The organism is Anabaena sp. CCY 0017 (genome assembly GCF_963920885.1).
Taxonomy (GTDB): Bacteria; Cyanobacteriota; Cyanobacteriia; order Cyanobacteriales; family Nostocaceae; genus Nodularia.
Genome location: NZ_CAWUDG010000014.1, coordinates 57672 through 115342, shown reverse-complemented (window position 1 = coordinate 115342; position 57671 = coordinate 57672). Strand labels below are relative to the sequence as shown.

Below are 57671 nucleotides of genomic sequence, written 5' to 3'. Positions count from 1 at the left end.
TCAATGGAAATTTTATTAAAGGTGATAATTGGTATCCTGGAATTTACACCAGATTCAAAAAAGGTTTCTAATATCCGGGAAGGGACATCAACACTTTCGCCAACAGCAGGATTAAGATGCATCAAAATTCCCGGTGCGGCGTTGATTTCCAGAATTGCGAAGTTACTACTGGTCTTCCAAGATTCTGATAAGTTTTCAGCAATGACATCAATACCCAGACAAGTTAGCCGAAAGTGTTGGGCAATGTCTTGGGCTAAGATAATATTATCATCATGAATTGTGGATGTAGCATCAATGCTCACGCCTCCTGCGGAAAGATTGGCAACTTTGCGAAGATCAACAGTACGTCCTTTTTTGATGACACTATCTAAGCTATAACCTTGTTCGTCTAGATAGATTTCCATCGCTTCATCACACTGAATTTTAGACATCGCCGAGGTGGGTGTATCTAAACGTGCTGGTTGGCGATTTTCTTCTCGAATTAACTCTGCAATGGTTGAGTAACCATCTCCTTTAACTGATGCGGGACGGCGTTCCGTGGCCGCGACAAATTTACCATTCACACACAATAAGCGGAAGTCGGTTCCCGAAATGCTTTTTTCGACAATTATGCGCGTTGGCTGGTCTTCGGGAATTGCTAATAATGCCCTATTGTAAGCAGATACTAATTCTTTGGCATCTTGTACACCAGCTGTAACGCCAATGCCTTTATGACCAACTACAGGTTTCACTGCTACTGGGTAACGAATTTCTTTTGCTATTGCTAAGGCTTCTTTTTCGGAAAAAACAATATCACCTTCTGGTACTGGTAAACCCAATGTTTGCATAAATATCTTGCATTCATCTTTGCGGGTGGTGAAATCGGAATCTATATGACTATCGCAATCAAAGGTTGTAGCTATTCCACGAACTTGTTTTTTGCCATAGCCATATTGCATGAGTGCTTCTGACCACAGATAAGTGGTGGGAATGCCTTTTGCATAAGCTGTTCGCAATAGGGCGTAAACTGTGGGGCCACCGTAGACAGATTCGCGAAATCGTTTCTGAAGGGTTAGCAGTTCGTCATCAAGGAAGAATTTTTTGTCTTGGTTGATGGCTTCAAACCAATCCCAGACAAGGTAAACCACTGCTCTAGTGGTGCGTTCATGCAAGGATTGGATACTAATGCACGCATAATCTGCATCAGGTTTGACACTCCAACGGTTGAGGTGTAGACCCATGTCTAGCTTACTTACTTCTGAGGCAACTTTGGCAAACAGGTGGGCGTGGGTTTCGTATGTTTCTTGGTTCAGATGCGGATAGCGATCGCCTATCCTAGAGATATAATCTGCAATGGGTAGCGGCTGTCTAGACTCAATGAGCGCAAAGTCAAATACTAGCGCCCCTGTATCCAGATAGGGGTTAGGCCCCAGGTAATGCTTGAAGTTAAAAATATCGAATATATCAGTTTTTCTAGCATTAATGCGGACTAATCCGTTGCTTTTCTGTTGAATCATTGATAATACACCTTCAGCTAAACACCCTGAATCGGTAATTTAATTTATTGATTAGTTAGATTTATGGATTGTAGTCGAGTTTAAATGATTATTTGGCAATTATTTAGATTTTTCACATTAGATAATATTATCTTTACTTATTACACATTTATTACTACGCATTTCCAACCATACCATAATTCAATCCCCATGACTCCTTACAGGTATTTTCAGGTAAATATACCACACGGTAGGGGCGCAAGGTCTTGCGCCCCTACGACAGATGTGTTTCAAATACATAAAAACTGATGTAAGAAAAAAAATGTTAGTCATCCAATAGTAAAAAGCCTCAAATATATAACTTTTGAAAGATGAAATTGATTACCAGAATTTATATAGTCTGTTAAGAAATCTTGTGAAAAAGGGCAATTTATGAATTTTCTCTAGCAAGGTTATGGATCAACCTGATTTGCATTTGGTCGATGTCTAAAATAGATTTCGAGGAGACAGCAACCAATGAACAGTACACAAGCTGCTCTCAGAGATGAAGTGCGTGAACTTGCTGATGAAGCTTTTCACCGCAAGCTAATTTCTGGTCACGGAGATGGGTCAGACGTGAATGAGTATCAAATTGTTTACCAGGGTAAGCCCAGGCATATCCCACTAGAACAAGCTCGGTTTTTTCTAATTAACTTGTTGTATAGAAGCCAAGTTAGCTAATTTTTTAAATTATAGCTATGACTTTAAAGATCCAATGGTCATTAGCCTAATCGAGTACGAAAAATTGTAGATGTGGCAACTGGTAATTCTAGACAATTAACTTCGTTTCAATGATAAACCATCTTTGATCATAGGAGAATTAATTTAAAATCCCCTATTGTCAAATAACAAACAACGCCTCTAGAGATATCTCTAGAGGCTATTAAATTATGAGGTCTAATTCATAGTAACTAATTATTTATTTAGCTTTTAGTCTTACTAGTTTTTTCGTAATCTATCAGTCGAATGATTTTATCGCTATAATTGTCATGGTTTCTTAAAATTAATTCATTAATTTATATCAGGAGTGATCATGACGGACAGTACAACTAAACGCCAATTAGTAATTATTGGCGGCGCTGAAGACAGAGACGGAGATTCCCACGTTCTCCGGGAATTTGTCCGCCGGGCTGGGGGTATCAAAGCTAAAATTGTAATTATGACTGCTGCGGCAGAACTACCAAGGGATGTAGGAGAAGATTATATTAGAGTATTTGAGCGTCTAGGCGCTGAAGCGGTTCGCATAGTTGATACAGAAAGTCGTGAGGACGCGTCTTCATCCACATCGTTGGAAGCGATCGCTCAAGCAACTGGTATATTTTTTACAGGCGGAGACCAGGCTCGCATCACCAGCATCCTCAAAGATACTGAAATAGATACAGCAATTCATCAACGCTTCTCTGAAGGTATGGTTGTGGCGGGTACAAGCGCCGGAGCCGCAGTCATGCCTGATACCATGATTGTAGAAGGCGATGCTCAAACCCATCCGCGCATGGAAATTGTGGCTATGGGGCCGGGTCTGGGTTTTCTCCCAGGTGTAGTCATTGACCAGCATTTTTCCCAGCGCGGACGCTTAGGACGCTTACTTTCTGCTTTAGTCCAAGAACCTGCTGGATTAGGATTTGGTATTGATGAGAATACCGCAATGGTAGTGACTGATCATCAACTTGAAGTTATTGGAGAAGGCTCAGTCACAATTATTGATGAATCGGAAGCGACATATAACAATATGGGCGAAATCTTAAAAGATGAGCCGTTGGCGATTTTTGGCGCAAAGCTCCACATACTACCAAATGGCTATAAATTTGACCTCAAGACCCGTCAGCCTATATTGAATCAAAAGTCTGTGCCAAATGTCGCCATCCCTGTTAGCTCCACAAACATCTAATTTTTCGTGATTTTTTCCCTATAGTAACAATACTCATTGGTGAGTCATACCAGCAAATTGAGGCCTGTGATATCATAGGAGACTGCTGCATAAATTTAAAATAAATAGAAAGTGAATCGATTATGGCTCTGACGCAACAGCGCAAACAAGAAATAATGTCGAACTATCAAGTTCACGAAACCGATACTGGATCTGCCGAAGTTCAAGTAGCCATGCTGACTGACCGCATTAGTCGTCTTAGCTTACATCTCCAAGCCAATAAAAAAGACCATTCTTCCCGCCGGGGTTTGTTGAAGATGATTGGACAACGCAAGAGTCTTCTTGCCTATATTCAGAAAGGCAGTCGGGAAAAATATCAAGGTCTGATTGCTCGTCTGGGTATTCGTGGATAGGAACTATCGCTTATGTCTGCTGAAGAATCTGAGCGCGATGGCTTACCTTTTGAACCAAAAACAAAGCGCCAAAAACCCCCGAAAGCTGTAAGCAAACCACCAGCACAGCCCAAGACCTCGGAAAAAAAGTCTATTAAACAGCCACCTTTCAGTAAAGAAGAGAGGGCTATTCCCCAAGTTGTGAGCCAAAGAATGATCCGGCGGGTGGCGGGATTCTGTGGTGTACCAACAGCTTTGGGTATTACAACCTTAGTAGTCAGCTATTTACTGGCTATATACTCCGAGATCCAATTGCCTCCCATTGCCGTGTTATTGGTGAATATGGGATTATTTGGTATAGGAGTTTTGGGGATAACTTATGGTGTTCTCTCAGCCTCATGGGACGAAGAAAGAGCCGGAAGTCTATTGGGTTTGGGTGAATTTAGTACCAATTGGGGTCGAATGGTGGAAGTTTGGCGCGAAACTCGGCAAAAAAACGTATGATGCTTGGCGCTCAGATATCAGAATAACTGCGGTATTGGGTGTATTTTTCAGTTAATGTTGAAGTGGAAATTTTCTAACTTCAACATTACCAAACACAAATTGATCATGTTTGATTAAACCTAATACTTAGCCAGGAAACAACTGAGCGCCCTCTGTTTTACCATCATTAAATATTTAAACTAAATTTAAATTCAATACAAATTAACAAGATAAATTGGCTCTTACTTGTTTGAGGTTTAAGTCAACTAATCAGGGAATTTAAAATGATTGTAGTCATGAAAAGCGGTTCCCCAGAAATGGAAATTAACCGCATTAGCGACGAACTAATTAGCTGGGGACTAACACCAGAAAAAATTATCGGTCAACACAAAGTAGTAATTGGCTTAGTCGGTGAAACAGCTAGCTTAGACCCATTACAAATTCAGGAACTCAGCCCGTGGATTGAGCAAGTCTTGCGGGTAGAGTTGCCATACAAACGAGCTAGTCGTCAGTTTCGTCACGGTGAAGCTTCTGAAGTCGTGGTTAATACTCCCGATGGCGATGTGATTTTTGGCGAACATCATCCTTTAGTGGTTGTTGCTGGCCCTTGCTCAGTAGAAAATGAAGAAATGATTGTCACAACAGCACTGCGCGTTAAAGCCGCCGGAGCTAAGTTTTTACGTGGTGGCGCATACAAACCCCGAACTTCACCTTATGCCTTTCAAGGTCACGGCGAGAGTGCTTTAGAGTTGTTAGCAAAGGCGCGGGAAGTCAGTGGTTTGGGAATTATTACCGAAGTAATGGATGCCGCCGAACTGGATATAATTGCTGAGGTGGCTGATGTCATCCAGGTGGGCGCGAGGAATATGCAAAACTTCTCCCTGCTAAAAAAAGTGGGCGCGCAACCTAAGCCAATTCTCTTAAAGCGGGGAATGGCTGCCACAATTGAAGATTGGTTGATGGCGGCTGAGTATATTTTGGCAGCAGGAAATCCGAATGTGATTTTATGTGAACGGGGAATTAGAACTTTTGACCGCCAACACACTCGCAATACTTTGGATTTATCGGTAGTACCAGTATTACGAAAATTAACTCACCTACCCATAATGATTGACCCCAGTCATGGTACAGGTTGGTCTGAATTTGTGCCTTCAATGGCTATGGCCGCGATCGCAGCTGGAACTGATTCTCTAATGATTGAGGTTCATCCCAACCCGGCTAAAGCTTTATCTGATGGACCACAATCTCTGACACCAGAACGTTTTGATCACCTAATGCAAGAGTTAGGCGTAATAGGTAAGGCTGTCGGACGTTGGCCGCAACCAGTAGTAGCTGTAATAAGTGCCGAGTGAGTAGGGGCGGGTTCAAGCAGTCAGTCTGTGGTTCGTTGAAACTTTAGTAAACCCGCCCGAACACCGAGTGCCGAGTGAGTAGGGGCGGGTTCAAGCAGTCAGTCTGTGGTTCGTCGAAACTTTAGTAAACCCGCCCGGACACCGAGTCAGCACTTTTGGTTTATTAACGCCTTCTGCCACCTGAGCGACTGCGACTACTTGAAGAACGTCCACCAGAACCAAAACCACTGCCAGTGTTGCGTTTAGTCGCACCAGACCTGTTAGAAGGTTTTAAGTTACTGCTACCAAAACCGGAACCAGTGGGGCGATTACCTGTATTAGTTCTGGGTGTCGTGCGTACACTTGAATTAGCAGGAGATGATCTTCTAATGTTTCCTGTAGTGCGGAAGGTTGTCCGATTGCGCTCAACTGCTGGAGGCGCATTGTAGCGAGTCCGATAGCTACTAACCGCTTGATTGTAGGTATTACCATAACCACCATAGCCACGGAGGACTCCTCCTGATTGATAAGCAGGTGGTACATAGTATTGGGGTCTAAATAATGCATTACCGATCACCTGACCTGCAATGTTACCAGCTACAGCACCGGCGAAGGGGGCCCAAAAGTTACTTTCCCGTCGCACTACAACTGTTTCTTGTCGTCCCGTTTGGGGATTGGTTTGTGTTTCGGTGACGTTGTGGACGTACTCAATTTTAAAATCTTCGGTCATAAACAAGGCGGGTTGTCCATTCTCCACCTTCAAAAGAGTCTTTTTTCCCTCCTTAATTTCTTCATCGGTTAGCCGTGCCATTTGCAAATTTTCGGTTTTAAACGTTGGGGGGGTACTGTTGAGTAAAAACAGTGTATATTCCCCAGTTCCATCGTCAAAACTCGCTTGTTGCACTTGATATTGACCATCACTCAACTTGGTAGGAGTAGCGGTGCGGCTCACATTTCTACTTTGAGAGGCAGTTTCGTTAGAACTTCCACAGGCAACAGTTGTTAAACACAAAGTTAGTGCTAAAAAAACAACTGTAAATTTTCGTAATATTGTCATGAGCATTTTACTATGTCCTATTTTTCAGCTTAACAAGCTTTAATGGGAGTGGTAATGTAGAGACTACCCAACAAATTACAAAGGAATTAATTCGGGGTAATATTGCAACAGCTGATCATTGGTCAATTCATCACCTAATTGTGCTGGAGAAAAATGTACCTGAATGGCTCGCAGTTTTTCTTTATAGTGCAGATTGATTAAAGCTTTTAAAGCATCCTTTAAGGCGGGGATGTTAGAGAGGTCAGTTTCTAAATCCGGAACTTCGCCTTCGTAAGCTACTGTCAACATGACAATGACGTTACGGGTTACAGGTAGAGAAAAGGATTCATTTGAACTAGAAGCGGAACTAACGTCAAGGTCTGCACCGTAGCGTTCGCCAGAGTCGTTAAATAATTCATTAACGTAATCTCCCGCTTCCCCTTCATCCCAGAATACTTCGCCTTCATTGGATGCAGAAAGCCAGGTTTCATCATATCGCAATAGGGTTTCACAAATTTCTACTAATCCTTCTCCTAAATCATGCAAGTCACCATCAGCTGCGATCGCTTCCCGTGCTGTACTATTTAAGACTCCCAGAATTGGCGCAACATCAGACCCGGCTAAGTGCAAAAATAAGCGGCAGACCACATAGCGAGTCCGACCCATCATTTTATTAAACGCTCGCATCTGCTTCCTCCATCATTTTGACTAATACACTGCAAAATCATATCTCTACTATTGACTTATATAGCGAAAGCTGTGGATAAAATCTATGAAACTTGATGACTCTGACTGCATATTTTTCTCCATTCATGAATGAAACTCTTTATAATACCAAGTTTAATAGTTGATAAAGTAGGCAGAAAATACGTAGTTAAAATTAAAAATGAAAATTGGTATTTTGGGACTGGGACTGATAGGCGGTTCCTTGGGTTATGATTTGCGATCGCTTGGTCATCATGTTTTAGGAGTCAGTCGCCGTTTGTCTACCTGTGAAAAAGCGATCGCACTCGGTAGCGTAAATGAAGCATCTGTTGACATCAGCTTGTTAGCAGCCGCAGAGGTAGTTTTTATTTGTACACCTATTGGGCTAATTGTTCCCCAATTCCAACAGTTAATTGACCATTTGCCTGTAAGTACGGTAATTACTGATGTGGGTTCAGTGAAAGCACCTATAGTCAAGGCGATCGCTCCTCAGTGGTCAAATTTCATTGGTGGTCATCCAATGGCGGGATTGGCAGAGAGTGGCATAGAAGCGGCACAACGGGATTTATTTGTGGGTAGACCTTATGTTCTCACACCCGATGAGACAACACCAAAGACAGCAATTGCAATTGTAGAAGAAATTGTGCGATCGCTTGGGGCTAATCTTTATTATTGCCCGCCAGATGAACATGATCGGGCAGTGAGTTTAATTTCCCATCTACCCGTCATGGTCAGTGCCGCTTTGATTGCTACTTGTATGGGTGAAACTGATACCCATGTGCTGCAATTAGCCCAAAATTTGGCTAGTTCAGGTTTTCGGGATACCAGCCGTGTCGGTGGTGGTAATCCCGAATTAGGAGTAATGATGGCACAGTATAACCGCCAAGCATTGCTGAGTTCATTAGCACAATATCGCCAAAATCTTGCTAAATTAACTAACTTAATCGAACAGTCTGATTGGGCAGCTTTAGAATTTCAGTTGCAGGCAAATGGCAAAGCCAGACCCAAATTTGTTGAATAATATTAGGGTGCGTTGACAATTAGACAATTTAAAGATGCCTCTTCCCTAACCCTTGTAGAGACTAAGATAACCAGTCTCTACATTCTTTGTTGAAGATGTCTATTTTGATGTTTGATCATTACGCTCCCGACGACAAACATCAGCAAGCCGGAGAGTAAAAACCCCAAATCCCAAACTAACTGATTTGCCCCTGGTTTGACATGGTGAATACCCAAAATCTGGTGGTCAATCAATCCTTCAAAAAAATTAAATAAACCAGCACCAATCAACAAAGATCCGACAAAGGTATTTCTTGACCAAGGAACATCTTTACGACCTCCAGCGCGCCAAAGTAACGCCACTCCTACTACAGTCATTAACCAGTCAAAGGCATGAAATAACCCGTCCCAGACCATATTCAAATCTATATTTGAGACAGTTTTTAAAGGACGAACATTGCTTAACATATGATGCCATTGCAGAATTTGATGCAGCACAATACCATCAACAAAACCGCCTAAACCCAGTCCCAGGAAAATGCCGGCAAGAATCAACGGCATAGAATGATATTCATTTTCACCTTTTACCTCCATTTTCCACCTCGTAGACAGACTTTTTCACCACAATATAATTTTTGTCCGAGTAATATCTTCTGTCTTGAGACAAATACTAGCTTTCAGCCTAAAGTTGACAACTTCTTGCTAACATCTACAGGCATCATAGAGATTGATATATATAAAGAGCAATTTTCAAATGACCATATACTTTTACAAGGTGTGGCAGCCTTATGGCTGTTTTTCTAACTTCTCTCTCCACAGTATCCAAATTCAGGGTACTTATTGGCCCACTGTGGAACATTATTATCAAGCGCAAAAGTTCGTGGGCAGTGTAGATTCAGTAATTATACCAATTATTCATGCTGCCGAAACCCCAGAGGAAGCAGCTGCTTTGGGACGTTGCCGCACTCGCCAACTCCGTCCAGACTGGGAGATTGTCAAAACTAAAGTGATGCGAGAAGCTGTACTCAAAAAGTTTCTCACTCATCTGGAGATTAAAGAAATTCTGCTGTCTACTGGTAATGAGACACTGGTAGAAAATTCGCCAAATGATTATTTCTGGGGCTGTGGTGCCGAAAACACTGGTGAAAATCATCTGGGCAAAATTCTCATGAGTGTGCGTCAAGAAATCCGCCAATCGCGAGTTTTTACAGTCATTTCTGGGGAGAGTAAGTTAGAATAATAATCCCATATTTAATTTGGCAGGGGAATGTTGTCATTCCCCCAGTTCAACAACTAATTTTGCAGATAAAAATTAATTAGCTCATCACGGTTAGATGTTAATTTTTGTAACTTATTCCTTAATTAGCGATAATCGGCTGAAGTCTTTTAATCTACATAATCTTACTCTATACATTTTGTTATCAAAGATATAAGATTAAGTTATTAATAATATTTTCTTAACCATTAAGATTTTTCAGAAAGTTCTTGTATCAATTTTGAAGTGTGCCAGCAATGGGATTTACCTATAACTCTAACGGTTTGCAGCCAACCCTAAATCAGGAAAATTTATTGCATCGGATTACCAATCAGATCAGGCGATCGCTTGAACTTCAAGAGATATTAGCTGCGACTGTTGCCGAGGTGCGTTCATTTTTGGCTACAGACAGAGTAATGGTGTATCGATTTGATGCTGATGGCAGTGGCGAAGTCATTGCGGAATCGATTCACGAACAGCGTCTACCATCGTTATTAGGGTTGCACTTCCCCGCAGATGATATCCCTCAACAAGCGAGAGATTTGTTTATCTCCACACGGCAACGTTCCATAGTGGATGTAGCCAGCCGAAAAATAGGACTATCGCCACTCAAGTCACAAGAAACTGGCGAATATCTCCAAAACGAGAATATCTACTATCGGCAGATAGACCCATGCCATATTCAATACTTAACAGCAATGGGCGTACAGTCTTCACTGGTTGTACCAATTTTGCATCAAGAACCTGTAAGACAAGGGGAATCAGTCAAGCGGCAACTGTGGGGATTATTGGTGTCTCATCACAGCCAACCACGCACAATTTTGAAGCGGGAATTAAAAATAGTCCAACAAGTTGCCGATCAGGTGATGATCGCGATCGCTCAAAGTAACTTACTCACCGAAGCCCGTACTCAGCAAAAGCAAGAAGCCACAATTAACAGAGTTACCACGCTGCTGCATAAACTACCCACAATCCAATTACAAGATGCACTAGAAGAAGTTGTCACCGCATTTAATGGCATAGGTGGAAGAATTTACATTAATCACAGTGGCAAAACATATACATCAGGCGAACAGCCGCAACTACCCTCCGATGTAGAAAACATAACCATTGAAAAACATCCAGTGTGGCGCAACTGGATAGCGGAATTTCAACCGGGTCATACTTGGGCAATTACCGACCTCTACAAAGAACAACGTTTGGGAGTCTTGGCTACTGCATTCCAATCAACTCAAATTCGCGGACTCCTAGTAATTCCCCTACATGATCGCCAAAATTTTATTGGTGTAATCAGTATTTTTCGCCCGGCCTATGACAGCGAAATCTTGTGGGCTGGACGACATGATCCAAATCAGCGCCAACGACTACCCCGGTTTTCCTTTAAACTTTGGCGAGAACAAAGAAAAGGGCAAGCACGGCAATGGAAACCCGAAGAAATTTCCCTGGGGAAAGCTTTGTCGTATCACTTCTCAATGGCAATTCACCAGCAGCAAATGTACGAACAGGTACAGGCGCTAAATACCAACTTAGAATCTCGCGTAGAAGAACAGACTGCTGAACTTAAAAAATCATTACTGCTGACCAAGGCAATCAAGCAAGTTACAGAACAAATTCGCAGTACTTTGGACTTGAAAGCTACCTTGCAAGCCATTGTGCAGGAAGTCCGTCTTCTGCTAAATGCAGACCGAGTATTAATTTATCAGTTAATGGGTGAATCTGGTGGCGAGGTGACAGTAGAAGATATCAATGGTGAATGGCCGTCGGTATTAGGAATGAATGCACCACTAGAATGCTTTCCTGATGAGATTTCGCGTTTATACTTTCGGGGTAGAGTTAGAGCCGTTAATAATGTTTCCACAGAAACTTTAAGTGATTGTAATCGAGAATTTCTGCAAAATATCCAAGTGCAAGCTAACTTAATTGTGCCGATTAATATTAGTGAGCAACTCTGGGGGTTATTGATTGCCCATCAATGTCATGCTCCCAGAAATTGGCAAGATGCAGAAATTGATTTATTACAACAGGTAGCAGATCAAGCGGCGATCGCGATTCAACAAGCCCAACTCTATGAACAAAGCTGTATTGCCGAAACTCAAGCCAAGGCGAAAGCTGCACAGTTAGAACAAGCTTTGTCGGAATTGCGAGACACTCAGGCAAAATTGATTCAAACTGAAAAAATGTCCAGTTTAGGTCAGTTAGTAGCAGGTGTAGCCCACGAAATCAACAACCCAGTTAACTTTATCTACGGCAATCTTTCCCATGCCAATGACTATATCCAACAATTACTAGAACTATTAAATCTCTACAAGTTGCACTATCCCCAGCCCGATGAGCAAATTAACTCATTAATTCAAGTGATTGATTTGGAATTTTTAATAGAAGACTTACCAAAAACGATCTCCTCCATGCAAATTGGCACTGATCGCATCCGTTCTATAGTCTTATCATTACGCAATTTTTCCCGTTTAGATGAGGCAGAAAATAAACCTGTTGACCTACATGAAGGCATCGAGAATACTTTATTAATTTTACAACATCGGCTAAAAGCTAATGCCAATCTGACTGGTGTGGAAATAATTAAAAATTATGCTGATTTGACTCGCATAGAATGTTTTGCTGGTCAGATGAATCAGGTATTTATGAATATTCTCAGCAATGCTATTGATGCCTTAGAACAATCTAGAATCATGAACAAAGGCGAGAATTGCCCTTCTAAACCTACAATTTGGATTTCTACTCAAATTTCCACTGACCAATCACGTTTTTTAATTCGCATTGCCGACAACGGTTTGGGAATGAATGAAAATATTAAAAAGCGCATTTTTGACCCGTTTTTTACTACGAAATCAGTTGGTAAAGGCACAGGACTGGGACTAGCCATTAGCTATCAGATTATTGTGGAAAAACATGGTGGATCAATGGATTGTATTTCAGAAATAGGTAAAGGGACAGAAATTTTGATTGAGATTCCTATGAAACGCTTTAGTTAGACGAATACTTCTCAAAATGTAACTACTTTTTGAGTGCTGAGTGCTGAGTGCTGAGTGGGTAGGGGCGGGTTTAAGCAGTCAGTTTGTGGTTCGTCGAAATCCTTAGTAACCCCGCCCGTACATGAGTGCTGAGTGGGGAATCGGGTGGTTTGAAAAGTCTAATTCACCACTAGCCCTAGCTTTAAGCGAAGGAAACTATGCCGGAGCCTCCATATAGTATACTTGGTAAAGTTTAGTTGCAAAAATATCCATTTTAATATTTGCAGTGCTAATCTAATAATTGAAGCAATAAAGCTTCCCTGGCAGATGCAACAGCTAGATGTGTAATAGAAGAAGAGGTAAAACGCTGTTTAACTTATGTCTGTCTCGTCCAAACCGAACAACACCCAACACGAAAGCTGATATTTCCTCAAATGAAACTCAGGGGGCGCTGCCACTAGTTTTGATTACTTGTTTCAGGTATTAGAACTGTTACATCCCTGGATAGATTAAACAACAAGAGGAAATCATTAAAGCGAGTAGAAGTTTGGGTGTTGTTGTTTAAATGAGTACAGTTAGGTGTAAGCTAATAACAAAGTTAAATAGTTAAAAAAAATTTAAATAGCGCCTTATGTCAATTATTGCGCTCAGAGCCTGGTATATTGAAGATTATGAGCCGATACCAAAACTGGAGAAGCGTCAGCCAGATATTCGCCTCAGTAAAAAAAGCTTGCTCAAATCAGCATTAAGAGCCGACTTTCTCGAAGATATTGACCATGTTAAGCAATCAACTTGGTTTGGGCGTTATCTAGAAGGGGAAAATATTGAATTTTATATTGAAGGTAGTGGTGGCTATTGCGTAGCTAACATTGACTTAATTAGTCATGAAATTTATTTCACCAAACAAGCTTTATTAGCTCAGTTAGAACCAACGATTTTTTTATGCTCCCAAACTGAGTATGCACCAGCGAGTGATGCTTTAAGAGAGGAACTACAAAAAAGTTTGGAATCTTTGAACTTGCGATCGCGCCAAACTCTAACATTAGTAGAAGCTCATCGCCCTAGCAATGCTCCCATTAGACTCAGCCGTGCTATGATGAGGAAAATTCGGAGGAGTTTGCTGTTTATCGCCGATACTACACCAATTGCCAGCATTTCTGGGAAAGAAAATAATCAATTAATTCCTAGTCCCAATGTCTGTGTGGAAATCGGCTATGCGATTCAAAGTAAGCGTGCTGAACAAATATTGTTAGCGCAGATGCAACACCCAGACTTTGAGGGTGAGTTTCCCTTTGATTTGCCCACACAACAAATTTTGAAGTTTCAAAACAGTGCAGACTTGAGTAAAATGCTGACTGGATATATTGAAACTCAATTAGCCAGATTTAAATTATTTTTCTAATTACAGATTCGTGGAGATTGCTTGTACTGGACAAGTAGGGATACATTGTTCACAGACGATACAGCGCGATCGCGTGAAAGTCAATTTGGATGTTTCTGGGTGCAAAGTTAGGGCTTCTGTAGGACAAACCCCAGTACACAAACCACAATGAACACAGACATCTTCATCGATGACAATTTCACCCAAGTTATGGGAAACATTGATATGACGCGATCGCATCCACTCAATAGCTTCATCTAAGCGATCAATATCTCCAGATAATTCTACCACGAGTTTACCAATTTGGTTTGGTGCAACTTGGGCGCGGATAATATTTGCAGCCACGTTAAATTCCTTCGCCAGTAGGTAAGTTACCGGCATTTGAATCGCACGTTTGGGAAAAGTCAGGGTAACTCGTTTTTTCACAGCTTTAGCAGAGAGTAGTTTCTGTTCTAGCTTAGTCCGAACGACATTCGCGTTAGCGTCTCCCCTGGGGAAAAAAGCGCCGACAAGGAAAACGTTAAACTAAAAAGTGACAATAGTTAATAAGTTTTAATAAATTTGCTATGACTACAGAAACCCCTATGAATGCTACTCCTAAGCCTGAAACCACATCTGGGAAGAGGGTGAGAAATTTCTTAATTGCTATAGTGGCGATCGCCCTGAGTGTTGCTTTAGTCTTAGGATTAAGAACAGAAACTAATTCCACCTCCTTAGCCGACTTAGATCAAACCTCCACACCCCTAGAAGTAGCAATTAGCAACGGTAAACCCTCAATAGTCGAATTTTACGCTAACTGGTGTACTGTCTGCCAAAAAATGGCTCCTGATATCGCCGAACTCGAACAGGAGTATGCTGAGAAGGTGAACTTTGTGATGTTGAACGTAGACAACACCAAATGGCTACCAGAAATGCTGAAATATCGAGTAGATGGGATTCCTCACTTTGTATTTTTAGCTAAAGATGGCGAAACCATCGCCCAAACCATCGGAGATCAACCCCATACAGTCATGGCTAGTAACTTAGACGCGTTAGTTGCTGGTTCCTCCTTACCCTATGCTCAAACTAGCGGCCAAGTTTCCCAATTTCGCGCTCCTGTGACACCCGCTAACAATCAAGATGATCCTCGCAGTCATGGTAGCCAAGTAGTTAATTAATTCGTAATTCGTAATTCGTAATTCGTAATTCGTAGTTCGTAGTTCGTAATTCGTAATTTAGCCCGCCTTGGAATTGCGTCAAAAACTCCCCTCTCCTTAGTAAGGCTACGGTGTACACACAAGTGATCTGATCCCCCTAAATCCCCCTTAAAAAGGGGGACTTTAAGAAATTTTCCCCCCTTCTCAAGGGCAGGGCTGTTTCGTTCCCTAAAAGGGTTAAAATTGCAAGGGTCAAACAGATAAAAATTGAGGGCAAATCCACAATTAGGACAAAAAATTTTGGTGTCTTCAGCCCGAAATACCTAATTTTTCTTTGCGTCTTTGCGCCTTTGCGTGAGATTATCCTCTTGACAAATCTCCAACACAAGCGAATGAAACAGCCCCCCTTCTCAAGGGGGGTTAGGGGGGATCGAAACGCTGTTAGGCAACTTGATAAGACTTGTGTGTACACGGTAGCCTTAGTAAGGAGAGGGGCTGGGGGTGAGGTTCTTTTAATGAAGACGAATAGAAACGCTACCGCCATGAGCTGGTAAACCTTCGGCTGCTGCGAGAGTTACGGCGGCTTTACCGATGGTTTGCAGGGCTTGTTGATTACATTCTAAATAAGTAATGCGCTTGAGAAAATCGTACACACTCAAGCCAGAAGCAAAACGAGCAGAACGGGCGGTAGGTAGAACATGATTTGGTCCCCCTAAATAATCGCCAATGGCTTCTGGGGTATAACGGCCTAAAAATATACTCCCAGCAGACTTAATTTGATTAGCAAGTTCCTGGGGATGATCTACGCATAATTCTACGTGTTCGGGAGCTAACTGATTTAGCAACGGTATACTTTCGGCTAAATCTTCCACCAGAATCACAGCCCCATGCTGTTCCCAACTGGTTCTAGCTACTTCCTTTGTCGGTAGATTTACGAGAATTTCTTCAATTGCTGCGATCACTTTTTCTGCAAAGCTGGCAGAATCAGTAATTAAAATGGATTGGGCGCTGGGATCATGTTCGGCTTGCGAAAGTAAATCCCAGGCTATCCACTCTGGGTTATTTTGGCTATCTGCTACCACCAAAATTTCCGAAGGACCAGCTACGCTATCAATACCCACAGTCCCAAATACCTGACGTTTGGCTTCAGCGACATAGGCGTTACCAGGACCGACAATTTTATCTACAGGGGTGAGGCTTTCTGTACCATAAGCTAAAGCGGCGATCGCTTGCGCCCCACCTATACTATAAATTTCCTTCACCCCGGCAATTTGGGCAGCTGCGAGTACAGCAGGATTAATTTCACCACGAGGCATAGGTACTGCCATAACAATTCTTTCCACCCCCGCAATTTTTGCAGGTAAAGCATTCATCAATACAGAACTCGGATAACTGGCGCGTCCTCCAGGGACATAAATCCCCACCTGGGATAAAGCCACCCAATTTAATCCCAGTTTCACCCCGGCTGTATCTGTATAGCCAATATCTTGGGGTAGCTGCTTTTGATGAAAAAACCCAATTCTTTCCGCAGCTAATTCCAGTGCTGCCTTGACATCTGGCGAACATTGTGATGCGTGTTCGGCAATAAAATCAGCGCTCAGATGCAAAGATGGGGGACTGTAATGATCAAATTTCGTCGTATATTCCTGAACTGCGGCATCACCGCGCACTTTCACATCAGCGAGAATATCTTTAACTTTACCACTAACATCAACCGTTGCTTCCCGGCGATCGCTCACCAGGGCTTTGAATCTAACGGAAAAATCTTTGTCGGTTGTTTTAAGTAGCTGCATAGACTATATCTCTGAACTAGTGCGGGTTTTGCCGTAATTATCCTAATAATAATTTATCAACTCTCGTTTAAACTCTCAAACTCCTCTTCTCTGCGACTCTGCGCCTCTGCGTGAATAAATTCTTTCTAACTAACCTGCAAAACTTGCACCTCTGCTTGTGGAGCAATCAAGCTTTTACCCACTGGCAGCATCGCTAAGGCATTAGTTTGAGCTAAATTAATTAAATTACCCGAACTGTAACTACCACCAGCTTTGTAAAATTCATAAACACCATCAATTAAATGTAAGCTACCCCAAATGTAAGTTTCCCACTTGCCATTGGATTTTAACTGATCATGCGATCGCACTTTCAGAAATTTCGGTTCCCAACCTCCAGCCAACCCCGAAAGCTTCTTAATCGCTGGTTGCACAAATCGCCAAAAAGTCACCAAAGCCGAAACCGGATTTCCCGGTAAACCAAAGTAAATGGGTGAGTTATCTGTGGGAAAAGTGGCCACTGTCAGGGGTTTACCTGGACTGATGGCTACAGAGCGAATATGAATTTTAGCTCCCAGAGATTCTAAAATTTGATCAATATAGTCATAATCGCCTACAGACACACCCCCAGAAGATAAAACTATATCAGCATGAGTTATGGCGTAGGCGATCGCATCTCTCAAAGCATCTGGATTATCCGGAATAATACCTAACAATAATGGTTCTCCCCCCGCCTCTTTCACCAAAGCAGCTAAAGCATATTGATTAGAATCGACAATTTGACCAGGTTGCAGAGGTTTATCAGGCGTTACCAACTCGTTACCACTAGAAAAAATTGCCACACGAGGACGACGGTAAACACTGATTTTTGTACATTGCGCCGCCGCTAAAACCGCAATTTCTGGAGGATTTAATTTAACTCCTCTGGGTAATAATTGTTTTCCAGCTTGGTAAAAAGCCCCTTTGTGTCTGACAAATTCTTGTGGTTGTGGCGCAGCCAAAATAAATACACGGTTTTCTTCTCGCCGTGTCCTCTCCTGCATCACCACAGTATTTGCCCCCATTGGCATTACCGCACCTGTAAAAATTCGTGCTGCTTGCCCTGCTTTGACTGTAGACTGGGGTTGGTATCCGGCGGGAATTTCTGCAATAATTTCTAAACCTGTCGGCTGTGCGTCGCTAGAGTGCTGTACATCTTCATAACGGACTGCGTAGCCATCCATTGCGGAATTGTCCCAATGGGGAAAATCTAATTTACTGGTGACAGGAGTGGAAATAATTCGTCTGTCTGCTGCCAATAAATCTATAATTTCTATATCCCGTTGCTGATCTAACGGTTGGACTAAATTTAGAATTACTCCCTCTGCATCGCTGACTGATAACATAGCGATCGCCTCTGACTCTAATTAATAATTTCCTGCCAACACATTCGGCAACCCTAATTTTTGAGAATAATACCTATCCTAGATGATTTCTGACTCAAGCTTTTGTAAACTCTTTCCAAGACCTAGAGAGGACTGTTCCTGCTGACTTGGCAAAAAGAAATGTCAGCATAAGTCCTATAAGTAGATCCGGCCAAAATGATCCCGTGAGAAATACCAGTCCAGCAGCTGCAAGTACGGATATATTGGCGATGATATCGTTACGAGAACACAGCCACACAGAAGACATATTGAGATTATCATTCCTGTGACTTGCCAAAAGATAAAGACAAAACAAGTTAGCACCAAGAGCAATCAACCCGACTGTACTCATGAGTTGGAACTCAGGAGTTGTGTGAACAGATGCCTGATAAGTAGCTCGTGCAAAAACTGCTACAGCTGATAAAAACATGATACATCCTTTCAGCAGTGCGGATTGTGCCTGTAATTTTGTGCCTTTGTTGATCACGTAGAGACTACTGCCATAAGCGATCGCATCTCCTAGCATATCAAGGGAATCTCCTGTCAGAGAAAGGGACTTTGACTCAATTCCAGCAAAAAGTTCGACAACGAACATGACTGCGTTCACTCCGAGAACAATCCATAAAACCTTGCTTTGGCGCTTGGTCATTTGTTCTAGTTCGCATGATTTCTTTTGGCAGCAGTTGTCAGACATTGCCTAGTTCCTTGATACTTTTCATTCCAATATTCAAAAGAATATAATAATGTTGACTAAAAAAAAAGACTATTGGAGAATCTGCTCCAATACAAGATCCAGAATTTTGCCTACGAATTGATCCCGCAGTGAGTAATAGACAAGTTTCCCGTCATTCCTATACTTAAGTACCTTAAGATCACGAAGTTTCCGCAAATGATGTGATGCAACAGATACCTGTACACTAAGAACATCTGCAAGATCACAGACACACATTTCCTTGCCGTCTTTTAAAGCATGGAGTATTTTCAGCCGAGATTTCTCAGCCAGAGCAGTAAAGAGTGTTTTAGCTTCTTCTAGGGCTTCGTCCATCGGCATTTCTTCGCGGACGTGACTTACCAAATTCTCGTTGAAGCAGCGCACTTGACAAACATCATTCGGATTCGATTTTGGCACTATAATTTCCTATGGAAAACTTCAAAGCCAGTCTAGCACTGATTTAGAGAGGTTAGAAGAGGCAGAGGGGAAGGGGGCAGGGTGCAGGGGGAAAAGAAGAACGGGGGCAGGGTGCAGGGGAGAAGAGGAAAGGGTGTGAAGTAACCGGAAGTTCACTGTAATTTCTAACTCCCCCTTGCTCCCCTGCTTCTTTTTACCTCACTCTGATTGGCGGTTAGTGCCACATTCAGATTCATAACCCTAATAATATAAATAACAGGAGCAATGATTATTTTCCCCAGCTAAATAAAAACACCTATTTTTTATGACTATAGAACGAGTCCCCGAAATACACTATCCCAAAGCTGATATTGTCCGGCGAGGAATGGCATTAGGGCTAGACTTCCTGGGAGTCTGGTTAATCAGTTCTATATTAGGAGGTAATCAAATCGGTATCCAGTGGGTGCAAATTCTCGTTTTTATGTTCTGCTGGGTGATTTTTCGCATACTGGTAGTTTACAACAATCAAGGGCAGAGCTTAGGGCGTTGGGCTTTTGACCTGAAAATTCTCGAAGTCATAAATGGCGAAATTACAGGCAGAATTCCCACCTTGCGATCGCTGCTCAAACGAGAAGCTATAATCGGATTTGGTGCGCTTTTGGTGTCAATTGCCTTGGGCAACATCAGAGCCAACCCCACTGCTATACTGCTATTAATTCCCCTAGCCATTGATTGTGGCGCTGCTTTATCTGACAACCAGATGCAGCAAGCCCTACACGACCGCTACGGTGGTACTTTCATAGTTTCGTCGCGCCGGGGCTACTCGCTAGATATAAAGATTAAACGATTAGTTGGAAAAATGCGCCGAAGTGTGAGAAGATAGTAATTTGTGTTAATTTCTCTTCAGGCTTCACTGTTTGTAAGATTATGGCTAAGAGTAAAGGTGCGCGCATAATAATGACACTCGAATGTACAGAGTGTCGGACTAACCCAGACAAAAGGTCTGCTGGTGTTTCCAGATATACCAGCACCAAGAACCGTCGCAACACGACCAACCGTGTAGAACTGAAAAAGTTCTGTACACACTGCAACAAACATACTGTTCACAAGGAAATTAAGTAAAGATGAGTTACTATCGTCGTCGCCTGTCTCCCATTAAGCCAGGAGACCCCATTGATTACAAAGACGTTGATTTGTTGCGTAAGTTTATCACCGAACGAGGCAAAATATTACCACGTCGGATTACTGGGCTTACCTGTAAGCAACAACGAGATTTGACATTAGCAATTAAACGGGCGCGGATTGTGGCATTATTGCCATTTGTCAATGCGGAAGCTTAAGAAAAAGTCATGAGTTATGAGTGATGAGTTAAGAATCAAAACTCCTAACTCTGAACTTAAAACTATAAAAAATGTTCACCAATAATTGCGAGAGTTGTGGATAAGGGTACGCTAGTTGAATTTAGGGTTCAAGGCGAACGCCGTCTGGGTGTAGTAGATCGCCCGGACGGCAAAACCCGTTGGTTTGTGTTAGATGAACGTGGTCAATCTCACAGCCTCGCGCCTAGACAAATTAGTTATACAGTTAACGGACAAACCTATAAACCCTCGGAAATTAGCAGTTTTCAAGGGCAGGTTCAACCTTATATAGATCCCTCTAGTCTGGAAGTAGCTTGGGAATTACTGGTTGAGGATGGAGAAACAGTCACACCAGCCCAAATGGCCAATCTGTTGTTTTCTGAATCAGAAGCGGCTGCTTGTTATGCTGCCCATTGCTTGTTATCAGAAGACAAACTGTATTTCAAGCAAAAAGGAGAAGCTTATGAACCACGAACGGCGGCGCAGGTAGCAGAACTCAAACACCAGACAGAAGTCAAGGCACTCAAAGCCAAGGGACAGGAAGAATTTTTATCTCGCGTAGAGCAAGCCCTCCAGGGTGAAGCGGTGGAATGGCAACGCCACGACCGCCAGCGCTTAGAAGCACTGGAAAAATACGCAGCATTGCTGGCTGATGTGGTGCGAATGGGAGTAAATTATGATACTCTCGCCCGTGCCTATCCGCCGCCAGCCCCAGTGTTAGAAACAATGAGTATGCTGGGTCGTTCGGCAACTCCTCCAGGAGCTTTTCAGTTATTAATAGACTTAGGTTGGTGGGATGCCCATGAAAACTTGTTTGTGCGTCGTTCGTCAATTCCGGTTCAGTTTCCTAGCAAGGTATTAGAAGTGGCGCAACAGCGTTTGGATTTCCCCCCAACTGACTTAGATGCAAATCGCCTAGATTTGTCTCATTTAAAGGTCTATACAATTGATGATGAAAGCACTACTGAGATAGACGATGGTTTAAGTTGGGAATTACTTCCAGATGGGCGAGAACGGTTATGGGTGCATATTGCCGATCCTACCCGGTGGTTAGTGCCAGATGATGAATTAGACCTAGAAGCCAGAAAACGGGGAAGTACAGTATATTTACCGACGGGGATGGTTCCCATGTTCCCGGAATTATTGGCAACTGGCCCCATGAGCTTGGTACAGGGAAGGATTTCTTGCGCCTTGAGTTTTGGGGTGGTTTTAGATGAAACTGGGTGTGTAGAAGATTACACGATTCATCCGAGTTTTATTAAGCCGACTTATCGCCTCACCTACGAAGATGTCGATGAGATGCTGGAATTAGGTGTGGAAGCCGAACCAGAAATTGAGGCGATCGCTAACTGGGCAAAGCAGCGCAAATCTTGGCGGTATAATCAAGGAGCCATCAGCATCAATATGCCGGAGGCAACGATCAAAGTCAAAAACGACCAGATCGATATTGATATATTAGATGATTCCTCATCGCGGCAATTGGTAGCAGAAATGATGATTATGGCGGGTGAAGTAGCAGCCCGTTATGGTCAAGCTCACAATATACCTCTGCCCTTTCGTGGTCAACCACAACCAGAATTACCCCCAGACGAAGAATTACTTTTACTCCCAGCCGGATTCGTTCGCTCCTGCGCCATGCGTCGTTGTATGCCCAAGAGTGAAATGAGCATCACGCCTTTACGCCATGCTGGTTTAGGTTTAAATACTTACACTCAGGCAACTTCTCCCATTCGCCGTTACAGTGACTTACTGACGCACTTCCAGTTAAAAGCCCACTTACGGGGTGAGAGTTTGCCCTTTACAGCCGACCAACTCCGAGAAGTGATGATGACAGTCACCTCTACCACCCAAGAAGTGACAATGGTAGAACGGCAAACTAATAGATATTGGGCTTTAGAATATTTACGTCGTCATCCTGACCAAGTTTGGGACGTGACAGTTTTAATGTGGCTACGAGAAGACAGCAACTTAGCACTAATTCTGTTAGAAGATTTGGGCTTACAGTTGCCTATGTTCTTTAAACGTTCTGTAGGATTAGGAGAACAGGTATTAGTCAAAGTTAGTCACGCTGACCCGCAAAAAGATATGATTCAGTTTCAGGAAATAATTTATCAAGAAAGCCATCAAGCAACGAATTAGCTGTAAGGAATAATGGGGAGAATGATACTTCGTTAATAACTAAAGCATCAGAGTTAGTTTTACAGATAACAGGCTAATAAGGCTGGTTATTTGTAAAATAATCTAAATTCTTTAGCATGAGGAATTGTCAGATGAACGCTCATAAAATCGAAGTTATTTTAACTGAAGATGGAACTTTGAAATTGCAAGGTTTACCCTTTCATGCTGGCGAAGCTGTGGAAGTGATAATTTTGTCAGCTAAAACGTTACAAAATCAAGCCGATCCAAAATCCCAATCAGATAAAAATCTTTATCCTTTGCATGACACACAGCCATATCAGTATGATGAACCCACAGAACCTGTTGCTTTAGAAGATTGGGAAGTTTTGCAATGATTGTACTTGACACTCACATCTGGGTTTGGTGGGTACAAAACGATTCACGACTAACCGCAGAACATAGACAATGGTTACAAGATTATGAGAAATCCGGACTAGGAATCAGCATTCTTTCTTGTTGGGAAGTAGCAAAATTAGTTGAAAAAAATAGACTAATTTTGCCCTTATCTATTAATGAATGGTTAGAAATTGCTTTGGCTTATCCTGGAGTACAGCTATTAAATTTGACTCTACCAATAGTTATTGATTCAACTCAATTAAAAGGTTTTCATAGTGACCCATTTGACCAACTTATCGTAGCAACAGCCAGGTTTTATGATTGTGATTTATTAACTGCTGATGCAAAGATTCTTAATTATTCTGATGTCAAGACGCTCAAATAAGTAATAATTGCGTTTTTAAACTGTCAACAATCAAAATAATTATTTCTTACCTCACCGTTAAGGCAAAATATAGGCTCTAATGATATTTACAAACTTCTGAATAAAAAAGTAGAGACGTTGTATAGCGGTTATCAGTTAAGTGAGATACAAGAACCCCACCCCAACCCCCTCCCCGCAAGCGAGGCTACGGTGTACACACAAGTCTTGCCTGTCTGTGTTTGAGCCTGTTTTGCCCCCTAAATCCCCCAAGTTTGGGGGACTTGGAAAATTCTTGTTCCCCCATAATTGGGGGTTAGGGGGCGATTCGATCACTTGTGTGTACACGGTAGGCAAGCGAGGAGGGGGCTATGATGTACTTCATTCGAGTGCATACCGCTATATACAACGTCTCTACAAAGATTAATCTCAGAAGAATATTTTAACTAACTAGCGATCGCCTCAGTTTTTTCTTCAGCTTTTTTAGCGGGTACGGGTACATAAGGTTCTTCTTTCCCTTGTGCCAAATATGCAGCCACCTGGCTTTCAATTTGCTCGCGGACAATTTGGCGATACTCTAGAAAATGCTCGTTGTGAGCGCAGACAGAGATATAATGCTCCAGCACTCCTGGGTTACGCTTGAGGATACTAAACAAGTGATGCCAGAATTTCCAGCGAGTCTCTCGTACAATACCTTGTCGCCAAATTACAATCAGTAACGCCTTCACAACTATCCATTCCGGCATTTTGGAAGGTGCTTTCCATTTTGGCAAACCCATCATCAAGAAACAGCGATAGGTACGATCCAAATAGTTGACTGGATCATATAAAGTGCAGAACGCCTCAATATATTCTCTGCCAATATCTTCTAAAGGACGGGTAGGAAGGAAATTCATCAACGTTGTTTGGTTGATGTTACCATCTTGATTTTCCCGCAGTCGTCCTTCTCTTTTCAGACGATGTGACAATGCTGTATTGGGTAAAGCTTGCAACATCGCGAAGGTAGTAGAAGGAATTGCCGCTTGTTCAGCAAATTTGACAATGCGATCGCCTGCGCCTGCTTTTTCGCCATCAAACCCGATAATAAACCCAGCCATTGGCCGCAACCCAGCTTTGATAATGGTTTGCACTGCGTCGGCTAGAGAACTGCGAGTATTTTGAAACTTCTTCGTTAATTGCAGACTATCTTCATCCGGGGTTTCAATTCCCAAGAACACCGCAGAGAAGCCAGACTCAACCATCAATTCCAGCATTTCTGGATCTTGTGCTAAATCCACAGAAGCTTCAGTATCAAAGCGGAACGGATACTGATGTTCTTCCATCCAGACTTTCAACTCTTTCAGTAACAATTTTACATTGCGCTTGTTACCGATAAAATTGTCATCCACCATAAACACACCCCGCCGCCAACCCAACTCATACAGACAATCTAACTCTGCTAATAGTTGTGCAGGGGTTTTGGTGCGTGGCTTGCGTCCGTAGAGAACAATAATGTCACAAAATTCGCACTGGAAAGGACACCCGCGCGAAAACTGTACCGACATCATGTCATAAGCATTCAACTCTAATAAATCAAAGCGGGGAACTGGCGTACTGGTGACATCTGGTTTCTCTGTGGCGCGGAAAACACCAGATGTTTCACCCCGTTGAATCGCTTCAATAAACATGGGTAGGGTGAGTTCCCCTTCATCCAGAATCAGGAAGTCTGCACCGACATTTTCCACTTCATGAGGCACAGAAGTAGGATAAGGACCACCCACAGCAACTAACTTACCACGTTGTTTTGCTTCTTTGATTTGCCCTAACAAGTCTTCCTTCTGGACAATCATCGCCGACAGAATTACCACATCTGCCCATGCCCATTCTTCTTCTGTCGCTGAACGAATATTGCGATCGACCAGCTTAAACTCCCATTCTTGGGGCAGAATTGCTGCTACCGTCACTAAACCCAACGGTGGTAACAAAACCTTGCGATCAACTAACTCTAGAATTTTCTCATAAGACCAAAAGGTTTTGGGAAATATTGGATATACCAGTAAGATTCGCATATAGTATTAATCCTCACACTGTGATTGTTATCCCAACTTTAACGAAAATTAAGAGTTATTGACTTTTTCTTAAATTTGCTTTAGTTTACCGTGATTTTTTTTACTTGGCAATTAATCTACAGTGACCTAATAGCTCAGTTTTCTGTTCCAATTAAGAATAAAGTTATTGCAGAGGATGTTTGAAATTGTAGGCGATCGCATTCAGCCTGACCTAGTAACCACCCACTCTTAGCACATTATTTGACATTTTCGCGCAGAAAAATTAAATAGTTACAATAAGTGATACCATTAGGACTTACGAAAAATTATGAAAAAACGAACCGCAAAGGACACAAAGGAAACAAAGTCAAGAGTGTTTCAGAGAGTTCTTACGTAATAAATTTACTATCAACAACATTAAGCAGGAATTATATTTCATGAAAGTTGCCTATTTGTTCATTGAAAAGTACCCCAATTACGACTTAAGTTTTAAAACATTTGACTGCATTGATCCTGATGATTTAGTTGATTTAGAAACCTATGTAAGTGTAGGTTTAATGAGCATGAATTGGCTTAATAGTGCTGATCCCTTGTATAAACAGAAATTTGTCGCACTTGGGTTATTTGCATCTATGAGAGGTATTGGTCTCATGGCGAAGAATAATGCCGATGAGGTGATTCTGAGTCAACCAATCTATGTTGTGATATTTGACTCGATTCGTCGTGGTCTTGCACAAAAAATAAATCTTAGTTTGAAGAAAACTCCTCACTATCTTGGCTTTACTCAAGTCATACCTGATTATCCACTACATCAAGTGGCTTTTATTATAGATGCCCCACCAGTTGAGTTTAGAATACAGGGAAAGCGAGTTTTTATTTTGTATTCATCAAGTGGATCAGACGATTCCGAGAATGTAGCAGATGAGAAATTGGAGTATTTTCATCATAAATATACATTGGGGCTTACTGCTGCTAAAACAGATATAGGAGCAAAATTCTCTTTCATTGACGGTGGCTGTGATTCGATTACAGGTGATTTAGATATTCAGACAGCAATCTTGCTACTAGGCGATGAGTGGGGAGTTCAAGCAGAGAAAGCAATTTATGCGCTTAGAGATTCTATACCTGAAGCTTTAGATGATCTAATTCTAGGTGTGAAGGAATTGTCAAAATCAAACTTGTCATCGGCTGGATGTGCAAAAGCAGCAGTAAACTTTCGTCGTTGTCTCGATAAGATAGCTGAAACGCTAGAACCTACGTTAAGTTCTTCGGAAAAAGCTGCAACCAAAGGCATGGGTGATTATAAATCACGGCTTAAAATATTTGTTGATAAAAAGTTAAGTAAATCAGAGCCATATCGTGACTACGTTAAAACTGAACTTGATGAAATCTCCACAAGAATTAGCAAGTTGTATAACCTGAGTAACAAAGGTATTCATGAAGACTGGTTTCGTAAAGCTTTTTCAATGTTAATGTTACGTTTAGTGCTTTTAATTAATGATCTGCTGACAACTTTTCCAGGCAAACAAAAACTTATATATGACGAAAGCCATTTTGAATTTATATAGTGCGATAACGTGATCGCCCCTCTTGTAGAGTTGCATTTCATTAATCCATCTTCTTTATTTATATGGGAGGATGCTTGTGGAGAAGGAAGCGATCGCATGGGCTAAACTAGAGGAGTGCGATCGCGCCAGCGCTGACTTGTCAGTTCGCCATTTATCTTACTTTGGGGGCTGGGATATATGACAAATCGTGAGCAATTGCTCCAAGAACTCGAACAAACTCCTGATGATATTGTGGAAATGTTGTTAGATTTTTTGCATCGTGTTAAGGCAACACGTAAAGATCATCCCCTGGCAAAGTTTGCCGGAATTTTAAGCGACGCAGAAGCCGCAGAGCTAAAACACTCAATTACCTCAGAGTGTAGGCAGGTAGATGCAAATGAGTGGTGAAATTGCGCTGGATACTTCTGTTGCAATTCGTTTCTTAAATGGTGATGCAGCAATTATTGAAAGAGTGTTAGCGTTACCGGAAGTTATTTTACCTCTAGTGGTAGCAGGAGAATTGTTGTTTGGGGCAGAGAATTCATCGCGTCCATTGCAAAATTTACCGCGTTATCTAGAGTTTATTTCAACTTGTACGGTTGTACCCTTGGGAAGAGAAACAACTTCTATCTATGCTCGAACCCGGTTACTGCTGAAGCGTAAAGGGCGACCAATTCCAATGAATGATATTTGGATTGCTGCTCAGTGCTTGGAAAAAGGGTGGATATTAGTTACAGATGATACGGATTTTGATTATGTAGATGGGTTGGTAATAAGTAGGTGAACTGAAGAAAATAGGAGCGATCGCAACAGCGCTGACTTGTCAGTTCGCATGGGCTAAACTAGAGGAGTGCGATCGCGCATCTTGAGAGAGATTATGGAGTTATTTTAAATGTCAGTCCTACTGCAAAGAATCACAATCAATCCCAAACAATGTGGTGGTCGTCCCTGCATTCGAGGTATGAGAATTAGAGTATCAGATATTTTAGATTTATTTGCGGCTGGACTCAGTGCAGAAGAAATATTAGCAGAAATGCCTGATCTTGAGGCTGATGACTTAAAAGCAGCACTTTCCTATGCTTCTCGTAAACTCAATCATCCAGTCCTAGTAGCATGACAATCTGGGTAGATGCACACCTATCACCAGCGATCGCAACTTGGATTACTGCTACCTTTGGTATTACAGCATTTGCTTTACGTGATCTGGGTTTAAGAGATGCGGAAGATCCTGAAATTTTCGAGGCTGCAAAATCTCAAGGTGTTATTTTTATAACTAAAGACAGTGACTTTATTGAACTGGTAGATCGTCTGGGAACACCACCGCAAATTATTTGGTTAACTTGTGGAAATACTTCCAATGCCAGATTACAAGAGATTTTAATAAAAACTCTACCACAGGCGTTAGAGCTTTTACAATCAGGTGAAGGTTTAGTTGAGATCAGTGGAGACTATTAGGTGAAAAATTTTTCGCTGATTTTGTATAAAAATAACCTACGTTTATTTACTCCCTTTCACACCACTAATTTTTAAAACATCGCTCATAGTTGCACAGTAATTTGGTAAGCCCAAACTGGCGGGATTGACCACATTTTCATAACTAAAATGGCGATTGTTCATGCAGAATCTATCCCAAGCGGCCATTTGAATCCGAAATACAGCAATAATTAAATTAGCTAATGCTAATGATAGAGGAATGCGAAAATAAATCTTCTTACCCAAATAATTGCAGACTTCTTCTACTGCTTGATTGGCTGTTAACGCTTGTTGTCCCAAAACAAACTTGCGTGGTTCGTTTTCCTGGGGAGGAGAATCAATTAAATACTGCACCGCCGTCGCAATGTCTCGCCCGTGGATAAAATGAAAACTGCCATCAACCTGCAAACAGCGAATCAAATTAATATATTTGGTTACTTCTGGGATTCCCGATGTCAAATGAGAATAAGGTTTTTTATCATCACCACCTAAAACTAAAGTTGGGAAAACCTTAGTAATTTTCGGGGCTATTTCTAGCTGCGACATTTTTTGTAAACAATCATATTTGGAACGAATATAATCTGTCCCAATTTCCCCAGCTTCTTTGAGGGGTTGATTGTATCTATCCAAAACACTAGCTGTCGAAAAATAAATTACTTGTTCACAGCATTGTGGATCTAGCATCTGCATCAATTCTAGAGTCTTGGAGACATTAATATCAAAAGTGTCATCACCACCCCAAGCAGTAGCCGTGAGGACTGCTGTATCAATTGTGGGGAGTAAATCAGCCAAAAGGCTAATTTTTTGCATATCACCCTGTAAAACGGTGATACCTGGACGCGCCTGAATATCAACTTGCAATTTTTGCGGATTTCTGACCAGTAAATATAACTCGTGATTAGTATTTTGAATTAAGGCTTCTGAGATGTAGTGACCTACACAACCGCTTGCACCTGTCACTAAAATCCGTTTCTGATTCATAGTATTATTTAAAATAAATTAGTAATTAAAACTCAAGAATTAAAAATAAAGTCAAAAGTTCCACTCTTTACTCTGTGTTCTCTGTGCCTCTGTGGTTAGATAATTAATTTTTAAACAATAGTTTCGTAGGGTGTATTATGCCACAGGCGATCGCTGGAAGCGGGGCTTTGCCCATCGCACCATTTAAGATTGTCGGTGCGTTAGGACTAAAGCCCATAACGCACCCTACGAGTTAAACTTCTACAGATTTGAGTTGTTTTGCGGTTTCAAAAAAGAAAGCCACATTTTCTTCTGGAGTTTCTGGTAATACACCATGACCGAGATTGAGAATATGACCCCAATTACCAGCTTTACGCACTGTATCCAGAATGCGATCGCGGATAAACTCTTTAGAACCAAACAACACACCAGGGTCAAGATTTCCTTGGACTTTGACGTGTTTGCCTAATCTGGCTCGTGCTTCAGCCATATCCACAGCCCAATCCACAGTGACAATATCTGCACCCGATTTAGGCATTCTTTCTAGCACACCAGCGCTACCGCTAACCAACAAAATTAACGGTGTATCAGGGTGAGTTTCCTTGACTTGCTGAAAAACTCTTTGCTGATAAGGCAGAGCAAAGGTGTCATAATCTTGAGGACTCAGTTGACCAGCCCAAGAATCGAACATCTGCACAACTTGAGCGCCGCAGTCAATTTGATAGCGTGCATAAACGGCGATCGCATCAGCAAATTTAGCTAATAGCTGATGTAAGATCGTCGGATCTGAAAACGCCATGTTTTTAATCACGGAGTAGGTTTTAGAACCTTTACCTTCCACTGCATAAGCGGCTAAAGTCCACGGCGCGCCCACAAAGCCTAAAACAGTTGACTGATTGCCTACTTCCTGGCGTAACGCCTGCAATATGGTCTTAATAAACGGGAGTGATGCTTCTGGTTCTAACGGACGCAGGCGATCAATTTGTTCTTGGGTACGAAGGGGCGAGTTAATGATTGGGCCTTTACCTTCCGCAATGTCCATTTCAATGCCCAACCCTGGCAAGGGGGTTACAATGTCGGAAAATAAAATCACTCCGTCTGGCTGGAATGCTCTCCAAGGTTGCAGGGAAACTTCTATGGCCACTTCGGGGATTTCCGAGCGATCGCGGAACGAAGGATATTTTTCCCTTAAATCTCGATATGCTTTCATATATCGTCCCGCTTGTCGCATCATCCAGACGGGGGGACGATCTACTACTTCACCACGTGCAGCTCGGAGGAGATGAGGAGCCGTTAACGAAACACCCATTTAACACTTCATCCTAAGTCATTATTTTTATGCCACTGTTTAGCTTATCATTCTGAGATTACGCTTTTTCAGGAGGTTCGCCTCACACAACAATAGTTAATGCTTTACTTAACTTAATATGCAAACTGACTCGAATAGTCCAACTCATGTTGCATCTACCCACTACCCCAAAAAGTTGTTGATCCCGCGACCCCATAGACAAAAGTTTTTCCTCCACTTTACCTTGATGACTGTCTTGGGATGGGTTGTAGGTGGCATTGCCAGCATAGGTTTAGAGAGAAGCATTCTGGGAGGCCTACCTCCTGCTGATTCTTTTCATTGGGTCAAAATACTTGGTAATATTGTTTTTGCGATAGTTTTTGCTGCCGATCAAGCCCTTGTCCTGCGTCGTTATATCTCCGGTCGGCTATGGATAATGGCTACCAGTGCCGGTTGGTTAATTGCCAACAGCATCGCCTTTTCCTGGGTGAAATATATTTCCGCCATAGCCCGTTCCTTCAGTGAAGGTATATCTCCTGAATTAGCCTTCATCTGGGGATTTTTGTCAACAATCGCATACATTTTCGCGGGAATTTGGCTAGGACTATGCCAATGGTTAGTTTTACAGCGTTACGCCAAACAAGCGTGGTGGTGGATTTTCCTACCTTCTGTTTCCTTCTTCTTGATCAGTATTTTCGTTTGGTTCCTGTCTCTTGTGCAAGATTTGATTCCAGAAATGAATCGCACTCCTATATTGTATTGGAGTGAACAAACATTTACGGCTATTATTCTCGGAGTGATACCAGCAATTGGCTTGTGTACCTTAAAAAGAAACTCTCATCGCCCACCTAAAAGTTCTAGTTCATCTACCCTTACCAACAGCTAGTTGCTGGATATTTACCAGAGGTTAACAATTATGAATAAAGATAAAGTTTTACCAAAAATAGTCACACCACCGATTGCTGAACAACAGCCAGAGGTTTTAGAATTGCATGGCGATCGCCGCATAGACAACTACTTTTGGATGAACGACCTAGAAAACCCAAAAGTTCCCGCTTATCTGGAAGCAGAGAACGCCTACACAGCCGCAATGACGCAGCATACAGAAGCACTGCAAACCCAGATATACAATGAAATGCTGGCGCGGATTAAAGAAACAGATTTATCAGTACCATTCCGTAAAGATGAATATTATTATTATTCACGTACCGAAGAAGGCAAAGCTTATTCAATTTATTGTCGGAAAAAAGGTAGTTTAGACGCTCCTGAAGAAGTGCTAATCGATGAAAACGAATTAGCCGCAGGTCATGATTTTTTTGAATTAGGTGTATTTGAAGTTAGCCCCAATCATCAAATATTAGCTTATTCCTTTGATACTAGCGGTTCAGAGCAATATCTTCTGTGTTTTCTGGACTTGAATACACATCAGTTATATCCAGAAACAATTGCCGAAACTTATTTCTCCTTTGCTTGGGGTAACGACAATAAAACGGGGTTTTACACCAAAATTGATGATGCTAATCGTCCTTACCAACTTCTAAAACACACATTAGGAACTTCTCCTGAAGCAGATGTGCTGATTTATGAAGAAACAGATGATATTTATCATTTATATGTTGGCAAAACCCGCAGTGAATCATATATATTGATGCTGTTACAAAGTAGCATTACTACAGAAGTTCACTATTTGGATGCTAATCATCCCCAAGGTGATTTTCAGATCATTCATCCCCGAACTACAGGAGTAGAATATGATGTTGAGCATCACAGCGATCACTTCTACATTGTTACTAACGACCAAGCCACTAATTTTAAATTAGTCAAAACTCCTGTATCTGCACCATCACGAGAAAATTGGCAAACGATAATTCCTCACAGAGAAGATGTGTTGCTATTAGGGGTAAGCCTGTTTGCAAATCATTTAGTGATTTATGAAAGAAAAGGCGGATTACAAACTGCAAGGGTGCAAAATTTATCCACAGGTGAGGAAAATAATATTAATTTCCCTGAACCAACTTATGAATTTGATGAAGGCAATAACCCGGAATTCAACACTAATATATTGCGCTTTCATTACACCTCCTTAATTACTCCCCAATCTGTTTTCGATTACAATATGGAAACAAATGAACGGGAATTGAAAAAACAGACGGAAGTATTGGGTGGCTACGATAAAACTCAATATCAGAGTGAGTGGCTAATGGCGACTGCGAGCGATGGTACAAAAATTCCCATCTCGATTGTTTACAAACAGGGAATTAAAAAAGATGGCAAAAATCCCTTGTTACTCACAGGCTACGGTGCTTATGGTTCATCTTACCCAGCATCGTTTTCATCCACCAGATTAACACTTTTAGACCGGGGAGTAGTGTTTGCCATTGCTCATATTCGTGGTGGTGAAGAAATGGGGCGGAAGTGGTATGAAGAAGGGAAATTCTTGCAGAAAAAGAACACCTTTACAGATTTTATCGCCTGTACGGAGTATTTAATCGCTAAAAATTGGACAGCAAGCGATCGCTTAGTAATTACTGGTGGAAGTGCAGGCGGTTTATTAATGGGTGCAGTCATCAATATGCGTCCTGATTTGTTTAAAGCCGTAATAGCCAACGTTCCCTTTGTAGATGTAGTGACAACAATTCTGGATACCTCTTTACCCCTATCAGCAATGGAATGGGAAGAATGGGGAAATCCTAACGATAAAGTTTACTATGACTACATGAAATCTTACTCCCCTTACGATAACGTCGAAGCCAAAAGTTACCCAGATTTACTAATTACTGCTGGTTTAAATGATTCTCGCGTCAAATATTGGGAACCCGCTAAATGGACAGCCAAACTGCGGGAAATTAAAACAGATAATCATATTTTGTTGCTAAAAACCAACATGGGCGCAGGACATAGCGGTGCATCTGGACGTTATGAAAGCTTACGAGAACTAGCTTTTGAAGATGCGTTTATTCTCGATAGGTTAGGTTTGGGAAATATAACAAAGTGCTGAGTCGGTAGTGCTGAGTAAAAACCAGGTAGGGTCGGGTTTACAGATATGCTCAATTATTAATAAGAATTTAAATAAACCCGCCCCTACATCAAAGCTTTCAGTCATCAACTGCAAGATATTTTGAGTTAATGTCCACTCATGGACAGTACTTGTTTGATAATCAAAACTGATGCAATGCCCATCATCAGAATCAATGTCACTTTACCACCAGGAACAAGCGGTTGATTCATCCTATTTAACTGTTGTTCTTGGCGTTGTTTCCAAGTCATTAATGCTGGAATTATCCCGCCTAAAACTGAAATGCTAAAGGTTCCCGCAAAATCTAAGGCGCTAAAGAAAATACTGGGATTAATTGCGCCCAGACTCATGGGAGGTAAAAGAATTAGAGAATAAAGGGGGAGACGACTAGAAGGTTTATCCTGTGTTACGGGGAAAATATCTTTGAAGAAATCTAGCAAACCGTAGACAAAACCAATAAATGAGGTGGCGATCGCAAACTCTGAGAAAATAGATAATAAGATTCCCAACCATTCCCCACCACCACCCGCCCGCAGTATTTGCAGTGGGTCAAAATCACCTGTGCTTTGGACGATATCAGGGCTAATACTGCCCAAAATCACCGCATTCCACAGCAAAAACATCATTAAAGGAATCAAAGAACCAATAATAATAGACTGACGAATTTTGGGAATATCTCCTTCCAACTGAGTCACGACTACAGGGACAACATTATGGAAAAACAGCGCCACCAACATCACCGATACAGCACTCCCTAAAGCTGTCCAGTTGTGAGTCAAAAGTTGCACACTTTTAACCTGTCCTCCTCCCAGAAACAATAGTCCCAGAAAAGAAGTAATCACAATCGCCACAAAAACGCTGTTAAGTTTCTCAATGAATTTTTGTCGCCCCAGGTACATCAAGCCACCAAATAACAAGGTGAAAAGAATAGTCCCCATCCAAGCAGGCGGAATATTTTCTAGTCCCCACACCTGAGAAACCCCAGAGACTAAGATGTTTCCCCCTTGAGTCATGTAAGCTACCAGCAAAGCATAGTGTAAAAACAGATACGCAGCGCCAGCAATACGCGCCCCCACAAACCCCAGAGTTCCCTCAATCATTGCCAAAAGACCAACACTCAAACGCCCTTCCAGACGCATAGCATTCACACAAACTTCTGCCACCAACAGACCAGAAATGACCGTGTATAGCCACACAGCAATTAACAAGGTCGTAGATGGCACAACACCAGATGGTAAAGTAACCGCAGGTAATGCCAGAATACCAGCCCCAACCGTTGTTCCTGCAATCAGCGCCGTATTTCCCCACACACTCCCAGGTTGATGACTGAACTGATTTTCATTGAGTTCGACGTGAGAACATAATCGAGTAACTTCCTCTGGATGCGACTTGAAAACAGTTTTTGTAGAGGTCATGCTGAGATAAATGTCCAAAAGGGATGCAGACTGTTAACTTATGTAACTAATTTTAGCAAAAACCTCAATATACTGCTTTCACGCTTAATTGTCTGTGAGGAAACGCACCTAATTTTCTGCCTTCATTCCTTCATTCCTTCATTCCTTCTTGCCTTCGTGTACTTTGCGTACTTTGCGGTTCGTTCCTGAATAAATTTTCATCCTAAAATATGACAGATAATAGACTAGACAAATCGCTCAGTAAACTCATATATCAAATCAACCCGACCTTTCCGCAACATAGCCGGGTCTAACCTTTCAGTCGTATTGCAAGTCATTAAAACAACTAACTTCTGCTTAATTTGAATCCCAGAATCATCAATAATACTTTGGTACAAAGTGCCATCTAACAGACCCAGAATATGTTCAGTTTTATTATTATGTTGAGCCACTTCAGATGCCCGATTTTGTGCCAAATTATCAGCTTCATTGATGATAATGCAAATTCGTTCCAAATAATTGGGTGGCACAAAGTTAGAAATTGCATCATGATCTAAAATAAAAACTACATAGCCTAGAGGGACAATAATTTCCTTTGCTACAGCCTGTGTCCATACAGTTTTACCTGTACCAGGCTCACCATGTACCACAATCGCTAACTGATTCTGAGTCAGAATTGCTTGTTGTACTGTATCAGTAAAATTTTGAATATCGGCGGGAAAACTCCGAATAGGATATTGACTGTGAACCTTACCTACACGACTTTGATATCCACTCAACATCACAGCTAAATCATAGGTGGCTTTGTTAATTAGCGGTGAGATATTCGTTGACATTAAACTATAGTAACGTCGTCCGCGCTCGTAGGATTCAATTTGCAGCCAAGTATCGTACTTTGACCAATAAGCATAAACTGTATTAATAACTTCTAAACGTTCCCAATTCACAAACTTTTCTACAGGAAAATAGAAGTCACGCTCTAAATAATATTGAGTAATAATATCAGGACAATCTAATAATTTTAGAACTCGTAAAACGGTAATTTCTTGCAGGCGATTGAGAACGTAATCAATAGGAATACTGCTACGGCTAACAAATTGTACAATAGGTGTCTCCGTACTCAGAATATCTTTATATCGATGGTCTGGTGATTGCGGGTCAGGAGTGATATAATTCCAGAATTTTTCTATCTCATAGCGTGTATCTTCAGATACAACACTTAGTAAATTTGCCCACCAAGCATAATTATTTCGTCCTAAAACTTTAGCAAAATTACTCGCCAAATTAAAACTTTTTTGAGTTAGTTCCCGTGTGTCGTTGTGCAGCAGTTCCCCTAAAAATCCCCAGTCTAACTCTCTATGAAATGGTCGCCAACCACTGGTAAGTAAATTTTGACGGTTATTATTAGGACTGCTATCGTTGCTTCTCAAATAGTCAAATTCCATATCTTTAAAATTATCGAGCAGTAGTCGAGTTATTTGCTTATGGACTTAGGACATTTTAAACTTTAGATTCTTGAGTCGGTTGACATTCTGTATGTTACAAGTGTACTACAAAGAAGTCAATTACACCAAAATTTGAGAAAAATATATTAATTTTTGGTAACTCAATTCGATGTTAGTCATTTTTTCGCAACGCTATACCTACAGACAGCCGCTAAAAACCATCTGGATCTCAGGTATTTTTAGATCAAGTCTCAGATTTGATAAAATGGAATATAACTATATTATGGTCAGTTTCCAGGAAATTATCGTGTAAGTCTGAGAATACAGTGGGTTAATAATAGTTTATTGTCGATTTTGTATCTTTGATTCTACGGAAACAAGTAGCACGCTCTGAGACTACAGTGCATTAGAATTGTGATATCGAGTTATTATAATCTTGGCGAAAAATATTCTGTAATTTTGCGTATAATCGAGAAGTAGTTGCTAAACCTACAGTTTGAAGTTTTCTTTTCCCGATGTTTTTGGCGTGGGTAAGAATCATCAAATAGGCAAAAGCAAAACCTGAGCCAATCCTGGATTAGCTCCATTCTATCCTTGCGGGATGTCTCGGTTATTATCTCAAGCAAGACGATAAATCCTAACGAAATCTTCTGGAGAAGAGATGTATCTGGCACATTCATTCATGAGTGATGAAAAGAAGCAAAATCCTCAGCAGCCCTTAATCTTGGTAGTGGAAGATCATGATGATAGTCTACTGCTGATTGGTTATGCTCTTGAGTCACTTGGCTGTAGATTCATTTGTCAACGTGACAGTTCCACCACGTTACTAGTGGCAAAAGAGTATCAGCCAGACCTGATCATGTTAGATATTTTATTACCAGGTCTTAGCGGCACTGATCTTGTCCATTATCTCAAACAAGAATCCCTAACTGCCGAAATTCCAGTGATCGCAGTTACTGCTTTAGCTAGTAGAGAGGATCGAGAACGCCTCCTATCGGCAGGCTTTGATGATTACATCAGTAAACCTTACATGATCGAGGATCTAGAGGCTAAAATTTTTCGCCTGCTACGTGGTAAGCTCGGTTCTCCGACTCTGAAGAGTGCTGAGTGCTGACCAATGATTAATAACTAATGACTACTGCATTTTGGTAGGGTAACTGTGAATATACTACCGCGACCGACTTCAGAGGTAAGTGTAATTGTGCCTCCGTGTGCTTCGACAATTCGGCTCGATAGATGTAGACCTAAGCCACTACCAGACCGTTTATTTCTACCTTGGCGAAACCGTTCAAAAACCGTGGGCTGGTCTTCAGGCGCAATGCCATAGCCAGTATCTGTAAGCTGAATGATCACGCTCTCTTGACCCTGAGAATTAGCTAATTTTTCCCAAATACAAACTTCTATTCCTCCTGTATCTGTAAACTTAATGGCGTTGCCGATTAAGTTGTTAAATACGCGCCGCAGTTCAAGCGGATCGCCCATTACTACACCAGCATTTTCTTTGTGTAAATCTAACTGACTCGTATCTATTTTAAGAGCCAAATTTTTCTCACTCGCCAGGGGTGTGAGTTCACTACTGACTTCTTGAAGAATTTCTGGTAGGTTACACACCACATCGTTTAAAGTCTTTTTACCAGCCTCGAAGCGATAGACTTCTAAGAGGGTGTTGACCATTTGCATTAAATTTTGATTACTGCGAATCATGACGGCGATCGCTTGTTTCATTTCTGGGGAAATTTTGCAGAAGGTTTCCTGTAGAAACAAGTCCAGCATTCGGTCAGCAGCCACTAGAGGAGTACGCAAATCATGAGTTAAACGCGAAACAAAGTCTTCGCGCTGACGTGCCATTTTTTTTTGTTCGTCCAGACTGTGCTTGAGGCGTAACAGCGATCGCACTCTGGCTAAAAGTTCATCGGTATCAAATGGTTTACGAATAAAATCATCTGCCCCAGCATCCAACCCTTCCACTACACTGGATTGGTGAAAGGCAGTAATCAGTAGAATCGGAATATAGCTGCCATTTAGTTCAGGATTATTACGGATGCGCCGAGTCACTTCATAACCATCAATGCCAGGCATCATCACATCTAGTAAAATCAAATCGGGTGGAGATTGTTTAATTTGCTGCAAAGCTGTTAAACCATCAGCAACTAAGTCAATCTCGTAACCCTCACTTTCGAGAATTGTCTGAACCAAAATCAGATTATCTCTAGTATCATCAACGGCGAGAATACGGTCAATTTTCGGCTTTTCCACAACAGACATGATTTATCAACGGTTTATGAGCATAATTCAGAGCTTGACATTGGGAAAACCCATCGATGCTTTGTTATATTTCAAGGGAGAAGGCTGAGGGTTCTGAGCAGAGTAAAAAATATCGTGTCCATCCAAATTGTAAGCTGCAAGACTTTCGCTTGTGCTTCGTAACGATAATTGCCTTGGGACTTCAATTCTAAACATAGAACCAACCCCCAATTGACTTTCCAAAATAATTTTGCCGCCCATCATTTGCACCAAAGAATCTATGATGGATAAACCTAGCCCTGTACCAGGATATTTGCGCGTCATACTTTGATCCACTTGGCGGAAGGCTTCAAAAATATGCTTAAAATCTCGACGAGCAATACCAATACCTGTATCCCGTACAGAGATAGCTAATTGATTTTTAGGAAGTTCTTTTACCTCCACCCAAATACAACCAGATTCGGTGAATTTAATGGCGTTGGATAATAAATTAATTAAAATCTGCCGTACACGCACTGAATCATTAAATATTAGAGGTTGTTGCATATCAATATCGACTCGCAAAGACAGCTTTTTTGCTTCAGCCAGAGAATGCATCTCGGCGACGACAATATTGATAGTTTTTGTTAAATCAAATAATTCGGGCTTTAACTCTAGCCTTCCCCCTTCTAGCTTAGAAAAATCCAAAACTTCATTTAATAGCATCAGTAAATTTTTGCCATTATTCAATATGCGCTCCACCATATCTGTTTGCTGATAAGTCAGCTTACCAAACTTAGGGCGCAACAATATTTGGGAAAACCCAATAATAGCATTCATTGGAGTCCGCAATTCATGAGACATAGTTGCTAAAAATTGCGATTTCAGCCGTGATGCTTCCAACAGCTTTAAATTTTGTAAGTGAATTTGTTGTCTTTGTTGTTCTAATTCTTGATTCTGACGCAGTAGTTGCTCATTACTTTCTCTGAGTCGCTGGTTTGCCAAAGCTGTCTGCATTTCAGCGCGGTGGATGCGAATGGCATGGCGTAAAACCTGTGCTAATGTTTCTGAACATACCCTAGATTTAGGAAGATAGTCTGTAGCACCAGCTTTCATCAACTCGACAGCGATTTCTTCATCTTTTTGGGCGGACAGCACTACTAAAGGAACTTTGATTTCCGCCGCACGTAGCCCTTGAATAAGTGTCAAACCGTCCTGATCTGGTAGGCGATCATCGAGAAAAACACAATCATAAGTAGTAGTTCTTAAATTAGCCAGTGCGTTATGTCCATCAGTTACCTCAGACAATTCGATACAAACACCTGCTTGAGTCAAAGCCCGACGCACCGCCATTCTATCTACTTCATTATCATCTACAACCAAAATTCTCAGCGTTTCTTTCATTGGTTTTTATTTTCGCTGTCAAATACAGGTTGATATCTAGCATCTCTATTTTCAAAATATCTGATTAAATAATTTTATTTCGATTTGAGATTTGATTTTCATCAAGTTTTGTCCTTTACTCTATTGTGTCGGGTTTCTATACTCAAATTCTCTAGAATCAGAATATTTCCAAATAGGGATGTGATTCATTAATAAATTTTGTATAATGCCCCATATTTATTTACTAATGCCATATTTTTCCTACATTTAGTGCAAATAACAGGCTAAAAAATATAGCCAGCAACTCTTAACCTTTCCACCTCTACTCTGTTTTGCGCCTACTTTGATTAGTGATCACAACTATGGAAGTTGCTTTCATTGGTAGAGAAAATTGACATCAAGTCACATAAAATACTTTGTTAACCCTCAAAACGATTGTAAATGAGTCGGCTAACGCCTGTCCTCAGTCATTAGTGAGAGTTACGTACCAAAATCGTGTACCATAAGCCTGAGCAGTTTTACTCACTCGGTTGCTGAGTCCAAGTAAAGCTAAAAGTACTGCTAATGCCAGCCATTGAGTTCAAAGTAATCGTGTTTTTTTCTGTGCTGATATTTGTTTGACCTGCGCTAGAGCCATAATTTAGTTGGCGATCGCCGGAGGCGGGGCTTTGCCCATCGCCCATTTACAGAGTGTAAAAAAATACTAAAACTATATTTTTATGTCCCAGATAATACTTAAGCTATCATCTCCTCTGTTGTTCATGAATATCAAAGTTATGATTGGTTTGGGTTGATTCATTTTTTTGATTTTTGATTAAAGCTTTAGAATAGTATTAGATAAGTTTCTACTCCTGAAGACATGACATAAATTATAACTCGTTTCAATCTTCCATATTTATGGGGAAAATAACGATATATCTTTAGCTAGATTTTTAACGCCAGCTAGAGTGAACCAACCGCACATTTACTATTTCTATTGATGGATGCGGATTTGTAAAATTATCATCTATCTTTGGGTTGGGAAAATAAGATAAACTGCTTAAAAAAAGGTGATCAGCTGCAAGATGCAATTATCAACAGCGAGTATAGCATTCACTATCCTCACCCTTTAAGGGTGAGGATTGCTCAAACCAATTTGGGTAACGCAAGAAGTGAATACCACATTGAGACACGGTTTGGCGCACACGGCTAGGTATTTCCCTAGTTGAGCCTCCTGTAATTCTGATTGGTTCAGAAGTTGGGTAAAGCCAAGACATCCTAACCGTGTTGTGGGAAGGGACTTAAACAAGTAATGGGTTATACCAACAAAAATGCGAGTACCTGTAGTAGACAAAGATCACCAACCACTAATGCCCACAACACCAGGACGGGCAAGAAAATGGATTACATCTGGTAAAGCAGTAAAACGCTGGTCGGACACTGGGCAGTTCTACGTCCAATTAACAACTGAACCATCTGGACGCGATACCCAAGATATTGTGATTGGGATTGATCCTGGCAAGAAGTTCTCTGGGATTGGCGTTCAGTCTGCAAAGTTGACGCTGTACACGGCTCACCTGATTTTGCCGTTTCACACAGTGCGTGACCGCATGGACGCAAGAAGATTAATGCGATGTGGACGCAGAGGAAGAAGGATTAACCGTCAGGTCGATTTTTCCAAACGCGCACATCGCCAGAAACGCTTTGATAATAGTCGTCAAGCCAAACTTGCGCCTTCGATTCGTGCCAATCGTCAATTTGAACTGAGGGTGGTTTCTGAGCTTTGTCAAATCTACCCAGTCTCAGAAATTCGTTACGAGTATGTCAAAGCTGATGTAGACCTTACCAGTGGACGTAAAAAAGCACGTTCAGGTAGAGGTTTCTCTGCGGTAATGGTCGGGCAGAAGTGGATGTTAAAGCAGCTAGAACAGTTTGCGCCAGTGGTTAAGGTTGAAGGCTATCAAACCGCATCAACTCGTAAATACTTGGGTTTGATTAAAAACAAGCAGGACAAGTCCAAGGCTGAGTTTAATACTCATGCAGTTGATGGTGTAGCTATTGCCGCTTCAGCTTTTGTTGAATATCGAAAGTACCACACAACAAAAATTGATGGGGCTGATTGGTTTGGGAGCGTCACAGTTACACCTGCAATATTTAAGGTAATTTGTCGCCCTCCTTACTCCCGTCGTCAACTTCACTTGATGCTTCCCGCAAAAGGTGGGTTGCGCCATAAATATGGCGGTTCTACAACCCGTCACGGATTACGCAAAGGAGATTTGGTTAAATTTCCTCAAGGAATTGGCTATGTGTCAGGAGACACCGAAAAACAAGTATCTGTCAGCAACGCTAACTGGAAACGGTTAGGACAGATTGCTTCTAGTAAAGTGCAGTTAATTCGTCGTTCCAACGGGTTAATTGTTGCTTAGAAGTATTTGTAAAGCCGCCCTCCGCGTTGCTAAAGGGCGGGGTTTCAGACGCATTTTTCTGATGAGTGAAATCAGCATTATTTTAATTGAAGATCATGATTTGACCAGAATGGGACTAAGAGCTGCGTTGCAATCTCACAGCGCGCTTAAAGTCATTGGTGAAGCAGCAAATGCCACTCAGGGACTCAAACTTTTAGAAACTGCTAAACCAGATGTGGCAGTTATAGATATTGGCTTACCTGACATGGATGGCATTGAACTCACCCGCAAATTTAGACGCTACCAAGCGGAAACGGGACAGAATGCCACTAAAATTCTGATTTTGACAATGGATCATACAGAAGATGCCGTCCTGGCAGCTTTTGCCGCAGGTGCAGACTCTTATTACATGAAAGAGACTAGCATTAGTAAGTTAACTGAAGCTATCCAAGCAACTCATGGCGGTAACTCTTGGATTGATCCGGCGATCGCCAATGTGGTATTACGGAAAATGCGCCAAGGTATCCCCGGCGAAACCCAAACTGCTGATAAACACAAAACCGTAAAAATTGAAGCCCTAGCCACCGAATACGAACAAGTTTTAGAAACCTATCCTCTAACTCAACGGGAACTGGAAATTCTAGAGTTAATTGTCGCTGGATGCAGCAATGGGCAAATTGCTGAACAACTATATATTACGGTGGGGACAGTGAAAACTCACGTTCGGAATATCTTGAATAAACTCTGTGCTGATGACCGTACCCAAGCGGCTGTGCGGGCTTTGCGTTCTGGTTTAGTTGGATAAAATTAATTGTCTCGACTAACACCATTTTTTATGTAAACAATCAGCAATTCTACGGGCTGCCCCTGGTTTACCCATGCGCCGGATGCCGTTCTCGGAAATCAGTTGCAAACGATCAGGATTTTGCAACAGAGATTGCGCCACCTGGGGAACTTGTGCCGGATTGTCTACTAAAAAGAGAGATGTGCCTAAAAGTCGGCTTTGAGCTTCGGCAAAAGCGGGGTTATATTGGGGACCATTACCGGGAATTGCGATCGCGGGTTTTCCTAAACCGACAAATTGCTCTGTTGCTGTTCCGGCCATTGCGATCGCTAAATCCCCCCAATGTAGACAATCGTTATAGGCTTGTTGTGTCAGAATAAAATATGAATTGTTTTGCTTAAATATCAAAGCATCAGGATCAACAATGGGTAGAGGCGATTCTGCATGGACTTGCCAGCCTTGGGATTTCATAGTTTCCGATAAAATGCTTTGATCTAAACCAGGCGCGATCGCCCCCAGAAATACTACACTGCCAGAATTGTGGAAAATTGAACCTCGTTCTGAGAAACTAGCCATCAATGCAGACACAGCACGCATAATCACTTCCCAGTTAGCGTAAGCTTCTGGGGGACGGGAACCAGGTAATAAAGTGATGACTAATGGTCTGGCTATTTCTTGCTGAACAGCTGCGGAACTATAAAATCGTGCAGATGAAAAACTGGGTTCTAAATCATCCATCATGGGATTACCCACATCAAAAGCCGGAATTGACCACTTTTGTAATATTTCCGTAGTCAAAGCATCTCTAGGGAACACCGCCTGACAACGGCGACGACTCATCAACCACCGTTCCCAAGGATGATAAATTGAACCAGAAAAGTTTTCCCAACGCGCACCTTTTGATTTTCTGGCTAAAAGTCCCGCTTCATCCCGCACGTAATATTCTGATTTCGCCGTCCCCACAAAAGCATAGTTAGCGCCACTAAAACAAGCAAATAACAGAGGGACAATATCCCCGACAGCTAAAATAGCGCTGTTGTTACCTAATTCTGTTTGGGAACGCACCCAACGCCGCACAGCTTGAATTTGATTCAAAGTAAGTTGCAGCAAACCACCCCGGACATCCCTGACTAATTGTCGGCTATCCATATAAAGAAAGCCCCCAGAGGGCATGGTACGGACTGAACCAATAGAGGGGATGCCTAACTTTTGGTAAGCACGCCCTTCGCCCACTAAAGGTAAGGCAAAGATATCTGGGGGGTGTTCTTGTTGCTGGAATTTCTGCACAATGCTGGCAGCAATAACATCTTCTCCATGACCGTTGCTTAAAACTAATAACTGCAACTTCTCGTTGGTTTTGGGGGTGAATGGGGAGACATTACTCATACTAGAGTTAGGTAGTCGCTGCTGTAATATATACCAATTATATATGAGGCTAGGCTTGATTCACCCACAAGCAAAAGCTAATGGTTTACAAGCTCAGGAGATAAAACGTATAATTAAAGACTAAGTATATAGTAATTCAGAGATGAAAATAAATGTTTAAGCCCAAATTAATTCTATTAATAGCAGCTAGTCTTATTCTCATCAGTGGATTCAAAATTACGAAAGGAATACAAACTGAGAATAATCAGGTGCTGCAATCCACATCACTCCAAGAAACAGAAATTGAACTGGTTAGCATTGCTGAAGCTGCTTTAAAAACAGACAATGATATCTTGGTAAATGGTAATATTGCCGCTGCTTTAAATCGCCATCCTCAATCTGCCAAAGCTAAAGCCGCGTTGAACACTCGGTTTGAAAAAACATTAGAGCTTCGAGACTTTTTAGCTGCGCGTAAAATTGGTTTCACAGACTTTCAAACCAAGCTAGAAGTCAAAAACATTCAAATTAATCGAGAGACAGCAACTTTAAAGGCAACAGAAAAGACTGTTCGCAATTATGATTTATCAATCATGGCTTCTGATGCGCCTCAGACAACTGAATCTCACATAGATCATTTGTTTACCTTTGTTTTACGCAATGGTGAATGGGAATTGTCCTCAGATAAATTACTGAACGTTCCTGGTCTCCGTAGTCAGCCTGACTTAAAATCAGTTCCAGTTGATCCTAGTGTAACTCCAGCCGCTCCTCAAGTCTGAAATCTAGAGTAGCTTCCGCCGCAAAGTTTACTATTTTGACATATTCCTATCAGAAACAAAATCTGAAAATTAACTGTCTGTTTAGGCAAGAGGTATAAATGAGGATATAAATCAACCGGGTAGCTAGAAGTTAGTATTATCCTCATTACTCCACCTCAATACAACTAACTACCAGTGATTTAGATTAAATATTATGCAACTTTCCTCTGCGGCAATTCTTACTTTAGCTACTTTAGCTGCTAGCAATATTACACAACAAGCAACTGCTACAGCAATTACAATCCCTTCTCAGGATGAACCGGCGGAAAATTCAGTAGTGCCAATTAGGGAAGAAACTCCGGCACGAATTCAAGTTATTTCATCCCCAGAAACTTTAGCTACTCAACAATTTTCTCAGAATTCTGTAGTTGTGCAAACAGATGTGCAAAAAAACATTGCCAAATCTATCCCTATCTTCGTCTCTGCTTCTCCCACCGACAATAATTTAGTAGTCACTGCTACAGATGTCCAGGTAGTGGGAGCTACTCCAGAATTGCAGCAAATTGTGCGCCAAGTGATTAAAACCCAAACAGGTGGGGAAACTAGTCAAAGTCAGCTACAAAGAGACGTTGCCACTATTTTGGAGACTGGTTTATTTGCTAGTGCTAACGTCAATAGCAGCACTACCCAAAATGGATTAAATGTAGTGTATCAACTGCAACCAGTAGTAGTGCGATCGCTGCAACTTTCTGGTGCAAAAGCCCTCACTTATGGAGTAGCCCAAGAACGGTTCAAATCGCAAATTGGTAAACCTATTAGTCCAGAAGGACTGAAGCAAGCTGTCAAACAAATTGATCAATGGTACGCCGACAATGGTTATCAGTTAGCCAACGTCCTATCCATTAAACCTAACCGTGAAGGTATCCTGACCGTGAATGTAGCAGAAGGTTTAGTGGGTGACATTAAGTTCCGCTTTATTAATGACGATGGTAAAACCGTTGATAGCAAAGGCGCACCAGTGAAAGGACGCACCAAAACCGATTTTCTGCGACAGCAATTAAAACTCAAACCTGGGCAAATTTTTCAAGAAGATACTGTTCGCCAAGATGTGCAGCAGTTATATCGGACTGGCTTATTTGAAACTGTAAATGTGGCCTTTGAAGGTGATGCGAATAAAGTTGATTTAATTTACGAAGTTAAAGAATTGGGAGCGCGGGCAATTAACGTAGGTGGTAGCTATAATGCTAACTTGGGATTGTTAGGTACATTAAGTTATCAAGACCAAAATATTGGTGGTACTAATGATAATTTGGCTGTAAGTGTAGGTGTGAGTCGCAATGATTTGCAGTTTAATAGTAAATTAACCAGTCCTTATCGTGCCACTGAACCTGACCGTTTAGGCTACACAGTTAATGCTTTCCGTCGCCGAGAAGTTTCCACAATCTTGGATAACAAAATTAAACTCCCGAATGGCGACCAAGTGCGGGAAGGTCAGATTGGGACTGGGATTAGCTTCCAGCAACCCCTTGATGATTGGGATACAGCTTTGGGATTTAACTATACTCGCACCAGTATTCGCGATCGCCAAGGTAATATTACCCCAACAGACGTACAGGGCAATCGCCTGACTGCAAGTGATACTGGCGTAGATGATTTAGCTACAGTCTCCTTTACCGCTTCCCAAGATAAACGAGATAATATTTTCAATCCTACTCAAGGTTCCTTACTGAGTTTGAGTGCAGAACAATCTGTCCCAGTTGGTCAAGGGAATATTTCCATGAATCGCCTCAAAGCCAACTACACTCAGTATGTGCCAGTCAAGTTATTTAACACTAATAATACACAGCCCCAAGTATTCGCTGTTAACTTTCAAGCAGGGACAGTGATTGGTGATTTACCACCTTATGAAAGTTTTAACTTGGGTGGTTCTAATTCAGTGCGGGGTTACGATAGCGGAGAACTTGGTAGTGGTCGCAGTTATGTATTAGCTACAGCAGAGTACCGCTTTCCCATTGTCCCAGTGGTGGGAGGTGTCGTATTTGCTGATTTTGCTTCAGATTTAGGTTCTGGTGAAACTGTATTAGGAGATCCAGCTGGCGCACGGGGTAAACAGGGTCATGGTTTTGGTTATGGCGCTGGGGTACGTATAAACTCACCTCTGGGCTTAATCCGGGCTGATTATGGCATTAATGACCAGGGAGACAGCAAAGTGCATTTAGGTATAGGGCAGCGATTTTAAAACCCGTCCCCTGCCTCTTAACTCCCCCCAGCACCCAGCACCCAGCACCCCTGCCTCTTTTGGTCAGCGATTGTATCGGTTTTTGAATCGGCGAATAGTCTTTGAATCCTACTGTATTATGAAAAAGACAAAACTGTTAATATAGCAACTGCCAAGGTTAGGTTAGTGTTGATTGCTGAACATCTTGAAAAAACGGAGTTTTACAGCTATTTTCAGGTAAATAGACCACGCGGTAGGGGCGCAAGGCCTTGCGCCCCTACTACGACAGATGTGGTTCAAATACATAAAAAATGCTGTAACACAGTACTGTGCCATATAAGCGGGAGGTTTTCCACTGAGGTAGTTAAAAATATAGAAAAACCATGTATGAAAAAACCTAGCCATTTAGAATTACCGAAAGATTCAATAATTCGTAATATTTGCTTACTCAGCATTAAACACTCCCTATGTTAGCAGGCACAACTTTGCAGGATGGCAAATATACTTTAATTCAGGAAATAGGGCGCGGTGGCTTTGGCATCACGTTTAAAGCAACCCATAACTATTTGGGTCAGGAAGTAGTTATGAAAACTATTAATGAAAAATTACGCCAACATCCTGATTTTGCCAAATTCGAGCGCCAATTCCAAGATGAAGCCAGAAGATTAGCTACTTGTATTCATCCTCATATTGTCCGGGTAAGTGATTTTTTTGTTGAAGATAAATTGCCTTACATGGTGATGGAATATATTCGTGGCGATACCTTGGGAAACGCATTTATATTGCCAGCTATACCCTTATCAGAAGCGATCGCAATTCATTATATTCGTCAAATTGGGTCAGCATTACAGGTAGTACATAACAATGGTTTGCTACATCGGGATATCAAACCAGATAATATTATTTTGCGTCAAGGCACTCAGGAAGTAGTCTTGATTGATTTTGGCATTGCTCGCGAATTTAATAATGGTGTTAGGCAAACTCACACTGGCATGGTTTCTGAAGGCTATGCTCCCCTGGAACAGTACTTAACCCAAGCACAGCGCACACCCGCTACAGACGTTTATGGTTTGGCAGCAACTTTGTATGCATTATTGACAGCACAAGTTCCCTTACCAGCATTATTACGCGATCGCGAAAAAATGCCTTCTCCTCGCGAACTCCAACCCCATCTGAGTGCAGCCGTGAATCAAGCCGTAATGCGTGGTATGGCTGTAGAATCTCAATTTCGTCCGGCAACAGTCGCCGACTGGTTGCAATTATTACCTGGAGGTAGAATTAGTACACCTCCCGCACTTCCAACACAGGCAGTGCCAACTATAATTTTACCTCTCCAACAGCAGCGAAAAAAAATTCCGCAAAAAACTCTGCTCAGTGGGCAAAAGAAGCCCACAATGCCACAAAAGCAGGGGATTTCTCAAATATTAATCGGTATAAGTGTAGCCGTTGCTGCTGGCATTGCAGGTTTTGGCATTACGAGCCTATTTTCTCATTCTGAGCCACAGACATCTTCACCACCTCTGTTTGAACAGCGCACCATCGAGCCGGAAATAGAAAAACCATTAGCTGATTCGCCTGATTCCTCTGAGGAAGAAGAAAATAACAGCAGACAAAATCCTCGTACTTCTGCGCCACGTAACTCTGCACCAGTCACAACTCGCAGACAACGCCAACGGAATAATCCTGTGGCTCAAGAGCAAACTCCAAATACCAGTAGTAGTAGTTCCAGGGAAAGTCAGCCAAAAGCCAGTTCTACTGAGCCGTCAGCCAAACCAAGCGCTGAACCCACACCGTCATTATTAGAGACGCTGCGAGAAGTCCGTTCAACTCGTGAAGCTTCACCCCCACGAACTCTGGAAAATAGTTTACCCACAACTCGCCCAGAATCCACTTCACCCCCACCTGTGAAGCCATCAAATCCGACAATCGCACCAATAGCGCCACCGCCGACGGAAGCAAAACGCTCAGATCCTCCGGCTGTGGTAGTCCCTACTGTAGAAAACAAGCCAAATTCAATAGTACTACCTAGCGATTAGATGAAGTCAATAAATTATTCAAAAGATAGAAGAAACCAGAATCTTGAGTTTGTAAAATAACTAAGACTATTAAAAATGTCCGTAATTTATGCACTTATGAAGCTAGAGGTTAAGTAAAGCAGCTAGTACCGCAAGGTGAAAATCAAAAAGTAGGGACGTGATGCCTTGCGCCCCTGCTGTGTGGTCTATTTGCCTGAAAATAGCTGTATATAGGCTTTGGATTGATTTTTAATAGTCTGTTTATTTACGCCTACTTTTACTAGCCCGTGCTAATTACTACGAGTATCTATACCTCAATAAATTGCTGATAAAATCAGCCGCCTATTCCTCAAAATACCCAAAATGTAGGTTATGAATTTCTGGAAACAGGCATTATTAAACCTCCGCTTGATCAAACTGCGACGGTTTTTAGGCTCATTCTTTTATCCCTTGCAACGGGATGCTTTAGAGCGTCAGTTTCAGAGTTCGCCCATAGAAGTTTTTGCAGAAATTGGTAACATTCTCAGCGCTGAAATTACCGAAAGAGGTGGAAAATTTTACTTCCAAAATGTTGAATTGGAAATATGCTTTTTGGCTGAGGATCTAGTTCGGATTGATTGGCGACCCGGAGTGCTTCCGATTCCCTATGCGATCGCCGCTCGACAAGATTGGCCAGAAATAGCGGTAAAATTTCAGGAACTAGGCGATCGCTGGCTAATTTCCAGTGCAGCGCTGAAGGTGATTATATCCCTAAATGGGAGTGTGGAATTACAGAATGCCCACGGGCAAACAATCCGGGAAGAATTACCACCCCAGCAAAAAACCTCTGGTTGGCTACATCAGGCCAAATTGCGATCGCTTGAACATATTTACGGATTAGGAGAACGGGCTGCTCCTCTGAACCTCCGTACCACACCAGCCACCAGCAGTTATCAGATGTGGAACTATGATGCTGGAGGTAAGTATGGCCGAGGAACTGACCCACTTTATCTGTGTATTCCGGCTTATTTGGGTTTACATGACTTTGGCAGTTACTTAATCTTCTACGAAAATAGTTATAAAGCCACATTTAGCTTTAATGGTTATGCAGCAGCTGATTTTACAGGCGGAGCGCTGCGTTATTACCTCAGTGTTGGCACACCCGCCCAATTACTAGACCGATACACAGAATTAACAGGTCGTCCAGCCTTACCACCTCGTTGGGTATTGGGATATCATCAGTCACGCTGGGGATATGAAACAGAAACAGCAGTGCGAGAAGTTGCTGAAGGATTTATCACCCATGACCTACCATTAAGCGCTATTCATCTAGATATTGATTGTCAAGATGGATTTCGGGCTTTTACGATTAACCCGGATAACTTTCCCAAATTAGCTGATTTTAATCATGACTTGGTAGCCAGGGGAGTACATTTAATCGCCATTGTTAATCCCGGCGTGAAAGCTGACCGCAAAAGTGAATTCTTTGAAGAAGGTCGCGCCCAAGAAGTATTTTGCAACCTCCCAAATGGTAAACTCGTGATTGCTCCTGTCTGGCCTGGACTGTGCGCTTTTCCAGATTTCACGAACCCCCAAGCCCGCCACTGGTGGAGTCGTCAGTATGAATATCTGCTTGATTTAGGTTTTACTGGTTTCTGGCATGATATGAATGAGCCAGGCGTATTTGTTTTATGGGGAGATCCCAGTTTACCGCAGCACTCAACGCAGCATTTTTTGGAAGGCAGAGGTGGCGACCACAGGGAAGTTCATAATGTTTATGGATTACTCCAAGCTGAGGCTGCTTATGAAGCACTCAGTGAGTACAAACCAGAGTTACGCCCTTTCATTGTTTCACGGGCAGGTTGGGCAGGTTTACAACGCTACGCCTGGACTTGGACTGGAGATATTGAAACCAGTTGGTCAGGGTTACGCCAAACTATTCCGACAATCCTGAATCTTGGACTATCAGGGATTCCCTACAGTGGTGCAGACATTGGCGGATTTAAAGGTAATCCCAGCGCCGAACTGTATTTGCGCTGGTTTCAAATGTCAACTTTTTTACCATTTTTTCGCACCCATTCCGCCAATAATGTCAAGCCCCGTACACCGTGGGGCTTTGGTGAACCAACGCTGAGTATTGTCAGAGAATTCTTACAGCTACGCTACCAACTGATGCCTTATTTATATACCCTAGCCTGGGAAGCGAACCAAAGAGGATATCCTTTAATGCGTCCATTGTTTTGGGCTGATAGTGCAGACCAGGATCTTTGGGATGTGGAAGATGCTTTTTTATTGGGTGATGCCATGTTAGTTGCTGCCATTGTGGAGTCAGGCGCAACCTCTCGTTTTATCACGCTACCCCAAGGATATTGGTATAACTTTTGGAATGATACCTTATTGGAGGGCGCAAAAACAGTAAATATAGCAGCACCTATTGAGCAAATACCTCTACTTGTGAAGGCGGGAAGTATTCTGCCAATGTCGATAGGACAGCAACTTATACTTCACATTTACGCACCTATGACTCTAACTAGTGAAGGTCAGGTTTATAGCGATGCGGGAGATGGATATGGTGAATGGCGCTTAGATGAATTTTACCTGAAGTGCGATCGCGATATTCTCGAAATTACATGGCAACAGCAGGGAAATTATGCTTTTCCTTACAACACAGTTCAACTCCACTTTCACGGTATGGAGGTTCAACAAGCCTGGGTAGACTCTCGAAAAGTTAATTGCCAAAACAATTATTTAGAAGTTGAGCAGTTTCAGGAAGTTCGCTTGCAGGGTCAAATGAACTTACAGCTATTTTCAGGTAAATAGACCACCCGGTAGGGGCGCAAGGCCTTGCGCCCCTACGATAGATGTGGTTCAAATACATGAAAACTGCTGTAAATCAGGTATAAGCAGAAAAACAAAATCCACCTAAACTTTTGAGTGTTTGGTGGACTTGTTTTTGATTTAAGTGGATCCGAGCAGAGTCGAACTGCTGTCCAGACTGGGTATTTACCCCCCGCTCATTCACAGGTTTAGCCTTTCTAACCCTCAAGGCGGGAATCGTTCATTATCCCGAACGTAGGATGCTCTGATTAAGTCTTAGCTAACAAGCCAACCAGAGAACACTTGTTAGAGCGTCCGTTGGGGGTTGGTCTCTAGTCCTTAACGGAGTCAAACCAGAGACGCTCGAACCTGTAAGAGGTTTTTAGGCAGCTGCTACTAGAGCAGGCTTACGAGCAAAGCTAACGATGTTATTCGCATTTACTTTTTGTTTTGAGCCTTTGATTTCCGAGAGGAGACTCACTCTCGACCTGAATCACAGAGTAGCGTTCGCCAACCTGTCGAAACCGTGACGGACCCATAAGGTTTATATATTCATTATAATACGCCGTTTGGTAAATGTGTTGATAGCTAAAGAATTTTGAGATTTTTCCTTGAGGAAGTTTTAGGGGCGTGGCGATACCATGCCCCAAGGGATGAGAAGTTAAAAATCTCTATTGGTTTTCGTTAGCGACAACTTGGGGAAGTCCCATGCTGTAGTTGGTGACACGAGCCGAGAGATTGTAACTAATTTCCCCTTTTTGCAGGAGCGATCGCAAATAATGCTCCAGGTCTGAGCCAATGCGGCGTAAGTTATAATCTGTTAAATCAACGCCACTAGATGCTTCTACAAGTTCATCAAACTGGCGATAAACCTTTTGTAGAGCATCCTCATTCCAATTAAATTCGTTGTCTGGGTCAATATCCAAGGTTAAGACCTGATTGCTAGGAACCAGTTCGCCATCCCGGTCAATTTCTGCCGCGAAAATTCGGATATGCCGGGTTGTGGACTTGAGCAGAATCGGGTTGTCCATAAAAAGGCGTAAGGTTTGCTTTAATTACACTGCAATAATTGTAGACCTTATGCCAGGGCTTTAAATCAGTTATCAGTCAACAGTTAACAGTTATGGCGGTTTGCTTGACACTCTCCGGAAGCCAAGCCAGGGAGATTCTTGGTTCAACGAGTAGGGGCGGGTTTAGAGATATAGCAAAGTGCTGTATCAAGGTATTTAGACCCTCAAATGATTTTGTCACCCTCCGATCAGATAGATTCGCTAGAAGTTTTGATATTTTGTAACAATCTGGTTTGAGTTGTGCTGAATTATTGATCAACAGCTCTAAAATTTTCCGGTTGAATAAAACGTACATAGAGTAATTTTACTTAATTATCTTACAACTAGCTCTGGCTATAAAAAAAGAGACTTATTCAGGAATTTTTCTTACGTACAAATACTATCAATTAAGTAAAAATGCAAACGATTATTAATTGAAAAATAAAGTTGATGTAAACAGCTTTAAAAAAAGGGGACAAGTTCTTACAGAAACTTTATTGTATAAGATCCCAAAAACTGAATAATAGTTATGGTTTACCTAAAAGCACATCCAATTCAGGAATATCACGATGAACTCTTGAAGTCTAATGAGGAAAAAACCTAGGAGAGTGAATTATAGAATGCAATTGTTGTGGATTGAAGAAAGATTTTTAATTCCAGCACCGTGAATTAAAACAAAATATAACGTATTTTGGCTGAGGATATAATTCCTCACCCTCATGACCACCAAGTAAAAAAATCCTCAAAACTATGAACTCGAAAGCATTACCACGCCAAATAAATAATATCGAAGTCGGTGTTTATGAGTGCGAACTACATCTGAAGTTCCGGTTGGTTGAAGAAAAAAGCTTATTAGGCGATCGCGAGCAATTGTTACAGGTGTTGTTAGACGCATTGACAGAAGGCTCTGATGAGTTTCTGGAGATGCTACAAGCATCTGTAAAGGCGCAGGAAGTATCTGAGTTTAAGGCTTCACCTCAAATGCGCCGCCAGTTGATGCGCTTACGTAATGCTGTTGATAACAGTCAATAGTCAAAAAGCTAACAATCTCAACCTGTAATTGAGTAATAGCAAAATCATCAATTAGGTATAGAATGGTGAGCTTTTTAAAAGTTAGTCCATTGCTTCCTATGTAGTCTAATTTAGGGTCTGCTTGTATAACTTTACTCCAGGAAAACAAGCTATAGTTTAACCCACTCTTTGAGAAGCTCAAAATAGCATCTACACAGTATTTAACCGTTTGCACTACGGAAATGATAGGGTGTCTACTTTATAGACTAATACCTAGCTTTTAAACCAGGTAACAGTTTTTGAAGATTCAAATTTTAGTACCAGTGCTTTAACCAGGGTTTCGCTTCGATTTATCCAATTTTTAGGTAGTCAAGCTACCTGTGAAGTCAAACGTTAAAAGTGAAAAGAATAAATCTTTGATACTTGTAAATACCAGAACAATGAAGTTTGGCTCATACTCTCAGGGATTTTATTGGGCTAGTATTTTTACTCAGCACTGGCCCACACCCCGCTACGTTAACAGTAATTTAATTTTTACTGCGCCAGACCGTGTTCTAATGCAAAACGCACTAGCTCAGTGCGGCTATTAGTACCAGTTTTACTAAACAAACGACTGACGTATTTTTCGACGTTACGCACGCTGGTTTCTAAACGTCGGGCGATTTCTTTGTTCATTAATCCTTCGGCTACCAAATTTAAAACGCTTTGCTCTCTGGGAGTCAAATCAATTTTGAATGGGGCTGGGGATTGAGAAATTGCACTTCGTTGAGTTAACAAAGCTTTAATTTGAGCAATTTGATTAGCTAGTTCAGCAATGTCAATGGTTTCGCCTTCCTCACCAGTGCTTGTAGTCTTTTTAAGCCGGCGAGTCAGTAAATTTTCCACTATAGCCACTAATTCATCGGGATCGAAAGGCTTAGGTAGGTACGCATCAACACCTGCTTGGTAGCCCTGAATGCGATCGCCTGTCATCCCTTTAGCAGTTAAAAATACCACTGGGAGTGCTTGAAAACGGGGGTCATCTCGCAGTTGTTTCAGGAACTGATAGCCATCCACCTGGGGCATCATGACATCAGAAATCACTAAATCAGGTGTATTTTGCTGCATTAAATCCCAGCCTTCACGGGCGTTACTGGCAACTTGAACGCTGAAACCACTTTCTTGTAAGTAGTCTCTCACCGCTTCCCGTAATCCCGGTTCATCATCTACCAGTAACAATTGTGCTGACATTTAAGTTTTCCTGTGTTTACCTTGTTCCAATTTAGCGAAAGTCGGTAGGCATTGGTTAAATTTAGTGTTAAAGCCATTCAATATTTTTGGCCTTCTCTGGCAACTTAGCATCTCTTTGTCCCACAAACCGCGCTCTAGCAGTGAACAAACCAATGGGAGTATTTAATAAATCTACAACAGTGGCTTTACCTGCGATCGCCTGTAAAATATCCTTTGGTAGTTCCTTCAATAACCAACGCGCCAGACGATAACTATAATCTTTAGTTGTCATCCCTGACATGAGTTTCACACCGTGTAGTTCATGTAGATAGCGGTTAGAGCGTCCATAGCGTCGCCATTGACTTGCTAGTTCTGGGAAGGTGGTGCGGTGACGGTGCTGGATAATTGCATCTGGGGCAAATTCTAACCGCCCGATATTTGGCCGCAGAATCCGCCAACAAATATCAGCATCGCCCCCAGTGGTCAGATATGGTCGAAAAAGACCTGATTTTTCTAAAGCCGTGCGGCGAATTGCTAAATTAGCCGTCTGTCCGTAAGCACAAAAGGAATTAGCCAGAGTATGCTTCTGAGATAAAGTTTCTTCACGTTCTGCGTGTTTCTCTAAGAGAGTGTCCCCCGGTAGCGCGGCAATTTCCCCAGCCACAATTACCACATTTGGCTCAATAAAAGGCTGGATTAAGGAGTGTAGCCATTGCGGTTGAGGATGACAATCAGCGTCGGTAAAAGCGATAATTTCACCCACAGCAGCCCGGATTCCCGTATTTCGGGCAGCGTAAGAGCTTTGGATTTGGTTTTCGCTCAAAACCTTAATGACAGGAAAATTTTCCGCAGCTGCTTTCAATAAGCTCAGAGTGCGATCGCTGCTATTATTATCCACCAGTAAATACTCTACCCGGTCTTGAGAGTAAGTTTGCGATCGCAGACAATTGATTAATTCTGGTAAATCTGCCTCACCGTTATAAATAGGAACAACCACTGATACCATTGGCAAGAAGCTTTTGGTAGTGGTTGCATTAACTGACTGATTCATAGAAATACAAGATTTATAGGAATGGGATACTCAGAACTCAAAACTCAGCACTTTGCTATAGTATTCCCATTCCCAAATCCTTTGTTCTAAAATCTTAAATCCATAGCACCAGAACTCATCGGTTGGTTAGTTTGAGTAGCTGGAGGTTGAGCGAAGTTTTTACTTGACAATGCGGCGATCGCTCTGGCATATTGCGGATCGTTTTGAGTGCCAACTAAATTCGGATTAATCGCCAGCTGACGCTCTTGTGCTGCTGTCAAATCTAGTTTGATATCTGGTACAATTCCTTTTTTATTAATATCCGTGCCTTTAGGGGTGTAGTAGTGGGCAATGGTAACTGCCAAACCTGAACCATCTGCCAGTTCATGAACAGACTGCACCATTGCTTTACCAAAGGTTTGACTACCAATCACCACTGCTCTGTTATTATCTTTCAACGCCCCGGTCAGGATTTCGCTAGCACTAGCTGAATTACCATCTACGAGTATCGCCAAAGGTCGTTGAGTCAGGGCGGTACGATTGGCGTTAGTTACCTCACTACCTCCCGCACGGTTAACAGTGCGGACAATCCCGCCATCATCTAACCACATCCGAGCAATTTCAATGCTGGCATTTAACAGACCGCCAGGATTTCCGCGCAAGTCTAGAACAAACGCATCGGCTTTTTGATTGTTTAAATCTCTAATAGCTCGGCGCA

The 57671-nt window shown here is 41.9% G+C and carries 53 protein-coding genes and 1 other RNA gene (2 of these 54 cut by a window edge); 31 read left to right on the top strand and 23 right to left on the bottom strand.

Annotation, left to right across the window (positions count from 1 at the left end; all coding sequences use genetic code 11):
• Window positions 1–1496: the 5' portion of a cyanophycin synthetase gene (locus ACM0OW_RS17040; protein ID WP_414551346.1), read on the bottom strand. The gene continues 415 nt to the left of window position 1, outside the view; only the first 1496 of its 1911 coding nucleotides appear in the window; its start codon is at window positions 1494–1496; its stop codon lies off the left edge, out of view.
• Window positions 1497–1991: 495 nt separating this feature from the next.
• On the opposite strand from ACM0OW_RS17040, the gene ACM0OW_RS17035 reads away from it, so the two are divergent.
• The 5 genes from ACM0OW_RS17035 (at window position 1992) to aroF (ending at window position 5608) form a co-directional block, all read left to right on the top strand.
• Window positions 1992–2195 carry a hypothetical protein gene (locus ACM0OW_RS17035; protein ID WP_414551345.1) on the top strand — a complete coding sequence of 68 codons (204 nt, stop codon included), beginning with the start codon at window positions 1992–1994 and terminating at the stop codon, window positions 2193–2195.
• A 352-nt stretch (window positions 2196–2547) separates the two neighbouring features.
• Window positions 2548–3402: a cyanophycinase gene (locus tag ACM0OW_RS17030; RefSeq protein WP_414551344.1), complete on the top strand. Its 855-nt coding sequence runs from the start codon at window positions 2548–2550 to the stop codon at window positions 3400–3402.
• A gap of 122 nt (window positions 3403–3524) precedes the next feature.
• The gene (rpsO, locus tag ACM0OW_RS17025) at window positions 3525–3794 is read left to right on the top strand and encodes a 30S ribosomal protein S15 (protein WP_323214584.1); all 270 of its coding nucleotides are present in this window, start codon (window positions 3525–3527) and stop codon (window positions 3792–3794) included.
• 12 nt (window positions 3795–3806) lie between these two features.
• Window positions 3807–4277, top strand: coding sequence for a PAM68 family protein (locus ACM0OW_RS17020; protein WP_414551343.1), 471 nt, complete (start codon window positions 3807–3809; stop codon window positions 4275–4277).
• Window positions 4278–4540: 263 nt separating this feature from the next.
• A complete protein-coding gene (gene aroF, locus ACM0OW_RS17015) occupies window positions 4541–5608 on the top strand; it encodes a 3-deoxy-7-phosphoheptulonate synthase (RefSeq protein ID WP_414551342.1) in 1068 nt (355 codons plus the stop codon).
• 163 nt (window positions 5609–5771) lie between these two features.
• On the opposite strand, the gene ACM0OW_RS17010 is transcribed toward aroF, so the two are convergent.
• Window positions 5772–6650, bottom strand: a complete 879-nt coding sequence (locus ACM0OW_RS17010) for a hypothetical protein (protein WP_414551341.1) — start codon at window positions 6648–6650, stop codon at window positions 5772–5774.
• Window positions 6651–6719: 69 nt separating this feature from the next.
• Entirely contained in the window at window positions 6720–7310 is a 591-nt protein-coding gene (locus ACM0OW_RS17005; protein WP_414551340.1) for a DUF1517 domain-containing protein, read from the bottom strand.
• Between the two features lie 199 nt (window positions 7311–7509).
• On the opposite strand from ACM0OW_RS17005, the gene ACM0OW_RS17000 reads away from it, so the two are divergent.
• The gene (locus tag ACM0OW_RS17000) at window positions 7510–8349 is read left to right on the top strand and encodes a prephenate/arogenate dehydrogenase (protein ID WP_414551339.1); all 840 of its coding nucleotides are present in this window, start codon (window positions 7510–7512) and stop codon (window positions 8347–8349) included.
• 77 nt (window positions 8350–8426) lie between these two features.
• On the opposite strand, the gene ACM0OW_RS16995 is transcribed toward ACM0OW_RS17000, so the two are convergent.
• A complete protein-coding gene (locus tag ACM0OW_RS16995) occupies window positions 8427–8921 on the bottom strand; it encodes a DUF2243 domain-containing protein (protein ID WP_414551338.1) in 495 nt (164 codons plus the stop codon).
• A 160-nt stretch (window positions 8922–9081) separates the two neighbouring features.
• Here ACM0OW_RS16995 and ACM0OW_RS16990 point away from each other — a divergent pair, with 160 nt between their 5' ends.
• From ACM0OW_RS16990 to ACM0OW_RS16980, 3 genes are all read left to right on the top strand, one after another.
• Complete coding sequence (locus ACM0OW_RS16990; protein ID WP_414551337.1) at window positions 9082–9567, top strand: NADAR family protein; 486 nt, start codon at window positions 9082–9084, stop codon at window positions 9565–9567.
• 272 nt (window positions 9568–9839) lie between these two features.
• Complete coding sequence (locus ACM0OW_RS16985; protein ID WP_414551336.1) at window positions 9840–12572, top strand: GAF domain-containing protein; 2733 nt, start codon at window positions 9840–9842, stop codon at window positions 12570–12572.
• Window positions 12573–13182: 610 nt separating this feature from the next.
• Window positions 13183–13953: a hypothetical protein gene (locus ACM0OW_RS16980; protein ID WP_414551335.1), complete on the top strand. Its 771-nt coding sequence runs from the start codon at window positions 13183–13185 to the stop codon at window positions 13951–13953.
• Here ACM0OW_RS16980 and ACM0OW_RS16975 read toward each other — a convergent pair whose 3' ends face one another.
• Window positions 13954–14358 carry an NIL domain-containing protein gene (locus ACM0OW_RS16975; RefSeq protein ID WP_193997522.1) on the bottom strand — a complete coding sequence of 135 codons (405 nt, stop codon included), beginning with the start codon at window positions 14356–14358 and terminating at the stop codon, window positions 13954–13956.
• A 140-nt stretch (window positions 14359–14498) separates the two neighbouring features.
• Between ACM0OW_RS16975 and ACM0OW_RS16970 the strand changes: the two genes are divergently transcribed.
• A complete protein-coding gene (locus ACM0OW_RS16970) occupies window positions 14499–15089 on the top strand; it encodes a thioredoxin family protein (protein WP_414551334.1) in 591 nt (196 codons plus the stop codon).
• Window positions 15090–15580: 491 nt separating this feature from the next.
• Here the strand turns inward: ACM0OW_RS16970 and hisD are convergent, their stop codons facing one another.
• The 4 genes from hisD to ACM0OW_RS16950 all read right to left on the bottom strand — a co-directional run bounded on the left by hisD (window position 15581) and on the right by ACM0OW_RS16950 (window position 19369).
• Window positions 15581–16861 (bottom strand): histidinol dehydrogenase, encoded by a 1281-nt coding sequence (gene hisD / locus ACM0OW_RS16965; protein WP_414551333.1) that lies wholly within the window; start codon window positions 16859–16861, stop codon window positions 15581–15583.
• 125 nt (window positions 16862–16986) lie between these two features.
• The gene (gene glp / locus ACM0OW_RS16960) at window positions 16987–18222 is read right to left on the bottom strand and encodes a gephyrin-like molybdotransferase Glp (protein WP_414551332.1); all 1236 of its coding nucleotides are present in this window, start codon (window positions 18220–18222) and stop codon (window positions 16987–16989) included.
• A gap of 94 nt (window positions 18223–18316) precedes the next feature.
• Window positions 18317–18934: a cation transporter gene (locus tag ACM0OW_RS16955; protein WP_414551331.1), complete on the bottom strand. Its 618-nt coding sequence runs from the start codon at window positions 18932–18934 to the stop codon at window positions 18317–18319.
• Window positions 18935–19003: 69 nt separating this feature from the next.
• On the bottom strand, window positions 19004–19369 hold the full coding sequence (locus tag ACM0OW_RS16950) for an ArsR/SmtB family transcription factor (protein ID WP_414551330.1): 366 nt from the start codon (window positions 19367–19369) through the stop codon (window positions 19004–19006).
• Between the two features lie 304 nt (window positions 19370–19673).
• Here ACM0OW_RS16950 and ACM0OW_RS16945 point away from each other — a divergent pair, with 304 nt between their 5' ends.
• The 6 genes from ACM0OW_RS16945 (at window position 19674) to ACM0OW_RS16920 (ending at window position 23605) form a co-directional block, all read left to right on the top strand.
• On the top strand, window positions 19674–20231 hold the full coding sequence (locus ACM0OW_RS16945; RefSeq protein WP_414551329.1) for an RDD family protein: 558 nt from the start codon (window positions 19674–19676) through the stop codon (window positions 20229–20231).
• Between the two features lie 44 nt (window positions 20232–20275).
• A complete protein-coding gene (gene rpmG, locus ACM0OW_RS16940; RefSeq protein WP_323215819.1) occupies window positions 20276–20470 on the top strand; it encodes a 50S ribosomal protein L33 in 195 nt (64 codons plus the stop codon).
• Between the two features lie 2 nt (window positions 20471–20472).
• Window positions 20473–20688: a 30S ribosomal protein S18 gene (rpsR, locus tag ACM0OW_RS16935; RefSeq protein ID WP_089092213.1), complete on the top strand. Its 216-nt coding sequence runs from the start codon at window positions 20473–20475 to the stop codon at window positions 20686–20688.
• A 96-nt stretch (window positions 20689–20784) separates the two neighbouring features.
• Window positions 20785–22845, top strand: a complete 2061-nt coding sequence (locus tag ACM0OW_RS16930) for a ribonuclease catalytic domain-containing protein (RefSeq protein WP_414551328.1) — start codon at window positions 20785–20787, stop codon at window positions 22843–22845.
• Window positions 22846–22976: 131 nt separating this feature from the next.
• Entirely contained in the window at window positions 22977–23219 is a 243-nt protein-coding gene (locus ACM0OW_RS16925) for a hypothetical protein (RefSeq protein ID WP_414551327.1), read from the top strand.
• Window positions 23216–23605: a type II toxin-antitoxin system VapC family toxin gene (locus ACM0OW_RS16920; RefSeq protein WP_414551326.1), complete on the top strand. Its 390-nt coding sequence runs from the start codon at window positions 23216–23218 to the stop codon at window positions 23603–23605. The genes ACM0OW_RS16925 and ACM0OW_RS16920 overlap by 4 nt, the downstream gene beginning before the upstream one ends.
• Before the next feature lie 422 nt (window positions 23606–24027).
• Here ACM0OW_RS16920 and ACM0OW_RS16915 read toward each other — a convergent pair whose 3' ends face one another.
• The gene (locus ACM0OW_RS16915; protein ID WP_414551325.1) at window positions 24028–25629 is read right to left on the bottom strand and encodes a B12-binding domain-containing radical SAM protein; all 1602 of its coding nucleotides are present in this window, start codon (window positions 25627–25629) and stop codon (window positions 24028–24030) included.
• 416 nt (window positions 25630–26045) lie between these two features.
• On the opposite strand from ACM0OW_RS16915, the gene ACM0OW_RS16910 reads away from it, so the two are divergent.
• The 5 genes from ACM0OW_RS16910 (at window position 26046) to ACM0OW_RS16890 (ending at window position 28610) form a co-directional block, all read left to right on the top strand.
• Window positions 26046–27176 (top strand): hypothetical protein, encoded by a 1131-nt coding sequence (locus ACM0OW_RS16910; RefSeq protein ID WP_414551324.1) that lies wholly within the window; start codon window positions 26046–26048, stop codon window positions 27174–27176.
• A 177-nt stretch (window positions 27177–27353) separates the two neighbouring features.
• Complete coding sequence (locus ACM0OW_RS16905) at window positions 27354–27563, top strand: hypothetical protein (protein ID WP_414551323.1); 210 nt, start codon at window positions 27354–27356, stop codon at window positions 27561–27563.
• Entirely contained in the window at window positions 27553–27939 is a 387-nt protein-coding gene (locus ACM0OW_RS16900) for a type II toxin-antitoxin system VapC family toxin (protein WP_414551322.1), read from the top strand. Before ACM0OW_RS16905 ends, ACM0OW_RS16900 begins: the two co-directional genes overlap by 11 nt.
• A gap of 108 nt (window positions 27940–28047) precedes the next feature.
• Window positions 28048–28272, top strand: coding sequence for a DUF433 domain-containing protein (locus ACM0OW_RS16895; protein WP_239731216.1), 225 nt, complete (start codon window positions 28048–28050; stop codon window positions 28270–28272).
• Window positions 28269–28610, top strand: a complete 342-nt coding sequence (locus ACM0OW_RS16890) for a DUF5615 family PIN-like protein (RefSeq protein WP_414551321.1) — start codon at window positions 28269–28271, stop codon at window positions 28608–28610. The genes ACM0OW_RS16895 and ACM0OW_RS16890 overlap by 4 nt, the downstream gene beginning before the upstream one ends.
• A 42-nt stretch (window positions 28611–28652) precedes the next feature.
• Here the strand turns inward: ACM0OW_RS16890 and ACM0OW_RS16885 are convergent, their stop codons facing one another.
• Both ACM0OW_RS16885 and hemE read right to left on the bottom strand, forming a co-directional pair.
• On the bottom strand, window positions 28653–29609 hold the full coding sequence (locus ACM0OW_RS16885; RefSeq protein WP_414551320.1) for an NAD-dependent epimerase/dehydratase family protein: 957 nt from the start codon (window positions 29607–29609) through the stop codon (window positions 28653–28655).
• Between the two features lie 232 nt (window positions 29610–29841).
• Window positions 29842–30897: a uroporphyrinogen decarboxylase gene (gene hemE / locus ACM0OW_RS16880; protein ID WP_414551319.1), complete on the bottom strand. Its 1056-nt coding sequence runs from the start codon at window positions 30895–30897 to the stop codon at window positions 29842–29844.
• A 118-nt stretch (window positions 30898–31015) separates the two neighbouring features.
• Here hemE and ACM0OW_RS16875 point away from each other — a divergent pair, with 118 nt between their 5' ends.
• The gene (locus ACM0OW_RS16875; protein WP_414551318.1) at window positions 31016–31762 is read left to right on the top strand and encodes a hypothetical protein; all 747 of its coding nucleotides are present in this window, start codon (window positions 31016–31018) and stop codon (window positions 31760–31762) included.
• Window positions 31763–31792: 30 nt separating this feature from the next.
• Complete coding sequence (locus ACM0OW_RS16870) at window positions 31793–33874, top strand: S9 family peptidase (protein WP_414551317.1); 2082 nt, start codon at window positions 31793–31795, stop codon at window positions 33872–33874.
• 125 nt (window positions 33875–33999) lie between these two features.
• On the opposite strand, the gene ACM0OW_RS16865 is transcribed toward ACM0OW_RS16870, so the two are convergent.
• Together ACM0OW_RS16865 and ACM0OW_RS16860 are read right to left on the bottom strand one after the other, a co-directional pair.
• The gene (locus tag ACM0OW_RS16865) at window positions 34000–35307 is read right to left on the bottom strand and encodes an amino acid permease (protein WP_414551316.1); all 1308 of its coding nucleotides are present in this window, start codon (window positions 35305–35307) and stop codon (window positions 34000–34002) included.
• Window positions 35308–35531: 224 nt separating this feature from the next.
• Entirely contained in the window at window positions 35532–36731 is a 1200-nt protein-coding gene (locus ACM0OW_RS16860) for an AAA family ATPase (RefSeq protein WP_414551315.1), read from the bottom strand.
• Between the two features lie 661 nt (window positions 36732–37392).
• On the opposite strand from ACM0OW_RS16860, the gene ACM0OW_RS16855 reads away from it, so the two are divergent.
• Window positions 37393–37845 carry a response regulator gene (locus tag ACM0OW_RS16855; RefSeq protein WP_414551314.1) on the top strand — a complete coding sequence of 151 codons (453 nt, stop codon included), beginning with the start codon at window positions 37393–37395 and terminating at the stop codon, window positions 37843–37845.
• 14 nt (window positions 37846–37859) lie between these two features.
• Here ACM0OW_RS16855 and ACM0OW_RS16850 read toward each other — a convergent pair whose 3' ends face one another.
• The 3 genes from ACM0OW_RS16850 to ACM0OW_RS16840 all read right to left on the bottom strand — a co-directional run bounded on the left by ACM0OW_RS16850 (window position 37860) and on the right by ACM0OW_RS16840 (window position 41020).
• The gene (locus tag ACM0OW_RS16850) at window positions 37860–38996 is read right to left on the bottom strand and encodes a response regulator (protein WP_414551313.1); all 1137 of its coding nucleotides are present in this window, start codon (window positions 38994–38996) and stop codon (window positions 37860–37862) included.
• A gap of 27 nt (window positions 38997–39023) precedes the next feature.
• A complete protein-coding gene (locus ACM0OW_RS16845) occupies window positions 39024–40358 on the bottom strand; it encodes a hybrid sensor histidine kinase/response regulator (RefSeq protein ID WP_414551312.1) in 1335 nt (444 codons plus the stop codon).
• A 497-nt stretch (window positions 40359–40855) separates the two neighbouring features.
• On the bottom strand, window positions 40856–41020 hold the full coding sequence (locus ACM0OW_RS16840; protein ID WP_414551311.1) for a hypothetical protein: 165 nt from the start codon (window positions 41018–41020) through the stop codon (window positions 40856–40858).
• Window positions 41021–41647: 627 nt separating this feature from the next.
• Here ACM0OW_RS16840 and ACM0OW_RS16835 point away from each other — a divergent pair.
• Complete coding sequence (locus ACM0OW_RS16835) at window positions 41648–42742, top strand: RRXRR domain-containing protein (RefSeq protein ID WP_414551310.1); 1095 nt, start codon at window positions 41648–41650, stop codon at window positions 42740–42742.
• Window positions 42743–42803: 61 nt separating this feature from the next.
• Window positions 42804–43526 carry a response regulator gene (locus ACM0OW_RS16830; protein ID WP_414551309.1) on the top strand — a complete coding sequence of 241 codons (723 nt, stop codon included), beginning with the start codon at window positions 42804–42806 and terminating at the stop codon, window positions 43524–43526.
• 15 nt (window positions 43527–43541) lie between these two features.
• Here ACM0OW_RS16830 and ACM0OW_RS16825 read toward each other — a convergent pair whose 3' ends face one another.
• Window positions 43542–44891, bottom strand: coding sequence for a lipid-A-disaccharide synthase-related protein (locus tag ACM0OW_RS16825; RefSeq protein ID WP_414551308.1), 1350 nt, complete (start codon window positions 44889–44891; stop codon window positions 43542–43544).
• 152 nt (window positions 44892–45043) lie between these two features.
• On the opposite strand from ACM0OW_RS16825, the gene ACM0OW_RS16820 reads away from it, so the two are divergent.
• From ACM0OW_RS16820 to ACM0OW_RS16805, 4 genes are all read left to right on the top strand, one after another.
• A complete protein-coding gene (locus ACM0OW_RS16820; protein WP_414551307.1) occupies window positions 45044–45646 on the top strand; it encodes a hypothetical protein in 603 nt (200 codons plus the stop codon).
• Between the two features lie 193 nt (window positions 45647–45839).
• Window positions 45840–47864, top strand: coding sequence for a BamA/TamA family outer membrane protein (locus tag ACM0OW_RS16815; RefSeq protein WP_414551306.1), 2025 nt, complete (start codon window positions 45840–45842; stop codon window positions 47862–47864).
• Window positions 47865–48310: 446 nt separating this feature from the next.
• The gene (locus tag ACM0OW_RS16810) at window positions 48311–49879 is read left to right on the top strand and encodes a protein kinase domain-containing protein (RefSeq protein ID WP_414551305.1); all 1569 of its coding nucleotides are present in this window, start codon (window positions 48311–48313) and stop codon (window positions 49877–49879) included.
• A 351-nt stretch (window positions 49880–50230) separates the two neighbouring features.
• On the top strand, window positions 50231–52657 hold the full coding sequence (locus tag ACM0OW_RS16805; RefSeq protein ID WP_414551304.1) for a TIM-barrel domain-containing protein: 2427 nt from the start codon (window positions 50231–50233) through the stop codon (window positions 52655–52657).
• A gap of 140 nt (window positions 52658–52797) precedes the next feature.
• Here ACM0OW_RS16805 and ssrA read toward each other — a convergent pair.
• Together ssrA and ACM0OW_RS16795 are read right to left on the bottom strand one after the other, a co-directional pair.
• Window positions 52798–53191: a transfer-messenger RNA gene (gene ssrA / locus ACM0OW_RS16800) on the bottom strand.
• A gap of 134 nt (window positions 53192–53325) precedes the next feature.
• On the bottom strand, window positions 53326–53685 hold the full coding sequence (locus ACM0OW_RS16795) for an NAD(P)H-quinone oxidoreductase subunit M (RefSeq protein ID WP_414551303.1): 360 nt from the start codon (window positions 53683–53685) through the stop codon (window positions 53326–53328).
• A gap of 768 nt (window positions 53686–54453) precedes the next feature.
• Here ACM0OW_RS16795 and ACM0OW_RS16790 point away from each other — a divergent pair.
• Window positions 54454–54735: an Npun_R1517 family heterocyst differentiation transcriptional regulator gene (locus tag ACM0OW_RS16790; RefSeq protein WP_414551302.1), complete on the top strand. Its 282-nt coding sequence runs from the start codon at window positions 54454–54456 to the stop codon at window positions 54733–54735.
• A 513-nt stretch (window positions 54736–55248) separates the two neighbouring features.
• On the opposite strand, the gene ACM0OW_RS16785 is transcribed toward ACM0OW_RS16790, so the two are convergent.
• The 3 genes from ACM0OW_RS16785 to ctpB all read right to left on the bottom strand — a co-directional run.
• Window positions 55249–55944, bottom strand: a complete 696-nt coding sequence (locus ACM0OW_RS16785) for a response regulator (protein WP_414551301.1) — start codon at window positions 55942–55944, stop codon at window positions 55249–55251.
• Window positions 55945–56011: 67 nt separating this feature from the next.
• Complete coding sequence (locus ACM0OW_RS16780; protein ID WP_414551300.1) at window positions 56012–56974, bottom strand: glycosyltransferase; 963 nt, start codon at window positions 56972–56974, stop codon at window positions 56012–56014.
• 86 nt (window positions 56975–57060) lie between these two features.
• Window positions 57061–57671, bottom strand: the final stretch of a protein-coding gene (gene ctpB / locus ACM0OW_RS16775; protein WP_414551299.1) for a carboxyl-terminal processing protease CtpB. Its footprint extends 727 nt past the window's final position; the window shows 611 of its 1338 coding nt (coding positions 728–1338); its start codon lies off the right edge, out of view; it ends in the stop codon at window positions 57061–57063.

Bases quoted from the DNA above. Each gene is read 5' to 3' on its own strand.
- ACM0OW_RS16885 (WP_414551320.1), bottom strand. From the start codon at position 29,609: ATGAATCAGAAACGGATTTTAGTGACAGGTGCAAGCGGTTGTGTAGGT.
- ACM0OW_RS16970 (WP_414551334.1), top strand. From the start codon at position 14,499: ATGACTACAGAAACCCCTATGAATGCTACTCCTAAGCCTGAAACCACA.
- ACM0OW_RS16850 (WP_414551313.1), bottom strand. From the start codon at position 38,996: ATGTCTGTTGTGGAAAAGCCGAAAATTGACCGTATTCTCGCCGTTGAT.
- ACM0OW_RS16900 (WP_414551322.1), top strand. From the start codon at position 27,553: ATGAGTGGTGAAATTGCGCTGGATACTTCTGTTGCAATTCGTTTCTTA.
- ACM0OW_RS17000 (WP_414551339.1), top strand. From the start codon at position 7,510: ATGAAAATTGGTATTTTGGGACTGGGACTGATAGGCGGTTCCTTGGGT.
- ACM0OW_RS16810 (WP_414551305.1), top strand. From the start codon at position 48,311: ATGTTAGCAGGCACAACTTTGCAGGATGGCAAATATACTTTAATTCAG.
- hemE (WP_414551319.1), bottom strand. From the start codon at position 30,897: ATGGGTGTTTCGTTAACGGCTCCTCATCTCCTCCGAGCTGCACGTGGT.
- ACM0OW_RS16815 (WP_414551306.1), top strand. From the start codon at position 45,840: ATGCAACTTTCCTCTGCGGCAATTCTTACTTTAGCTACTTTAGCTGCT.
- rpmG (WP_323215819.1), top strand. From the start codon at position 20,276: ATGGCTAAGAGTAAAGGTGCGCGCATAATAATGACACTCGAATGTACA.
- hisD (WP_414551333.1), bottom strand. From the start codon at position 16,861: ATGCAGCTACTTAAAACAACCGACAAAGATTTTTCCGTTAGATTCAAA.
- ACM0OW_RS17035 (WP_414551345.1), top strand. From the start codon at position 1,992: ATGAACAGTACACAAGCTGCTCTCAGAGATGAAGTGCGTGAACTTGCT.
- ACM0OW_RS16955 (WP_414551331.1), bottom strand. From the start codon at position 18,934: ATGTCTGACAACTGCTGCCAAAAGAAATCATGCGAACTAGAACAAATG.
- ACM0OW_RS16995 (WP_414551338.1), bottom strand. From the start codon at position 8,921: ATGGAGGTAAAAGGTGAAAATGAATATCATTCTATGCCGTTGATTCTT.
- ACM0OW_RS16785 (WP_414551301.1), bottom strand. From the start codon at position 55,944: ATGTCAGCACAATTGTTACTGGTAGATGATGAACCGGGATTACGGGAA.
- ACM0OW_RS16865 (WP_414551316.1), bottom strand. From the start codon at position 35,307: ATGACCTCTACAAAAACTGTTTTCAAGTCGCATCCAGAGGAAGTTACT.
- ACM0OW_RS16835 (WP_414551310.1), top strand. From the start codon at position 41,648: ATGCGAGTACCTGTAGTAGACAAAGATCACCAACCACTAATGCCCACA.
- ACM0OW_RS16795 (WP_414551303.1), bottom strand. From the start codon at position 53,685: ATGGACAACCCGATTCTGCTCAAGTCCACAACCCGGCATATCCGAATT.
- ACM0OW_RS16895 (WP_239731216.1), top strand. From the start codon at position 28,048: ATGTCAGTCCTACTGCAAAGAATCACAATCAATCCCAAACAATGTGGT.
- ACM0OW_RS16855 (WP_414551314.1), top strand. From the start codon at position 37,393: ATGTATCTGGCACATTCATTCATGAGTGATGAAAAGAAGCAAAATCCT.
- ACM0OW_RS16780 (WP_414551300.1), bottom strand. From the start codon at position 56,974: ATGAATCAGTCAGTTAATGCAACCACTACCAAAAGCTTCTTGCCAATG.
- aroF (WP_414551342.1), top strand. From the start codon at position 4,541: ATGATTGTAGTCATGAAAAGCGGTTCCCCAGAAATGGAAATTAACCGC.
- ACM0OW_RS16910 (WP_414551324.1), top strand. From the start codon at position 26,046: ATGAAAGTTGCCTATTTGTTCATTGAAAAGTACCCCAATTACGACTTA.
- ACM0OW_RS16905 (WP_414551323.1), top strand. From the start codon at position 27,354: ATGACAAATCGTGAGCAATTGCTCCAAGAACTCGAACAAACTCCTGAT.
- ACM0OW_RS16830 (WP_414551309.1), top strand. From the start codon at position 42,804: ATGAGTGAAATCAGCATTATTTTAATTGAAGATCATGATTTGACCAGA.
- ACM0OW_RS16920 (WP_414551326.1), top strand. From the start codon at position 23,216: ATGATTGTACTTGACACTCACATCTGGGTTTGGTGGGTACAAAACGAT.
- ACM0OW_RS16790 (WP_414551302.1), top strand. From the start codon at position 54,454: ATGAACTCGAAAGCATTACCACGCCAAATAAATAATATCGAAGTCGGT.
- ACM0OW_RS16875 (WP_414551318.1), top strand. From the start codon at position 31,016: ATGCAAACTGACTCGAATAGTCCAACTCATGTTGCATCTACCCACTAC.
- ACM0OW_RS17005 (WP_414551340.1), bottom strand. From the start codon at position 7,310: ATGCGAGCGTTTAATAAAATGATGGGTCGGACTCGCTATGTGGTCTGC.
- ACM0OW_RS16915 (WP_414551325.1), bottom strand. From the start codon at position 25,629: ATGCGAATCTTACTGGTATATCCAATATTTCCCAAAACCTTTTGGTCT.
- ACM0OW_RS16840 (WP_414551311.1), bottom strand. From the start codon at position 41,020: ATGGGCGATGGGCAAAGCCCCGCCTCCGGCGATCGCCAACTAAATTAT.
- ACM0OW_RS17020 (WP_414551343.1), top strand. From the start codon at position 3,807: ATGTCTGCTGAAGAATCTGAGCGCGATGGCTTACCTTTTGAACCAAAA.
- ACM0OW_RS16925 (WP_414551327.1), top strand. From the start codon at position 22,977: ATGAACGCTCATAAAATCGAAGTTATTTTAACTGAAGATGGAACTTTG.
- ACM0OW_RS16820 (WP_414551307.1), top strand. From the start codon at position 45,044: ATGTTTAAGCCCAAATTAATTCTATTAATAGCAGCTAGTCTTATTCTC.
- glp (WP_414551332.1), bottom strand. From the start codon at position 18,222: ATGTTATCAGTCAGCGATGCAGAGGGAGTAATTCTAAATTTAGTCCAA.
- ACM0OW_RS16980 (WP_414551335.1), top strand. From the start codon at position 13,183: ATGTCAATTATTGCGCTCAGAGCCTGGTATATTGAAGATTATGAGCCG.
- ACM0OW_RS16945 (WP_414551329.1), top strand. From the start codon at position 19,674: ATGACTATAGAACGAGTCCCCGAAATACACTATCCCAAAGCTGATATT.
- ACM0OW_RS17030 (WP_414551344.1), top strand. From the start codon at position 2,548: ATGACGGACAGTACAACTAAACGCCAATTAGTAATTATTGGCGGCGCT.
- ACM0OW_RS16805 (WP_414551304.1), top strand. From the start codon at position 50,231: ATGAATTTCTGGAAACAGGCATTATTAAACCTCCGCTTGATCAAACTG.
- ACM0OW_RS16825 (WP_414551308.1), bottom strand. From the start codon at position 44,891: ATGAGTAATGTCTCCCCATTCACCCCCAAAACCAACGAGAAGTTGCAG.
- rpsO (WP_323214584.1), top strand. From the start codon at position 3,525: ATGGCTCTGACGCAACAGCGCAAACAAGAAATAATGTCGAACTATCAA.
- ACM0OW_RS16860 (WP_414551315.1), bottom strand. From the start codon at position 36,731: ATGGAATTTGACTATTTGAGAAGCAACGATAGCAGTCCTAATAATAAC.
- ACM0OW_RS16985 (WP_414551336.1), top strand. From the start codon at position 9,840: ATGGGATTTACCTATAACTCTAACGGTTTGCAGCCAACCCTAAATCAG.
- ACM0OW_RS16890 (WP_414551321.1), top strand. From the start codon at position 28,269: ATGACAATCTGGGTAGATGCACACCTATCACCAGCGATCGCAACTTGG.
- ACM0OW_RS17010 (WP_414551341.1), bottom strand. From the start codon at position 6,650: ATGCTCATGACAATATTACGAAAATTTACAGTTGTTTTTTTAGCACTA.
- ACM0OW_RS16845 (WP_414551312.1), bottom strand. From the start codon at position 40,358: ATGAAAGAAACGCTGAGAATTTTGGTTGTAGATGATAATGAAGTAGAT.
- rpsR (WP_089092213.1), top strand. From the start codon at position 20,473: ATGAGTTACTATCGTCGTCGCCTGTCTCCCATTAAGCCAGGAGACCCC.
- ACM0OW_RS16870 (WP_414551317.1), top strand. From the start codon at position 31,793: ATGAATAAAGATAAAGTTTTACCAAAAATAGTCACACCACCGATTGCT.
- ACM0OW_RS16990 (WP_414551337.1), top strand. From the start codon at position 9,082: ATGACCATATACTTTTACAAGGTGTGGCAGCCTTATGGCTGTTTTTCT.